Origin of the sequence: Centipeda flueggei ATCC 43531 (assembly GCF_000160695.1) — a bacterium.
Lineage (GTDB): Bacteria > Bacillota > Negativicutes > Selenomonadales > Selenomonadaceae > Centipeda > Centipeda flueggei.
In genome coordinates, this window is sequence record NZ_GG694006.1 from 929,474 (window position 1) to 975,938 (window position 46,465).

The 46,465-nt window shown below is 58.0% G+C and carries 47 protein-coding genes and 1 pseudogene (1 of these 48 only partly in view); 34 read left to right on the forward strand and 14 right to left on the reverse strand.

The genetic code is table 11. From position 1 onward, the window contains the following. The 8 genes from HMPREF0908_RS04445 to HMPREF0908_RS04480 form a co-directional block, all read right to left on the reverse strand. Positions 1-200: the start of a rod-binding protein gene (locus HMPREF0908_RS04445; RefSeq protein ID WP_006690247.1), read on the reverse strand. The gene continues 247 nt to the left of window position 1, outside the view; the window shows 200 of its 447 coding nt (coding positions 1-200); it begins with the start codon at positions 198-200; its stop codon lies beyond the left edge, outside the window. Between the two features lie 15 nt (positions 201-215). Further along, positions 216-1,328: a flagellar basal body P-ring protein FlgI gene (locus HMPREF0908_RS04450; protein ID WP_006690248.1), complete on the reverse strand. Its 1,113-nt coding sequence runs from the start codon at positions 1,326-1,328 to the stop codon at positions 216-218. A gap of 14 nt (positions 1,329-1,342) precedes the next feature. Continuing rightward, the gene (locus tag HMPREF0908_RS04455) at positions 1,343-1,942 is read right to left on the reverse strand and encodes a flagellar basal body L-ring protein FlgH (protein WP_040572416.1); all 600 of its coding nucleotides are present in this window, start codon (positions 1,940-1,942) and stop codon (positions 1,343-1,345) included. A gap of 34 nt (positions 1,943-1,976) precedes the next feature. Next, the gene (gene flgA, locus HMPREF0908_RS04460) at positions 1,977-2,741 is read right to left on the reverse strand and encodes a flagellar basal body P-ring formation chaperone FlgA (protein WP_006690250.1); all 765 of its coding nucleotides are present in this window, start codon (positions 2,739-2,741) and stop codon (positions 1,977-1,979) included. Further along, a complete protein-coding gene (flgG, locus tag HMPREF0908_RS04465) occupies positions 2,738-3,532 on the reverse strand; it encodes a flagellar basal-body rod protein FlgG (RefSeq protein ID WP_006690251.1) in 795 nt (264 codons plus the stop codon). The genes flgA and flgG overlap by 4 nt, the downstream gene beginning before the upstream one ends. A 233-nt stretch (positions 3,533-3,765) precedes the next feature. Continuing rightward, on the reverse strand, positions 3,766-4,566 hold the full coding sequence (gene flgF / locus HMPREF0908_RS04470) for a flagellar basal-body rod protein FlgF (protein ID WP_006690252.1): 801 nt from the start codon (positions 4,564-4,566) through the stop codon (positions 3,766-3,768). Positions 4,567-4,653: 87 nt separating this feature from the next. Next, entirely contained in the window at positions 4,654-5,682 is a 1,029-nt protein-coding gene (gene mreB, locus HMPREF0908_RS04475; protein WP_006690253.1) for a rod shape-determining protein, read from the reverse strand. Between the two features lie 30 nt (positions 5,683-5,712). Beyond that, entirely contained in the window at positions 5,713-6,186 is a 474-nt protein-coding gene (locus HMPREF0908_RS04480) for a hypothetical protein (RefSeq protein ID WP_006690254.1), read from the reverse strand. Between the two features lie 359 nt (positions 6,187-6,545). Here HMPREF0908_RS04480 and HMPREF0908_RS04485 point away from each other — a divergent pair, with 359 nt between their 5' ends. The 10 genes from HMPREF0908_RS04485 to HMPREF0908_RS04530 all read left to right on the forward strand — a co-directional run bounded on the left by HMPREF0908_RS04485 (position 6,546) and on the right by HMPREF0908_RS04530 (position 13,466). After that, entirely contained in the window at positions 6,546-7,085 is a 540-nt protein-coding gene (locus HMPREF0908_RS04485; protein WP_006690255.1) for a GNAT family N-acetyltransferase, read from the forward strand. Further along, positions 7,086-8,270 (forward strand): phosphopentomutase, encoded by a 1,185-nt coding sequence (locus tag HMPREF0908_RS04490; RefSeq protein ID WP_006690256.1) that lies wholly within the window; start codon positions 7,086-7,088, stop codon positions 8,268-8,270. Between the two features lie 19 nt (positions 8,271-8,289). Then, positions 8,290-9,609, forward strand: coding sequence for a thymidine phosphorylase (locus tag HMPREF0908_RS04495; RefSeq protein WP_006690257.1), 1,320 nt, complete (start codon positions 8,290-8,292; stop codon positions 9,607-9,609). Then, positions 9,602-10,009, forward strand: coding sequence for a cytidine deaminase (locus HMPREF0908_RS04500; RefSeq protein WP_006690258.1), 408 nt, complete (start codon positions 9,602-9,604; stop codon positions 10,007-10,009). Before HMPREF0908_RS04495 ends, HMPREF0908_RS04500 begins: the two co-directional genes overlap by 8 nt. After that, complete coding sequence (locus tag HMPREF0908_RS04505; protein ID WP_006690259.1) at positions 10,006-10,374, forward strand: response regulator transcription factor; 369 nt, start codon at positions 10,006-10,008, stop codon at positions 10,372-10,374. The genes HMPREF0908_RS04500 and HMPREF0908_RS04505 overlap by 4 nt, the downstream gene beginning before the upstream one ends. Next, positions 10,371-10,835 carry a hypothetical protein gene (locus HMPREF0908_RS04510; protein ID WP_006690260.1) on the forward strand — a complete coding sequence of 155 codons (465 nt, stop codon included), beginning with the start codon at positions 10,371-10,373 and terminating at the stop codon, positions 10,833-10,835. The genes HMPREF0908_RS04505 and HMPREF0908_RS04510 overlap by 4 nt, the downstream gene beginning before the upstream one ends. 80 nt (positions 10,836-10,915) lie before the next feature. After that, on the forward strand, positions 10,916-11,974 hold the full coding sequence (locus HMPREF0908_RS04515) for a mechanosensitive ion channel family protein (RefSeq protein WP_006690261.1): 1,059 nt from the start codon (positions 10,916-10,918) through the stop codon (positions 11,972-11,974). 284 nt (positions 11,975-12,258) lie between these two features. Next, a complete protein-coding gene (nrdD, locus tag HMPREF0908_RS04520; RefSeq protein ID WP_006690262.1) occupies positions 12,259-12,543 on the forward strand; it encodes an anaerobic ribonucleoside-triphosphate reductase in 285 nt (94 codons plus the stop codon). Then, positions 12,515-13,042: an anaerobic ribonucleoside-triphosphate reductase activating protein gene (gene nrdG, locus HMPREF0908_RS04525; protein ID WP_006690263.1), complete on the forward strand. Its 528-nt coding sequence runs from the start codon at positions 12,515-12,517 to the stop codon at positions 13,040-13,042. Before nrdD ends, nrdG begins: the two co-directional genes overlap by 29 nt. Positions 13,043-13,172: 130 nt before the next feature. Next, on the forward strand, positions 13,173-13,466 hold the full coding sequence (locus HMPREF0908_RS04530; RefSeq protein ID WP_006690264.1) for a hypothetical protein: 294 nt from the start codon (positions 13,173-13,175) through the stop codon (positions 13,464-13,466). A gap of 71 nt (positions 13,467-13,537) precedes the next feature. Here the strand turns inward: HMPREF0908_RS04530 and HMPREF0908_RS04535 are convergent, their stop codons facing one another. Further along, positions 13,538-13,969: an EamA family transporter gene (locus HMPREF0908_RS04535; protein WP_006690265.1), complete on the reverse strand. Its 432-nt coding sequence runs from the start codon at positions 13,967-13,969 to the stop codon at positions 13,538-13,540. A gap of 273 nt (positions 13,970-14,242) precedes the next feature. On the opposite strand from HMPREF0908_RS04535, the gene HMPREF0908_RS04540 reads away from it, so the two are divergent. The 3 genes from HMPREF0908_RS04540 to holA are packed head-to-tail and all read left to right on the forward strand — an operon-like array spanning position 14,243 to position 16,403. Next, positions 14,243-14,740, forward strand: coding sequence for an N-acetyltransferase (locus HMPREF0908_RS04540; RefSeq protein ID WP_245522905.1), 498 nt, complete (start codon positions 14,243-14,245; stop codon positions 14,738-14,740). After that, complete coding sequence (locus HMPREF0908_RS04545) at positions 14,737-15,363, forward strand: MBL fold metallo-hydrolase (RefSeq protein ID WP_006690267.1); 627 nt, start codon at positions 14,737-14,739, stop codon at positions 15,361-15,363. Before HMPREF0908_RS04540 ends, HMPREF0908_RS04545 begins: the two co-directional genes overlap by 4 nt. Beyond that, a complete protein-coding gene (gene holA, locus HMPREF0908_RS04550; protein WP_006690268.1) occupies positions 15,360-16,403 on the forward strand; it encodes a DNA polymerase III subunit delta in 1,044 nt (347 codons plus the stop codon). The genes HMPREF0908_RS04545 and holA overlap by 4 nt, the downstream gene beginning before the upstream one ends. Before the next feature lie 36 nt (positions 16,404-16,439). Here holA and pflA read toward each other — a convergent pair whose 3' ends face one another. From pflA to HMPREF0908_RS04565, 3 genes are all read right to left on the reverse strand, one after another. Beyond that, complete coding sequence (gene pflA, locus HMPREF0908_RS04555) at positions 16,440-17,195, reverse strand: pyruvate formate-lyase-activating protein (RefSeq protein WP_006690269.1); 756 nt, start codon at positions 17,193-17,195, stop codon at positions 16,440-16,442. Continuing rightward, on the reverse strand, positions 17,182-19,431 hold the full coding sequence (pflB, locus tag HMPREF0908_RS04560) for a formate C-acetyltransferase (RefSeq protein WP_006690270.1): 2,250 nt from the start codon (positions 19,429-19,431) through the stop codon (positions 17,182-17,184). The genes pflA and pflB overlap by 14 nt, the downstream gene beginning before the upstream one ends. Before the next feature lie 286 nt (positions 19,432-19,717). After that, a complete protein-coding gene (locus HMPREF0908_RS04565; protein WP_006690271.1) occupies positions 19,718-20,884 on the reverse strand; it encodes an MFS transporter in 1,167 nt (388 codons plus the stop codon). 112 nt (positions 20,885-20,996) lie between these two features. Here HMPREF0908_RS04565 and HMPREF0908_RS04570 point away from each other — a divergent pair, with 112 nt between their 5' ends. From HMPREF0908_RS04570 to HMPREF0908_RS04610, 10 genes are all read left to right on the forward strand, one after another. Continuing rightward, entirely contained in the window at positions 20,997-21,554 is a 558-nt protein-coding gene (locus HMPREF0908_RS04570) for a flavodoxin family protein (protein WP_006690272.1), read from the forward strand. 84 nt (positions 21,555-21,638) lie between these two features. Continuing rightward, positions 21,639-22,001 (forward strand): PTS glucitol/sorbitol transporter subunit IIA, encoded by a 363-nt coding sequence (locus HMPREF0908_RS04575; RefSeq protein ID WP_006690273.1) that lies wholly within the window; start codon positions 21,639-21,641, stop codon positions 21,999-22,001. Positions 22,002-22,105: 104 nt separating this feature from the next. Then, positions 22,106-22,474, forward strand: a complete 369-nt coding sequence (locus HMPREF0908_RS04580; protein ID WP_040572418.1) for a nitrous oxide-stimulated promoter family protein — start codon at positions 22,106-22,108, stop codon at positions 22,472-22,474. After that, positions 22,471-23,418, forward strand: a complete 948-nt coding sequence (locus HMPREF0908_RS04585; protein ID WP_006690275.1) for an asparaginase — start codon at positions 22,471-22,473, stop codon at positions 23,416-23,418. Before HMPREF0908_RS04580 ends, HMPREF0908_RS04585 begins: the two co-directional genes overlap by 4 nt. A gap of 399 nt (positions 23,419-23,817) precedes the next feature. Next, the gene (locus HMPREF0908_RS11240) at positions 23,818-24,891 is read left to right on the forward strand and encodes a TonB-dependent receptor plug domain-containing protein (RefSeq protein WP_245522906.1); all 1,074 of its coding nucleotides are present in this window, start codon (positions 23,818-23,820) and stop codon (positions 24,889-24,891) included. Positions 24,892-24,929: 38 nt separating this feature from the next. Further along, positions 24,930-28,748: a TonB-dependent receptor plug domain-containing protein gene (locus tag HMPREF0908_RS04590; protein ID WP_006690277.1), complete on the forward strand. Its 3,819-nt coding sequence runs from the start codon at positions 24,930-24,932 to the stop codon at positions 28,746-28,748. Positions 28,749-29,024: 276 nt separating this feature from the next. Next, positions 29,025-29,957 (forward strand): NAD(P)/FAD-dependent oxidoreductase, encoded by a 933-nt coding sequence (locus tag HMPREF0908_RS04595; RefSeq protein ID WP_006690278.1) that lies wholly within the window; start codon positions 29,025-29,027, stop codon positions 29,955-29,957. A gap of 36 nt (positions 29,958-29,993) precedes the next feature. Next, positions 29,994-30,224 (forward strand): glutaredoxin family protein, encoded by a 231-nt coding sequence (locus HMPREF0908_RS04600; protein WP_006690279.1) that lies wholly within the window; start codon positions 29,994-29,996, stop codon positions 30,222-30,224. Positions 30,225-30,234: 10 nt separating this feature from the next. After that, entirely contained in the window at positions 30,235-30,471 is a 237-nt protein-coding gene (locus HMPREF0908_RS04605; RefSeq protein ID WP_006690280.1) for a glutaredoxin family protein, read from the forward strand. Between the two features lie 157 nt (positions 30,472-30,628). Next, on the forward strand, positions 30,629-32,020 hold the full coding sequence (locus HMPREF0908_RS04610; RefSeq protein WP_006690281.1) for a GntP family permease: 1,392 nt from the start codon (positions 30,629-30,631) through the stop codon (positions 32,018-32,020). A 75-nt stretch (positions 32,021-32,095) separates the two neighbouring features. Here the strand turns inward: HMPREF0908_RS04610 and HMPREF0908_RS04615 are convergent. Then, a pseudogene (locus HMPREF0908_RS04615) lies at positions 32,096-33,354 on the reverse strand (diaminopimelate decarboxylase family protein). Between the two features lie 181 nt (positions 33,355-33,535). On the opposite strand from HMPREF0908_RS04615, the gene HMPREF0908_RS04620 reads away from it, so the two are divergent. The 6 genes from HMPREF0908_RS04620 (at position 33,536) to HMPREF0908_RS04645 (ending at position 38,861) form a co-directional block, all read left to right on the forward strand. Then, positions 33,536-34,711: an ABC transporter substrate-binding protein gene (locus HMPREF0908_RS04620; protein WP_006690284.1), complete on the forward strand. Its 1,176-nt coding sequence runs from the start codon at positions 33,536-33,538 to the stop codon at positions 34,709-34,711. A 66-nt stretch (positions 34,712-34,777) separates the two neighbouring features. Further along, positions 34,778-35,662, forward strand: coding sequence for a branched-chain amino acid ABC transporter permease (locus tag HMPREF0908_RS04625; RefSeq protein WP_006690285.1), 885 nt, complete (start codon positions 34,778-34,780; stop codon positions 35,660-35,662). Positions 35,663-35,674: 12 nt separating this feature from the next. After that, complete coding sequence (locus tag HMPREF0908_RS04630) at positions 35,675-36,625, forward strand: branched-chain amino acid ABC transporter permease (RefSeq protein ID WP_006690286.1); 951 nt, start codon at positions 35,675-35,677, stop codon at positions 36,623-36,625. Then, on the forward strand, positions 36,625-37,395 hold the full coding sequence (locus HMPREF0908_RS04635) for an ABC transporter ATP-binding protein (RefSeq protein ID WP_006690287.1): 771 nt from the start codon (positions 36,625-36,627) through the stop codon (positions 37,393-37,395). The genes HMPREF0908_RS04630 and HMPREF0908_RS04635 overlap by 1 nt, the downstream gene beginning before the upstream one ends. A gap of 2 nt (positions 37,396-37,397) precedes the next feature. Further along, the gene (locus HMPREF0908_RS04640; protein ID WP_006690288.1) at positions 37,398-38,141 is read left to right on the forward strand and encodes an ABC transporter ATP-binding protein; all 744 of its coding nucleotides are present in this window, start codon (positions 37,398-37,400) and stop codon (positions 38,139-38,141) included. A 75-nt stretch (positions 38,142-38,216) separates the two neighbouring features. Further along, positions 38,217-38,861, forward strand: coding sequence for a CBS domain-containing protein (locus HMPREF0908_RS04645; protein WP_006690289.1), 645 nt, complete (start codon positions 38,217-38,219; stop codon positions 38,859-38,861). Positions 38,862-38,919: 58 nt separating this feature from the next. On the opposite strand, the gene HMPREF0908_RS04650 is transcribed toward HMPREF0908_RS04645, so the two are convergent. Continuing rightward, the gene (locus HMPREF0908_RS04650; RefSeq protein WP_040572419.1) at positions 38,920-39,957 is read right to left on the reverse strand and encodes an FAD:protein FMN transferase; all 1,038 of its coding nucleotides are present in this window, start codon (positions 39,955-39,957) and stop codon (positions 38,920-38,922) included. Between the two features lie 172 nt (positions 39,958-40,129). On the opposite strand from HMPREF0908_RS04650, the gene HMPREF0908_RS04655 reads away from it, so the two are divergent. From HMPREF0908_RS04655 to HMPREF0908_RS04675, 5 genes are all read left to right on the forward strand, one after another. Next, positions 40,130-40,510: a GtrA family protein gene (locus HMPREF0908_RS04655; RefSeq protein ID WP_006690291.1), complete on the forward strand. Its 381-nt coding sequence runs from the start codon at positions 40,130-40,132 to the stop codon at positions 40,508-40,510. A 482-nt stretch (positions 40,511-40,992) separates the two neighbouring features. Further along, positions 40,993-42,840: an FAD-binding protein gene (locus tag HMPREF0908_RS04660; RefSeq protein WP_006690292.1), complete on the forward strand. Its 1,848-nt coding sequence runs from the start codon at positions 40,993-40,995 to the stop codon at positions 42,838-42,840. A gap of 1 nt (position 42,841) precedes the next feature. Next, positions 42,842-43,798, forward strand: coding sequence for a succinate dehydrogenase/fumarate reductase iron-sulfur subunit (locus tag HMPREF0908_RS04665; protein ID WP_006690293.1), 957 nt, complete (start codon positions 42,842-42,844; stop codon positions 43,796-43,798). Continuing rightward, complete coding sequence (locus tag HMPREF0908_RS04670) at positions 43,798-44,667, forward strand: CoB--CoM heterodisulfide reductase iron-sulfur subunit B family protein (RefSeq protein WP_006690294.1); 870 nt, start codon at positions 43,798-43,800, stop codon at positions 44,665-44,667. The genes HMPREF0908_RS04665 and HMPREF0908_RS04670 overlap by 1 nt, the downstream gene beginning before the upstream one ends. Positions 44,668-45,021: 354 nt before the next feature. Further along, positions 45,022-45,789, forward strand: a complete 768-nt coding sequence (locus tag HMPREF0908_RS04675; protein ID WP_040572524.1) for a DeoR/GlpR family DNA-binding transcription regulator — start codon at positions 45,022-45,024, stop codon at positions 45,787-45,789. Positions 45,790-46,465 lie beyond the last annotated feature (676 nt).

Below are 46,465 nucleotides of genomic sequence, written 5' to 3' on the forward strand. Positions count from 1 at the left end.
TCTGCCGTCATGGAGTTTTTCGGGACGTGTCCCGTCGGAGCCGCCTGATCCGTATGACTCTGTGCTGTATCTGCCTTGCGCTGCACCTCATCCAGTGCTGCTTTGAACGATTTCCCCTCAACGTTCATACGCGCCGCATCATAAGATGCCTGCGCCGCATTGCCAAGCAGTGAACCATCCCCGATTGGCTGTATAGTCATATCTCTGTCTCCCTGTCATACAATATCCAACTCAGCGTGCAGCGCTCCCGCCGCCTTCATCGCCTGCAAAATCGAAATGGTATCACGCGGCGTCGCACCGACCGTGTTGAGTGCGCCGACAATATCGCTGACATTTGTCGTCGCCGGAAGCACAATCGTATTGCCCTTCGTCTCCGTTGCCTTAACGTCCGGGCTGTCCGTCACAACGGTATTCCCGTAACTGAAGGGCCCTGGCTGCGAGACATCGGGATTTCCCTGAATACGGATGGTCAGACCGCCCTGGGTGATCGCACAGGCATCCACCGAGACATCTCCGCCCATGATGATCGTCCCGGTACGCTCGTTGACGACAACGCGTGCGATGTTGTCAGGACGCACGGGCAGATCTTCGATCGAGGCGACAAAGCCGACAACATTGCCTCGATAGTAAGAGGGGATGGCGACATCGACACGTCCCGGATTCGTCGCCTGTGCAATATTCCCGTACTGTGCATTGATTGCCCCCGCCACTCGTGATGCCGTCGTGAAGTCCGACTTTGCAATGGAGATAGCAATGTGTCCGTCTGTACCAATATCATCCTCTACCGTACGTTCGACAATGCCGGCATTCACAGCAACGCCGACCGTTGGAAATGCCTTCGTTGTACTGCTGCCCCCACTCGATGCGGAGAAGCCGCCTGTGGAAACCGCTCCCTGTGCCACGACGTAGACCTCACCGTTGCCCGCACGCAGCGGTGTCTGGAGGAGCGTTCCGCCGCGCAGACTCTTCGCATCACCGATGGAGGAGACCGTCACATCGAGGCTGTCGCCCTCGCGTACGAACGGAGGAAGCGTCGCCGTCACCATAACGGCAGCCACGTTCTTCAGCTTGATGGATGACGCATTGACATTGATGCCGTAGCTGACAAGCATGTTGGCAATGGACTGCACCGTCTCTCCGGAGCTTGATCCGTCGCCCGTCCCCTCAAGGCCGACAACGAGGCCATAGCCCATCAGTTGGTTGGAACGTACGCCCTGCACCTTGGAAATATCCTTGATCCGCGTCACGGCGGAATCTGCCGCGGCGACGCCCGGCAGAGCACCGATGAGAAGTGCAAGGAGGAGCAGAAGGACGGTTGTTTTCTTCATAAGAGCGCCTCCCGTCAGAAGAGAATATTGAAAATCTGGGTAAGGATGCCCTGACGCTGCTTTGCATTGAGAGGCCCCTTGCCGTCAAATCGCACGGTTGCATCTGCAACGCGCGTCGAAAGTACGGTATTCGATGCAGAGATATCCTCAGGACGGCAGATACCGCGGAAGGTAATCTTGTGCTCATTGCGGTTCTGCCATATCGACTGCGTCCCCTCGAGGACGAAATTGCCGCTGGGGGTAATCTCCGAAATCGTGACCGTCACATTGCCTGCCACACGGTTCGTTGCCGAGGCGGATCCCTTCGCAGTAAACTTGTCCGAGCCGCTCGCCGATGCTGCCTGGAGAAAATCGAAAATGCCGATGCCGCCGCCGAGTTTCACCGAGCCGCTCTTCTCATTGGCGCTGTTGCGTGTCGCAGAGGTTGTCGTTGACTCGCTGATGACAATGGTCACGATGTCCCCGACACCCGATGCCCGATGATCGGCGAACACTGCCTTCGTCGCATATCCGTTGGTATTTTTCCACAGGGATTCCGCCGCGGCAGTGGGGGCAAGGCTCACTGCCGTGAATGCGGCGGCAAGCATTCCGGCAAGCCATTTTTCTTTACGCATGATGAACTCCTTATGGAAATCATTTCTATACAGCTTACGCAATAATCTGTACGGTCTTCTCGTCGATCACACGCCCGCGCATCAGCTTGCCCGAGCTGGCATTGCGCACACGAATCACATAGCCGATACGACCTGCCTCGAGTGCCACGCCCTCCGCACGAATCGTAATGCCGCCGCTCTCGGCGACCAATTCCACGGGACTGCCGGCACTCACCACACGCGGCATAGCAAGCAGCGGCGGGGCAATGACCATCCCTTTGCGAATGTAGCGTCCCGCGACACGACCTGCCAGGCGGGAGAAGTCCGTGACCGTCGTCTCAGGCAACGTATCCACAGAGCTCTCCTCGATGTGCGCATTGGCAGGCGTGATCGCCTCGTCCATGCGAATATCCGTCATCGCGACGAGCACACGGTCATAGACCGTCACTTGATAGTAGCACGACGCACGGCGCTGGAGCACGCCGTCCACATAAACGGCACACAAGACAGGAAACTCTCTCCCGTAGGGAACCCCGCGCGGGAAGGTGACAACCGCCGTCACCTCCCCCGCCGGCAGGCGTATCGTACCCGGTCTGCGCTGAAGATGCACCTCATGGCGGCGGGTCTCACCAAGCGCCGTAAGCTGTGCTTCGATCTTCTGTCCCGCAAGTTCAGCCAGCTGCTCGGCAGAGATGACATTGGGAAATCGAATGGCCTGCCCCTCTGCATAGGAAGCAGCAAGGGCATCATGTGACCACAGAAAAGCGAATAAGCCACTCCATAGGAATAGAATGGCTGTAAAAACTCTGTTCCAAATCAACGCTTCAGTTGGTTTGCGATCTCCAACATCGAATCCGATGTTGTGATCGCCTTGGAGTTGGACTCGTATGCACGCTGGGAGACGATCATGTTGACCATTTCCTCCACGATCTGCACGTTGCTCATTTCAAGAGTGCCCTGTGTCAGCGTACCCGCGCCGTCTTCGCCGGGGTTGGACTCAATCGCCTCGCCAGACGCGTCGGAGACGACGAAGAGATTCTTGCCGACAGCCGTCAGCCCTGCGGGATTAACAAAACGGGCAAGGGTGATCTGTCCTGCTTCCTGCTGCTGGTTCTGACCTGCCTCACGATAGGAAACACGTCCGTCGCCGGAGATCGTAATAGAATCCAACGGTGCATTCTGTCCGATGGTAATGCCGTCGGCGAGCAGGTAGCCGTCCGACGTAACCATGCGGCGGTCACTGTCGAGCTTCCACGTGCCGTCACGCGTGTATGCCGTCGTTCCGTCCGGCATCGTGACGCGGAAGAAGCCCTCTCCCTGAATGCCGATATCGGTCGGGTTGTCCGTCGTCTGGAGCGCGCCCTGCGTAAAAACGCGCTGGGTCGCCGCGAGGCGCGTACCGAGTCCGATCTGCAGTGCCGTTGGGTACTGCGAATCCGCACCATTCCTGGCGCCGGCCTCACGAAGCGTCTGATAGACAAGATCCTGGAACTCCGCACGTACCTTCTTGCCGCCATAGGTATTGACGTTGGCAATGTTGTGCGCGACGACGTCCATCTGGGACTGCTGCGCCTTCATGCCGGACGCGGCAGACCAAAGTGCTCGCATCATAGTCGATGTCCCCCTCCAAGAAATTCACTCGTCTTTAATATCGGATATTTTTACTATACTCTTAAGGAAGCGCTGATACATTCAGCACGATCGTCTTGACCTGTTTTTTTCGCCCGTTTTTCTTCGCAGAGCCTCCACACAGCCCTTGCTGTGCGTCCGGTCCGCTGCCTCAATCGGGCAAAAAATCTGCGCCAATCTGAGAAACTGTTTGATCCGTGATCCCTTAAGTATTTTTAACTCGTGCGTCCAACATCGTTGACAGCCTTGTCGAGCAGTGTGTCCTGCGTCTGAACAGCCTTTGATCCCGCCTCATAGACGCGGTAGTTGTTGATGAGCTCGACCATCTCTGTGACAACGCTCGTATTCGACATCTCGAGCATCCCCTGCTCAATGACGCCGGTCGCCTGCTGCGGCTGTGCTCCCTGCTGGGGACGGTAGAGATTATCTCCCTGCTTGATCACCGCCTTCGGCTCGTCAAACTGGACAAAACCAAGCTGTGCGATCTGTCTTCCGTCCGAGTAGATGCGCCCATCGCTGGAAACCGTTACATGGTGTGCCGTCGCAGGAATTGTGATCGGCTGTCCCTGCGCGGAGAGCACCGCCTGCCCGCGCACGGTCTGAAGCTGCCCGGTCGAAGAACGATAGAAGCTTCCGTCGCGCGTGTAGCGCGGTCCCTGCGGCGTATCGACGACAAAGTATCCCTGCCCCGAGATGCCGAAGTCATACGTGTTCCCCGTTGCCTGGAGTGCCCCCTGCAGATGATCCGTCGCGATCTCGTCCACGGCGGAGCCCAGTCCAAGCGTGCCGACGATCGGTGCACCCGAACGGAGACGAAATCCCTTGAAGCTCGTCACATCTGTATCGGCCGAATGATCATTGATGCGGCGCAGCAGCATTGGCTCAAACTCGCGGATCGCCATATCATCCCGTTTGAACCCTGTTGTCGCGGCATTGGCGAGGTTGTTCGCAATCATATCCGTGTGCTTCGTCTCTGTAATCATGCCGGATGCGGCGATATAGAGCCCTCTCCACATAGCTGTCCCTCTTTTCCCGAATAAACTTATTCACTTGTATAGATTTCGCTGTAAACTTCATTTTTCCTTTATTTATTTCTCATTTTTTTACTTCTTCCGCCCAAATGACGTATTCGTTGCCTTGCCGTCAAATTTATCGAAAATATCGAGCGCCTTGCCGCAGCCAAGAGCAACACAGGACATGGGATCATCGGCAACAACGGTCGGTGTCCCCGTCTCCTGCTGGAGAAGCTCTGCCATGCCGTAAAGGAGTGCCCCGCCGCCTGTGAGGACAATGCCGCGGTCCATAATGTCTGCCGCCAGCTCAGGAGGAGTATCCTCAAGCACCTTTTTCACACAGTCCACAATGCGCATTACTGAAGGTTCAATCGCAGCAGATGCCTGTGCCGTGGAGATTGTGACATTTTTCGGCAGCCCCGAAAGGAGGTCGCGTCCCCGGATGTCCATCTGCTCACGTCGGGCTGCTGTATATGCTGCACCGACGCGGATCTTAATCTCCTCTGCCGAACGCTCGCCGATGAGCAGGTTGAACTCGCGTTTTACATAGTTAATAATATCTTCATCAAAGCTGTCCCCCGCCACGCGAATGCTCGCACTTGTGACAACACCGCCCAGGCTGATGACGGCGATGTCCGTTGTCCCGCCGCCGATGTCGATGACCATCGATCCCTGTGCCTCTACGATGTCAAGACCTGCGCCCATCGCTGCCGCAAGCGGCTCCTCGATCAGTTGGATATGGCGTGCACCCGCCTGCTCGGCGGCTTCCTGCACGGCGCGCTGCTCCACCATCGTCACCCCCGAGGGAATACAGATCATGATGCGCGGGCGAAAGACAATGCTGCGCCCAACCACCTTGTCGATGAAAAAGCGCAGCATGCTCTCTGTGATGTCATAGTCCGCAATCACGCCGCCGCGCAGCGGACGGATTGCAACGATATTGCCAGGGGTACGCCCGATCATCTGCCGAGCCTCTTCGCCGATGGCGAGCACCTGATTGGTATCACGGTTCACCGCCACAACTGAGGGTTCTTTGAGAACAACCCCTCTTCGTTTTACATAGACGAGCACGTTGGCCGTCCCCAGATCAATTCCTATGTCCATTGACATACCGAACATGTAAGGAAATCCCCCTAAATTCTTCGTTGATCAATCCTCTGTATCTTTGCGTTCTTCCTGTACCGGCACAGGAAGAACGGCCTGCCGAATCTCTCCGAGTGACTGTTCCAAGGAAGGCACATAGTTGTCCTGCAGCTCTTTGTCATCCCACTTGCACTGCTTCACATAGCTGAGGATGCCGTCGAGGAAGGACACAACCATCTCAGAGACATACGCCTGTGCAACTTCGTTTGCGGTCAAGTAAACTTCTCTGCTGCGCAGCTCAAACGCAATGCGGTCAATGTAGTGCTCCCCTTCGATCAGGTAGCCGAGCGCACGCAGACGAAGCCCAATCTCCCGCACGTTCGCAGCATCCTTCGCTGCCGCACTACGGTCAGCGGCAATCTTATCCACGGCCGCCCATGCCTCATCGCACAGTTCCCCCACGACATCGAGCGTCTTGTCGCGCGCACGTTTTTTCCGCCACAGCACATCGCGTACTGACAGCTTCTTTTGCTCTCCCATAGTCACCCCCGCTTTCACTTCTCTCTATAGTTCTCTTATTATATGTGTTTCCCTCGTCATCGTCAATCTATAATCTTCAGCGCACGGATAAATTCAGTCCAACGCCCCAATGGCACAAGTGTCATAAGAAAGATTTGCATTTGTCCTCCGCTTCCATGTAAAATAAAAGGACAGGAAGCACTGATCCATTCGGCACCGCCATCTTAGCGCATCTTTTTGCCCGTACTTCGGCGGCCCCCCTCCGCAGAGCATCTCTCTGCATCCGGTCCCCCCTCGTCGGACGAAAAAATCTGCGCCAATCCGACGGACTTCATTTGATCAGTGATTCCTACAGGTTTCAGACGATATGGGAGGATATTATGCCCAACACACTAAAATGCGGATCACGACTGCTCCTGCGCCGCGCCGCAGAGGCAGACATTGACTTCATCTGCGCACTGCAGGAGGAGGCAGATAACAGAGACTACATCGTCCCGTTCTCGCGCGACGATCACGCGACGATCATCGCACAGGCAAAGGCAGCCCTGGATATCATCGTCGAAGAACGCGAAGGCGGCGCGCGTGTCGGCTACCTCCACGTCGGCGGACTGCTTCTCCCTTCCAAAGAGCAGGAGTGGACGCACGTCATCATCGCAAAGAAGGGCTGCGGCTATGGGCATGAGGCGATGAAACTGCTGAAGGCGTGGGCATTCGAGGACTGCGGTGCACATCGCGCGTGGCTCGACTGCAAGGACTACAATGCACGTGCCCTCCATCTCTACGAAAGCGAGGGCATGATACGCGAGGCGCTCATCCGCGAGACGATTCTCTATCGCGGTGCCTATGAGAATCTCGTGATTCTCGGCATTCTCGACCGTGAATATCACGCGCGCAAGCGCGCAGGATTGGAAGGAGCATAAATGATGGAACACAAGATCAACCGCGTTTTTCTCATCGTCCTCGACAGCTTTGGCTGCGGTGCGGCCCCCGATGCAGCGGACTTCGGCGATGCCGCTACGTGCAATACGCTCCGCTCCGTCACAGAGAGCGGTGCGTTTCCGGCAAAAAACCTCACACAGCTGGGCATCTACAACATCGACGGTGTGGGGACGGGCGTGCCCATCGCCGCCCCCATCGGTGCACACGCACGTCTGCGCGAGCTCTCACGCGGCAAGGACACAACCATCGGGCATTGGGAAATGGCGGGCATCGTGAGCAGCGAGCCCCTGCCGACCTACCCCGACGGCTTCCCGACCGAGGTGATCGAACGCCTTGAAGCGGCATTCGGACGAAAGATTCTCTGCAACAAGCCCTACTCCGGCACGGCAGTCATCCATGACTACGGAAAAGAGCACGAGGAAACAGGAGCTCTCATTGTCTACACCTCTGCCGACAGCGTGCTTCAGATTGCAGCGCATGAGAATCACGTCTCCGTAGAACAGCTCTATGATTACTGCAAAAAGGCGCGTGCCGTCATGCAGGGAAAACATGGCGTTGGGCGCGTCATCGCGCGCCCTTTTGTCGGGACATACCCGAACTATACGCGCACACCGCGCCGCCATGATTTCTCGCTCGATCCGACAGGCGACACCGTCCTCGACGCATTAAAGCGATGCGGTGACGACGTGATCGGCGTCGGCAAGATCTCCGATATCTTCGGCGGGCGCGGTCTCACACGCTCACTCGGCGTAAATGAGAACAACGCCGACGGCATGGCAAAGACCTCCGCCCTTCTCCGTGAGGACTTCACAGGGCTTGCCTTCATCAACCTCGTCGACGGTGACATGGTCTACGGGCATCGCCGCGATACAGCAGGCTATGCGCGCGCGATGCAGGAGTTCGACGACTGGCTCACGGACTTCCTCCCCGCCCTGCGTGAGGACGATGTGCTGATGATTACGGCAGACCATGGCTGCGACCCTGGTGCGGCAGGCACGGATCACACGCGTGAATACATACCGCTCCTCATCTACGGCGCACAGATTGCCCCCGTCAACCTCGGCACCTATCCGACCTTCGCCATGATCGGCGCAAGTATCGCCGACCTCTTCAATGCCCCTCTCACAACAAAGGGCGAGAGTTTCCTTCCGCGTATTTTGAAATAGAGGAAACAGGAGCTTTCCCATGAATATGTACGACATCATCACCAAGAAAAAACGCGGCGATGCGCTCACGCGGGAGGAAATCACCTACTGGATCAATGGCTATGTCGCAGGAGAGATTCCCGACTACCAAGTTGCGGCACTCCTCATGGCGATTTGCTTTCGCGGCATGACGTCTGCCGAGACCGCTGCACTCACAGCCGTCATGGCGGCATCGGGTGACCGCATCGACCTCTCCGCCATCCCCGGGCGCAAGATCGACAAGCACTCAACGGGCGGTGTCGGCGACAAGACCACGCTCATTGTCAGCCCCATTGTTGCGGCGTGCGGCTGCTATGCTCCAAAGATGTCGGGGCGCGGCCTCGGGCACACAGGCGGCACGGTGGATAAACTGGAATCCATCCCGGGCTTTCGCACAAACCTCTCGCCCGAGGAGTTCCGCGCCGTCCTGATGGACTGCCATACGAGCCTCATCGCGCAGGCGGGCACACTTGCACGTGCGGACAAACTCCTTTACGCCCTGCGTGACGTAACGGCAACCGTCGACAGCATCCCGCTCATCGCCTCCTCCATCATGAGCAAAAAGCTCGCCTCAGGCGCAGATGCCGTTCTCCTCGATGTCAAGACGGGCCGCGGCGCGTTCATGAAAACGGAAGAGGAGGCACGTGCTCTCGCTGAGACCATGACGGCCATCGGCAAAGCGGCAGATTTTCCCACAGCCGCCCTCCTCACAAACATGGAGCAGCCGCTCGGCCGTGCCGTCGGCAACAGCCTTGAGGTGACGGAAGCGGTCAGCGTTCTGCGCGGCGCAGGTCCGGATGACCTGCGCGAAATTTCACTTACCCTTGCGGCAGGGATGCTCCGTCTTGCGGACGGTGCCCCCCTTGCGGCGTGCCGTGCACGCGCTGAGCGTGCCGTCGAGAGCGGTGCGGCATTCGACGTGCTCGTACGCATGACCCGTGCGCAGGGCGGAGATCCCGCCGTTTTGGACGACGCATCAAAATTCCCGCAGGCACGTGCATCGCGCGTGATACACGCCGAACGCAGCGGCTTCCTCACACGGCTCGACGCGGAGGCCGTCGGACGTGCTGCTGTTCTGCTCGGGGCGGGACGCACAGCGAAGGACGCGCCCATCGATCCTGCGGCAGGTATCCTCCTGCACAAAAAATGCGGTGACGCCGTTCGATGCGGTGATCCTCTCGCCACCCTCTACGCGGCATCGGAGGAGCTGCTGGAAGTAGGAGAGGAACGCCTTGCCGCCGCCATCAGCATCCGCGCGGAAAACGTGCCGCCGATGCCGTACATCTATGGCTATATCGACGCGGAGGGATGGCATGACTGACCGTGAACTCATCGCGCGTGCCGCCGCCGCACGCGAGCGCGCTTATGCTCCATACTCCGGCTTTTCCGTCGGGGCGGCGCTCCTCACCGAGAACGGCAATGTGTACGAGGGCGTCAACGTCGAGAACGCCTCCTATCCCGTTGGGATCTGCGCCGAGCGCGCCGCCATCGCGGCGGCAGTCAGCTGCGGAGAGCGGCATTTTGCAGCACTCGCCGTCATCGCGGACAGCCCCGGCGTCTGTGTTCCCTGCGGCATGTGCCGCCAGATGCTTGTGGAGTTCCCCCTGCGCCGCATCCTGCTTGCGAACACGGCGGGCACAGTACGCGTCATGACCCCGGCCGAGCTGCTCCCCTGTGCTTTTGGAGCGGAGGCACTGCCCGGCAAAGGAGGACAACGATGAAATTCCTCATCGTTGACGACTCGCGCCTTGTACGCATGAAGCTCAAAGCGGAGCTCTGCGACCGCGGGCACAGCGTCATCGAGGCGCGGGACGGGGAGGAGGCACTCACACGCGCCGCAGCGGATGCCCCCGATGCGGTATTTCTCGACCTCATTCTGCCAAAACACGACGGCATCAGCGTACTGCGCCGTCTGCACGCAGCGCGGCCGCAGCTGCCTGTCACCGTCCTCTCCGCTGCTGCCTCGGAGGAGAACATCGCCGCTGCAGAAGAGTGCGGCGCACTTCTTTTTATCCGAAAGCCCTATGCTGACAGCGAGATCAGTGCGGCCATCAGCAAAATGCAGCGACGGCGGGAATCATTATGAACGCACTGTGCACAGACTACATGGAGCGCTTTCTCGCAGGGCTGTCCGACTGCGCACACATCGCAGCAGCGATAACACAGGAGCGCGAAATTCCGTTCTGCATCACCATCTCACAGCGCCTCACGATGGACAGCAGTCCGCTCATCGTCGGCGTTGCCGCTTCATTTGATGCCTTCTGCGCTGTCGCCTCAGGGTACAGTGGTATTGCACTCAGCGGCATGGACGACCTTGTCGTCGATGCTGTGTCTGAATGGTTCAACGTCATCAACGGACATTTCTCCTCGCGGATGCGTGAGCACGGCACTGCTGTCTCCATCATTGACCCGCCGCATCATTATCACGGCACTGCCGTCCCGAGCAGTCCGCTGTTCGACATCACCGCCGCGTGTTCGGCAGGAATCCTGCGCATCATGGGCGCGCAGGACGAATTTCTTCCGGTGCGGAAAGGTACCGTTCGCTGAGTTCTTTCCCTACAGAAAATCCTGTTCTTTTTCATTGAAAGGAGTTTTTCCTGTTGACTTTATTCTCCTCTTTTGATGCCATGGCGCTGATCGAGCTGCTCATCGTCCCGACCTGCATCGTCCTCGGCGCACTCACGGTCGGCATCATCGCCGACCGCCTCATCCGCCGCTACATTCGCCACCATCTGGCGGTCGATGAGAGCACGTGGAAATACGTCTTGATCCGCTCCATGCACGGCGTGCCGATCTTCTTCAGCTTCATCATCGGTCTCTACTGGGCGATCGATGCCGTGGAGATCTCACCGACCCTGACGAAAATGCTGTCCTATGTGCTCTTCACAAGCAACGTCATCTCCATCACCCGCGTCATTGCGCGCACAGTTGACGGCGTTGTCACCATGTACTTCGAACGGACAAACAAGGAGCTCCCGAAAACCACCCTGCTCAACACCATCCTCATCGGCGTTATCTACGTCATGGGTGTCCTCGTCATTCTCCAGTACTACGGCATCTCCATCGCCCCGATCCTCACTGCTGCCGGTGTCGGCGGCATGGCGGTCGCCCTCGCTCTGCAGGAGACGCTTGCGAACATCTTTGCGGGACTGCACCTCATCCTCTCAAAGCAGATCCGCATCGGCGACTACATCCGTCTCGGCACGGGCGAGGAGGGGCGCGTCACCGACATCACGTGGCGCTTTACCACCATCGTCCCGCTCGGAGCAAGCAATACCGTCGTCATTCCGAACAAGACCATCGCAGGTGCGAACATCACAAACTTCAGCATGCCCACGCGCAGCCTCAACATTACGGTTCCCGTCGGGGTGTCCTACGACAGCGACCTCGAGACTGTTGAGCGCGTCACCATCGAGACGGCAAAGGAGGTGCTCGCACGCGTCGATCACAATCCCGATGCCAAGCCGCTCGTGCGCTACACGGACTTTGGCGAGTCCTCCATCGACTTCCTCGCCATTCTGCCCTCAAGCCAATTCGATCAGCAGGGGCTCATCATCCACGATTTCATCAAGGCGCTCACCGAACGCTACCGCATCGAGGGCATCGACATCCCCTACCCCATCCGTACCCTCATTCAGGAAGAGGATCTCCCTCCCGCGGAGGTTCCTGCACCGACGAAATCATAAACCATTTTATCTCCTTTTATCCACAGAATGCACAGGTTTTGCCTAGAAAAACTGTGGATAACTCAATCCCATGATCATGGCCTCCGCCCCCTGTGATCATGGGATTTTTCTCCAAAATCCCGGGTGCTTCCAAAATATCCCTGTTGATAACTATGTGCACAAACAACTATATATAGATTTCCTGTTGACGTCCACCTACTAGATGTTGTATAATCCTTCTCGTAGCGGATAGAAACCGCACATACCAAAAACAGCCGCCGCAGCGCGGAAAAGGAGAATGAAGCATGATCGTCAACGACATCAACGTCACCGTCAACGGACTTTCGGACATCACCCCGCACGAGGTCGAAAATTACATTGCCTACATTGAGGGGCAGACCAACGAAAAGCTCGACCGACTCTCCATCACGGGAGCGGATGACGGCCGCGTCACCCTCGGCTACGAGATGCGTCAGCCAAAGTTCGAGCGCATCCGCCGCATCACAGGCTATCTCGTCGGTACAACGGATCGCTGGAACAACGCAAAGCAGGCGGAAGAACATGAGCGTGTCAAACACGGACTCCACTGAGATCCGCATTGCAGGGATTGCTCGCGACTCCATCGTCGACGGCGAGGGGATCCGGCTGACCGTCTTTACCCAAGGCTGCCCGCGCCGCTGTCCCGGCTGTCACAACCCTGACACACAGCCGATGGACGGCGGACGGATCACCACTGTTGATGCGGTGCTCCAAGACCTCGATGCCAATCCACTTCTCACAGGGCTCACCCTCAGCGGCGGTGAGCCCTTTCTGCAGCCAGCGGCACTGCTTCCTCTTGCACGCGCAGCGCACGAACGCGGTCTCGATGTCTGGAGCTACACAGGCTACACACTGGAGGAACTGCGTGCACAGAAGAGTCCTGCCGTGGATGCCCTCCTCGACGAACTCGATGTCCTCGTCGACGGCGACTATCGTGAGGAGGAACGCGACCTCACGCTGCATTTTCGCGGCTCGCGCAACCAGCGCGTCATCGACCTCGCCGCAACGCGCGCCACAGGAAGGCTGACGCTGCTGTATACAGATGAATAACGGACATACAAAAGCCCCCGCATGAGAGCAAGATGCTTCCACGCGGGGTATTTCATACAAAAATATTGCAATTCCTCCAAAACTTGCTATGATGGACGGGAGAGAATAAATTTATTGGGAGGAAGAAATTATGGCAGCAAAGACAACACGAGCGCAAAACCTGAAAAAGGCACAGGATTTTGCCCTGAGCATCGATGCGACCACAGAGATCGGAATGCTCGAGATCTCAGCAACACAGGCGATCCGCGTCTCGATCATCCGCTCACGTGGGCGGCGCTACACCGCCATCACGCCATTCTGGCGCAAGAAGAGCGACGATATGTGGAAGCCAAAGGCACCCGTTTGGATTCCCGTGCAGCACACGGGAGAAATCGCGGACTACTTGGCACGTGCCGCAGAAAAGATTCACAAAAAGGATGCATAAAGCCCCCCCACATGTACAAAATCGGCATGTGGGGGTCTTTCTGTGTGAAACACGAAGATGGGTGATATTTCTCAAGGAAAAATCGCCAGCAGGAGCCCCCCCGCCGCGATCAGGACGATGGCGAGGCCGTGCAGAATGCTGATCTTTTCGCCAAAGATCACCACAGCAAGCACAACGGCAAAGACGACACTCAGCTTGTCGATCGGTGCGACCTGTGAGACAGCGCCCTCCTTTAGTGCCATGAAGTAGAAGAGCCACGAGAGCGCGCCCGCGATGCCGCTGAGCGCGACAAAGCCGAGTGCCTTCGTGTCGGCGAAGACCTGCGGCAGGCTGCCCGCATGTCCCTCGGCGATGACCACGCCGATGAGGAACAGTGCCATAATGACGGCGCGCACCGCCGTCGCGGCACTGCTTTCGAGCCCCGCAAGCCCAACCTTGCCGAAGATCGAGACAAACGCCGCGCACAGCGCCGAGAGCAGTGCATAGATGAGCCATAAGCGCATGGATTTCCCCTCCCTGCGAGGAATTTAAGGAATCTCTGATAAAACAGTCTCTCAGATTGGCGTAGATTTTTTCCGATGGAGGCAGCAAACCGAACGCACAGCAGAAGCTATGCGGAGGATTTGCCGACACAGGGCGAAAAAGATGGACGAAGACGACGGTGCTGAATTGATCCCTGCTTCCTTAACCTTGACAGTATAGCACACATCGACAAACATGGCTTTCAAAATCCCTCCCGATCGTGTAAAATAAGGGAAAATATGGGAGGAAATTTCATGATACGACAGGCAGCAGTACAGGACATCCCGGAGATGCTGCGCATCTACGATGCAGCACGCGCCGCGATGCGCGCGGCGGGCAACCCAACGCAGTGGAGCGGCGGCTATCCCGCAGAGAAGCTCCTCCGCGCGGACATCGCGCGCGGCGTGAGCTACGTTCTCCACGATGCGGGCGCTGCTCCCTACGCCGCCTTTGTCCTCATCGCGGGTGATGACCCGACCTACGCGCACATCGAGAACGGGGCGTGGCGTGACGATACGCCGTACGCCACGCTCCACCGCGTGGGCAGCGACGGCTCGCACCGCGGTACATTCCGCGCCATATTGGACTTTGCACGCACGCAGCACAGTCATCTGCGCGCCGATACGCACGAGGACAATTATCCCATGCAGCATCTGCTGTGCGCGGGCGGCTTCGTCTTCTGCGGCACGATCTATGTCGCGGACGGCACCCCGCGCCGTGCCTACGAATGGACAAAGGAGTCTCACCCATGATCGAATGCGTCACCGTCGGCGATATGATCCCGACCAATTCCTATTTCTACATCGACGACGCGTCAAAGCACGGCTTTCTCATCGACGCGGGCGCGGAGGGCGGTCGACTCGCCGCACACGCCGCAGAGCGCGGCTGGACGATCGAGCGGCTGCTCCTCACACACTGCCATTTCGACCATATCGGCGGCGTGGACGACTTCCGCGCGTGCATCCCCTGCTCCGTCTGCGCTGCCGAGGAGAGCCCGCGCTACTGCAGCGACCCGAACTGGAACCTCTCGACTTGGGGCGGCGCACCCATAACCCTTGCGAATGTGGAGACGTTCGCCGACGGCACACACATCGTACTCACGGCGAATCCCGCGATGTCGCTTGAGGTGCGCTGTACGCCGGGCCATACGGCGGACTCCTGCATCTTTTACAGCGCACACGACGGCATCGCGTTCGTCGGCGACACGATCTTTTTCGCGAGCGTCGGGCGCACAGACTTCCCGGGCGGCGACACGTCGGCACTCTGGGAGAGCATTCGGACGCAGGTCTTTACCCTGCCGCCCGATACAGTGCTCTACTCGGGGCACACGGAGCCGACGACGGTCGGCGATGAGCTGGCACGCTATCGCCGATGAACGATCATGAGTTTATGGCGTCGCTCGCACAGGGCACGCCGCCGCAGATCTACCTCCTCGCCGGGGAGGAACCGTACTACATCCGCCGCGCAGAGGAGGCGATCCTGCGCCGTCTCCTGCCCGATGCCGCCGAGCGCGCAGATGCGCTCATCCGCTATGAGGAGATGCCCGCCATCGACGCGCTGGCCGAGTCACTGGAGACCGCACCTTTTTTCACGGACAAGATCGTCGTCCTCGTCCATGACGCCGCCGTCTTTCGCGCGGGGAAAAAGGCGGCGGAGGGCGATACACCTGCGCCGAAGGACGCTGCGGCGGAGCGTTTGCTCTCCCTACTGACGAACCTCCTGCCGACAACCTATGTCGTGTTTACCCTCAATGCAAAGCCTGACAAGCGGCGCAAACTCTATCAGGCGGTGCAGAAGGCGGGGCGCATTCTCGAGAGCGAACTCGTGCGCCCGTGGAACGTCGAGGGATGGCTGAACGAGCGTCTGCGCGAGATGGGACGCTCCATGCAGCGCGAGGCGCGCACATTCTTTCTAAACGTCGTCGGCATGATGCAGACGATCTCACTGGAGTTTCTCGACCGACAGCTGGAAAAGCTCACGCTCTACACTGACAACAAACAGTTCACGGAGGCGGATCTGCGCGCGGCGTTCTCGGAGATGCCCGAGGTCTCCGTCTTTGCGCTCATGGATGCCATCAGCGCGCGCGACGTGCGGCGCGCCATGGATCTCCTCGCTCGCTGCCGCGCGGACGGCGTGCACTTTACCGTGCTCCTCGCACTCCTCGTGCGCCACGTCCGCCAGCTCTGGCAGGCGAAGCGCCTTCTCATGAATGGTACGCCCCCGAAGGGACTCGGCAAGGTTATGGGGCTCCACCCCTTTATTGCAGAGAAGCTCGGAGGACATGCAAAGGCATTCTCCGAGGCCACGCTTGAGCACGCCGTCCTCGCCCTCGCCGATGCCGACTACCTCCTCAAGACGGGACAAGCAGGAGATGAATTGTTGGAGGATGCCCTGATACGACTGTGCCGAAAATAGTAAACGAAAAGAGAGGCATGATGCCTCTCTTTTCGTTTACCGTAAATATCCTCTATACTCCCCCACGCGCAGGATCTCCTCCGCGCGGGCAATCTCCTCCGCCGTCGGTGCGGGTGTGTCCCCGAGCCGATACGGCAGGCGCAGCTCCTCGTACTTGTGACGTGCCATCGCGTGATAGGGCAGCACCTCCACGCGGTCAACCGTTTTTAGTCCTGCGATAAAGGCCGAGAGACGGCGAAGATCCTCCTCCCCCGTCGTCCATCCCGGCACGAGTACATGGCGAATCCACATCCGTTTGCCGCGCTCCGAGAGAAATTGGGCAAGCGCGAGCGCACTCTCGTTCGATGTCCCCGTGAGCGCCCGATGCTTTGCATCGTCGATTTGCTTCAGATCGAGCAGGAACAAATCACTGAGCGGCAGCAACGTTTCAAATGCGCTAAAAAACGGTTCGTCATAGGTGAACGGCTCGCCCGCCGTGTCGATGACGGTGTTCACGCCCTTTTCCTTTGCAAGGCGAAACAGCTCCGTCACGAATTCAAGCTGCAGCAGCGGCTCGCCGCCGCTCACCGTGATCCCGCCCGTCCGCTTCCAGTACGGGCGATACCGCCACGCCTGTCGAAAGATCTCCTCTGCCGTCGCCTCATAACCGCCCTCCCGCTCCCATGTCTCGGGGTTGTGGCAGTACTGACAGCGATAACGGCAGCCCTGCACAAAGACGATGAAGCGGATGCCCGGCCCGTCGACCGAGCCGAAGCTCTCCGTCGTGCTGATTCTGCCTTTACATATGCTCATGGAAGGTACGCGAAATCACATCCTGCTGCTGTTCGCGCGTCAGACTGATGAACTTGACGGCATAGCCCGAGACGCGGATGGTAAAGTTCGCATAGGCGGGATCCTCGGGATGCTCCATGATATGCTCGAGAGTCTCGCGCCCAAACACATTTACGTTCAGATGGTGCGCCCCCTGATCGAAGTAGCCGTCCATCGCACTCACAAGGTTCTGCACGCGCTCGTCCTCGTTGTGTCCGAGCGAGGCTGGTGTCATGCTCTGCGTATTCGAGATGCCGTCGAGTGCCCAGTGGTACGGCAGCTTTGCCACGGAGTTGAGCGAGGCAAGCAGCCCGCAGCACTCCGCGCCGTAGCTCGGGTTTGCACCCGGCGCAAGCGGCGTCCATGCCCTTCGTCCGTCCGGCATCGCGCCCGTGTACTTGCCGTAGACGACGTTCGACGTGATCGTGAGGATCGAGGTCGTCGGTTCGGAATGACGGTAGGTGTGGCGCGCCTTGATCTTCGAGAGGAAGGTCTTGAGCACCCACTTTGCGATCTCGTCCGCGCGGTCGTCGTCGTTGCCGTAGCGCGGGAAGTCGCCCTCGACCTCGTAGTCCACAACGATGCGGTCATTGTAGATCGGCTTTACTTTCGCGTACTTGATCGCGGAAAGCGAGTCAACAACATGCGAGAAGCCCGCAATGCCCGTTGCGAACGTGCGGCGCACATCCGTGTCGATGAGCGCCATCTCGGCCGCCTCGTAGTAATACTTGTCGTGCATATACTGAATGATGTTCAGCGCGTTCACGTAGACGTGCGCGAGCCAGTCCATCATGCGCTCATACTTGATGATGACGTTGTCATATTCGAGGTACTCCGTGCGGATCGGGCGGTAGGCAGGACCGACCTGCACGCCGCTCTTTTCGTCCATACCGCCGTTGATCGCGTAGAGGAGACACTTTGCAAGGTTCGCACGCGCACCGAAGAACTGCATCTCCTTGCCCGTCTGCGTCGCCGACACGCAGCAGCAGATCGAGTAATCATCGCCCCACTCGGGCTTCATCACATCGTCGTTCTCGTACTGGATCGAGCTTGTACGGATGGAGATGCGCGCCGCATAGTTCTTGAACGTCTCGGGCAGGCGCGAGGAATAGAGGACGGTGAGATTCGGCTCGGGGGAGGGGCCCATGTTCTCAAGCGTATGAAGGAAGCGGAAGTCATTCTTCGTGACCATGTGGCGGCCGTCCATGCCGATGCCCGCCATCTCAAGCGTCGCCCAGATCGGATCGCCTGAGAACAGCTCGTTGTAGGACGTGATGCGTGCGAACTTCACCATACGGAACTTCAGCACAAGGTGGTCGATCAGCTCCTGCGCCTCTTCCTCGGAGAGGAGGCCGCGTGCGAGATCACGCTGAATGTAGATGTCGAGGAAGGTCGAGATGCGTCCGACGCTCATCGCTGCGCCGTTCTGCGTCTTGATCGCCGCGAGGTAGCCGAAATAGAGCCACTGCACTGCCTCGCGTGCATTCTGCGCCGGCTGCGCGATGTCGAAGCCGTAGCTCGCCGCCATCTCCTTCATGCCCTTCAGCGCACGAATCTGCTCCGCGACCTCCTCGCGCTGACGGATCACATCGTCGCTCATGATGCCGTCGCCATAGTTCAGGAGATCCTCCTGCTTGAACGCGATGAGATGATCGATGCCGTAGAGCGCGACGCGGCGGTAATCGCCCACGATGCGCCCACGCCCGTAGGTGTCGGGCAGTCCCGTGATGATGTGGCTGCGGCGTGCCGCGCGGATCTCGTCCGTATACGCATCAAAAACTGCCTGATTGTGCGTCTTATGGTACTTTGTAAAGATCTCGTGAAGCTTCGGGCTGACCTTGTAGCCGTAGTTCTCAAGAGCCTCCTCCGCCATGCGGATGCCGCCGTACGGCATAAATGCCTGTTTCAGCGGTTTGTCTGTCTGGAGACCGACCACCTTTTCAAGGTCTTTATGTGCGGGATCGATATAGCCCGGGCCGTATGCCGTCAGCCCCGAAACGACCTCCGTCTCCATGTCGAGAACGCCGCCCTTGGCACGTTCCTCCTTCTGGAGTTCCTGCACGCGTGCCCACAGACGATTCGTCGCATCCGTCGGCGGCGCAAGGAAGGACTCGTCGCCGTCATACGGTGTATAGTTGCGCTGGATGAAGTCACGGACATTGACCTCCTCCTGCCACACGCCGCCTGTGAATCCATCCCAATGTTTGCTGTGCAGCATAATATACCTCCTGTTATTTATTATTGAGAAAATCCCTCATTCGGTACTTTTATGATACTTGAATCACATTCACTTTTCAATATCTTTCAGAAGATAAACGATATCAATATTTTTCATGAAAATCATAAAAAAATCATATAGGTTCTGCAGGAAAAAAGACAGACAGCATCCGCCGTGCAAATTTCCCGACGCAGGCAGTTGTATGCCTGCCCCACGAAAGGCTGCTGCGGAGTATCGTCGCCGTCCACTATGGCCGCAGCATTCCTCATGAGCTCATAAGATAGAGCTATTCCCGCTCCGACCCCGGCTCCGGTGTCACGAATGCGAGAAGAGCCGCCAGCGGCAGTGCGATGACAGAGACGAGGAGCGCAGGCGCGAGCCCGATGTGGTCGCCGAGTGCCGCCGTCGCCGCGACACCAAGGCTGCCGAGGCCAAACGACATGCCGAGCATCATCCCCGACGCCATGCCCGCATTCTCGGGGAGCGCCTGCTGTGCCCAGATAATCGAGCTCGGCTGCGGTGCCATCAGCATAAATCCTGCGGCAAAGAGCAGGATGCCGCCCACGATGTCTGCACTAACATGAGTGAAGTAGTAGGCGCATGGAAGAATCCCGAGGAGGAGCGCCCCCACGATGATTCTGCGCCCCGAAAGCACATCGGCGAGGTTGCCGCCGACGAGACCGCCGATCATGCCGCCGACCATGAAGATCGTGAGGAACAGCCCCGCCGCGTGCGTATCCTCGCCGCTGCTGACGAGGAGGAGCGGGAGGAACGTCCCGAATGCACCGTGCGTCCAGCAGCGCAGCCCCATCGCAAGGTTCAGTGTGATCGTCGTACGGGCAAAGAGGACGTGCGAGAGCTTCGACGGATGGGCAGGGGCGTGTTCGGGCAGGGTGGAGACGGCACAGAGCCCCGAGCGCAGAAACAACGCAGCGATCAGGATCGTCGGAAGAATCAGAAGCGGCAGAGCACGCAGCGGAAAACAGTCGAGAAAAGCGACGAGAATCAGCGGGACAAACGCCATGCCCGCGTTCCCCCCTGCGATGAAGTAACTCATCATCCCGTTTCCGCGCCCCTCTGCCGCCGTACGTCCGACGAGCATCGAGGAGAGCGGATGGTAGGCCGCGACCGCGACCCCCGTCACGGCGACGACGAGGAAGAGGAGCGCCGTATACGGTACGTACCCCACCAGACACACGGGGACAGCAGTGGCAGGCACGAGCCATGGGAGAAGCGGGCTGAAGTTCCGTCGATCCATCACGCAGCCGATGACGGGCTGGAGCATATTCGTCGTCACCGATGAGACCATGACGAGCACGCCGCACATCGTCAGGGACAGGCCGAACCGCGTCATGAGAAGCGGGAGGAGGATGGGCAGGAAGTTTCCATAGAAGTCCACCATCCCATGTCCCGTCGAGAGCAGTGCTGCCGCATGACGTATCTCATATTTCATCTCATAGCCTCCTGTGATTGATTTCCTTGCACAATACGCAAAAGTGTGCTGTAATAATTCCAACAGCTATCATTCTAGCAAACTGCAGGGAAATGTAAAGGAGTATCGTCACATGAGAAAATGGGCTGTCATCTATTCGTCCGCCTCCGGCAACACCAAAACAATTGCCGAGGAGATTGCCGATACGGCAGGAGCTGACCTCTTCCCCATCCAGAACGCACCAATGGATCTCTCCGCCTACGAGGTCGTCGCCCTCGGCTACTGGATAAGGCGCGGCGCGCCTGACGACCGCATGAAGGCATACCTGCCGCAGGTCGCAGATGCACGCATCGTCTTCTTCCAGACCCACGGAACGGACGTCGGCTCAGAGCACGCCGTCACTTCATTCGCGCGTGCCGCCTACCTCCTCGGGGAAGGCTGTGAAATCCTCGGCACATTCTCCGCGCAGGGAAAGCTCGCGCCTGCCCTCATCGAGCGTCGAAAGAAATCCGACCCCGACGATACCCACAACAGTCCTGAAGCACAGAAGCGCTGGGTACGTGCTGCGGAGCATCCAAACGAAGAGGACCGCGCCGCGGCGCGTGAATTCGTCCACAAAATGGAGCACAAAATGGATCTGCTGGAGAAATTTTTGAAGGCACAGGAAGCGAAGAAGCACGCACACGGATAAGTACACAGCGGAACTCTCTTGCCATTCCCCACACAAAGGAGTAAGATAAGCGTAGGATTAGTGTCATAAAGGGGGAGATTTTCTATGAAGTACACCGTCACATTCACCGCCATCGGAAATTTTGCGCTCCAACTGCTGAAGAACCGGCGCAGCCTCATCATCTTTGACAAGGACGTGCATTACTCCTATGAGGACGTGGTCATCTCACATACGAAGGGAACACTGAATGCTGATATCTGTGCAGGGGATCGTCTCGTTATCGCAGAACGCACCTATACGGTCTCGGACGTCGGCGAGGATGCAAATGCGAACCTGCGCGAAAGCGGGCACGTCACCCTTCGCTTTGTCGAGGAAAGCAGTGAAGCCATTGTCCAGCCCGGCGAAATTCTCCTCGTCGGCAGCGGACTGCCGCGCATCATGGTCGGTGATACCCTCACGATCGAGTAGCAGAATGATTGCCCCTATCCGCAAAATAACACAGCAAAAAGCAGCCGGCACTTGCGCCCGTGCGCAAGTGCCGGCTGCTTTCATTCGTACACAACGGAGGAATGATGAATACAGAGAAGAAACGACACCTCGAAATGGAGGTCATGGAGACGATCATCGGCATCTACTGCCGCGGTAAGCACCACGCAGATCGCTGTGCCGCGGCGGCAGGCGAACCCGCACTCTGTCCCGACTGCCGCCGTCTCCTCACCTACGCCCGCAGCCGCATCACGGCGTGCCCGCGCATGGAGGTAAAGTCGTTCTGCTCCGCCTGCCCCGTCCACTGCTACAGTCACGAGATGCGGGAGAAAGTCCGCGAGGTGATGCGCTGGAGTGGCCCTCGGATGCTCCTGCATCACCCGCTCATGACTCTGCACCACATGTGGATTGACTACCGTTCACGACATCGCGGGAAAAAGGAGCAGCATCCATGAAAAAAATTCTGCTGATCGCCACGGGCGGTACCATCGCTTCACGGGAAACGGAGCACGGTCTGCGTCCCGCACTCTCCGCAGGCGACCTGCGCGCTGCGATGGGCGTGAAAGACGCCGCTGTGGAGACGCTCGACCTCCTCTCCCTCGACTCAACCAATATCACCCCGACGCACTGGGAGCGCATCGCCCAGTGCGTCGCAGGCCGCCGTCAGGCACACGACGGCATCATCATCACCCACGGCACGGATACGATGGCATACACCGCCGCCGCTCTCTATTATATGCTCGAACACATCGCCTGCCCCGTCGTTCTTACGGGGGCACAGCGCCCCCTCGGGATGGAGGGCTCGGATGCAGAGGCCAATCTGCGCCTCGCCGCACGCGCAGCTCTCAGTGGACACAGCGGCGTCATGATCGCATTCGGCGGACGAATCATCCACGGCAACGCCGCAAAAAAGATTCACTCCCGCGCCGATGATGCCTTCCGCAGCATCGGACGCGCAGAAATCGATCTCAACGAGGCGCCCATCCCCCCATCCGCACCCTTTCACCTGAACGAAACGCTCGAACGGCGCGTTGCTGTCCTGCGCCTCTACCCCGGGATGTCCCCCGACGCCGTCACATCCTGCATTCGGAACGGATGCCGCGGCATCATCATCGAAGGCTACGGCCTTGGCAGCGTCCCCACGGGCGATGCGGAGGAAAGCTTTCTCCCTGCCCTGCAGCTGGCATACGAAGCAGGATGCACGGTTGTTCTCACGACACAATGCATCGATGGCGGTGCGGACATCCGCCGCTACGAGGTTGGCGTACGTGCGGCAGAGCTCGGTGTACTCTCGGGCGGCAGTCTCCCCATCGAGGCACTCTACGCACTCCTCATGCAGCGTCTCGCCGAACAGCCCGAAGGAAGGCCGCTGAGATCGCTGGAAAGCATTGCACAGTGACACAGAACAACCTCCGAAAAGAAGCAGGGATAAATCCAGTGTGCACCTCTCGACGCATTTTTTCCTGAACCATAAGAAAAGACCATGCCGATCTGATGGATTTCATTGGATCAGCAGTTCCTAAAGAATCGCCCAAATATGAATTCATATGGGTGATTCTTTTTATATGATTTTACCTTTATATGTTTCATCTAGATTAAAAATTCAAAAAACATTATTTTTATACTTGTAATGAATCTCGTTCGCCTTTATAATGTCTACGCACGAATCAAATTCGATTATCATTTTCATTTATGCGGTTCCGTTTTTCTCCGAAAAATGTATGCCGCCACTTTTTCTCCATGCGCAGCATCATCCGGAGGACACGTGATATCAGCGAATTTCCCAAAGGAGGACGACATGACCCGAACGAGGAGCCGACGCTCCCTGCAGCTGCTCTCATACGCCATCACAGCATGGCTCACATTCCCGGCCTATACAGCACACGCCGAAGAAGGTCCCCCGCCGAACGAGACGCGGGTATCAACCGACGACATCTATGTGACAGCAAATGCCGCACAGGAAGAAGCCAAGGTCGAGTCTCAGCAGAAAACCATCATCACAAAGGAGGACATTGAAAAGAAGCAGGCAAAATCCGTCGAGGACATCATCTTCAGTGAGACCGGTGTATCGCGCACAGTCGATGCAATGGGACGCGTCGGCATCTCCATCCGTGGAGCAGAGCCGCGCCATACACTGATTCTCGTTGACGGGCAGCCCGTTCTCGGCGATCTCGCGAAGTACTCTGGCGCAGCCGATGAAGTCATGCGCCTCGGCACGGAGAACGTCGAGCGCATCGAGATTATCCAGGGAGCAGCAAGCTCAAAGTACGGGTCGGACGCCATCGGCGGTGTGGTGAACATCATTACCAAGAAAGCCGCAAAGGAGCCGAATATCCGGTTTAATTGGGAAGGACTGACGCGAAAGGGCGATGACGGCGTCCCGTTCTCCAATTTCTTCCTGCGTGCCGATGCGGGACAGCGCGGCAAACTGCGGGTCGGATTCTCCAGGAGCAAACGCGAGGTGATGCCTGTCTATGCGAGCGTCCATCGGCAGAAGGTTTCGCCGGACGCGCCGTGGTACGGAGCGCACGACTGGAAACCGACGGCGCTGCGCTACTATGGGGACACATCGACGGCAGGGCTTGTCGGCACCTACGAGCCGGACAAGAAGAACACGTTTGATTTCCGTCTCGACCACTATACGGAGGATCTCATCCGCGATGTCAAGCGCACGGACTCCGAGATGGAGCCGCAGCAGCACTTTAAGCGCGTCGCTGACCGCAATGCATACAACCTCAGCTGGAACGGCTATAACAACATCAGTGACTGGAAGGTCGAGCTGAACTCCACCAACATCAAGGAGGACAGTGTCTCCCTCATCAACTACGAGGGAAAGAATGCCTATGAAGGAAAAATGAGCTTCGCTACGTAGACAATGTTGACCATCGCCAGTTTGACCTCAAGGCGACGATGAATACCCAGCTCGGCGAGAAGCACCTTCTCACCTACGGCTTCGGCATCTCACGCGAGTCCGGCGAGGGCAGCCGTCTCAAGAGCTCGCCGAACACCTCCACGCGCCGCATCGATCCGTGGGACTATGACAAGAGTCTGCTCGTTGATAAGCAGGATCGCCTGATTCGCGGCGACGACCAGACGAACTACGTATGGTCGCACATCCACGACTACAAATTCACGGGCTATGACCGTGGTGTCCCGCAGTGGGATAAAGACTACGAATACTATCATTATGACAGAAATACGCCCGGCTCCGTAAAGCCGGGCATCACCTACGAGGACTTTACCGCATTTGACCTGAAGCGCGGCGACCTCACCCAGGATTGGCGGGGGCATTTAATGGTCGGCGGATCACACGACATCACAGATATCGCACGTCCCCATCTGAAAGCCGACTATGATGCCCTCAAAGCGCAGCTGCGCGCACAGAATCCGGGGCATCCGCTGACGGGCAGCATTGTCGCGGACTATTTCGTCTACGGCATTCAGCATCGTGCCGACGCACCAAAGCTGAACGGGAAAGCCTTTATGGAAGAGTACTGGGACCGCGACCAGCGCATCACCGTCGGCAGCGGAATCATCGATAAGCAGAATTTTTTCGTCGGTGATACATGGCAGATATCGAAGGACACCATGCTCTTTCCCATCCTGCGCATCGACAGGAGCAGTCTGTTCGGGGCGAATCTCTCCGGGAGCATCGGCGTGACGCACAACGTCGGCGGGAATCCGCACCGCCGTTTGAAAGCGAACATCGGCACGAGCTATGCCGAACCCGGCATGGGTGAACTGTGGTACAACTGGGAGATGTACGGAAGCAATCCGGTCGGCATCGGCGTTGCGAAGATGGGCTGGTGGTGGGCGGGCAATCCCGATCTAAAGCCCGAGACCGCCGTCAACATCGACGCAAGCATCGAGGGCGAGACCAAGAACACATACGCGCGTATCGGCATTTTCCACAACCGTATCCGCAACTACATGTCGGTCTACTTCACGGGGAAACTCATGGACTTTGCCCCGGGGCTCAATGAGTCGCAGAAATGGATGCGCGCGCCCGACATGATCTACAGCTTCAAGAACATCGGCAAAGCGGAGATCACGGGTCTCGAAGCAGAGGTACGGCGTAAAATCGGTCCGCATTTCAGCACCAAACTCGGCTACACCTATCTCCACGCGATCAATAAGTCCGACCCGCTCATGCCAAAGCGCCTGCTCGATCGGCCGACGCATAAGCTCGACATCGGCATCAGCTACGAGGATAAGAAAACGGGCTGGTCGGCCCAGCTCTGGGGTGACTACTACATCAAGATGCTCGACAGCAACACCCTCGCCAACCGCGCCAACTACTATCCGGACATTCTCGAAGGAAATGCCGCCGTCTTTGCCAACAAAGCCTATCAGGAAAAGAGCTTCGGCATCTGGAATCTCATGGTGCAAAAGAAATTGAGCGAGGATGCCATGGTCTATCTCGGGGTGAACAACATCTTCAACCACCGCGACGACGACCGTGCAGCGCAGGAGCGCGTCTTCCGCATCGGAGCAAACTTCGCCTTTGACACAGCGGGGACAAAAAAGAGTCTCCTCACGAACGGCAGGACGGAAATGGGTCCGGAAGAGCAGGCCGTGCTCAAGCGCTTCATCGCACGCCCCTTTGACACGACGAAGGCCGCCGGCATCACCTTCTTCGGCGACTGGCAGCTGCGCTTTAACGCCCATGGCGGCACAAACCGACCGAAATCCACCTATACGGAGACCTCCTCCATCCACGAGGATGCCGTACGGAACCTGCGGGACGAAAATGAGCACAGTGCTGAGCAGCGCATCCGTATCGGTGCAGATGCACGCATGGGGAAGAATACGAATATCCGCATCCTCGGCAGTCTTTCCGGAAACGGGGGCATCGAGCCTGCCTACAGCATCTCAAGCAGCAGAGGGTTGGGAAAACAGCAGCTCGATGAGGTCGATATCACCCGTCATACGAAGAAATGGGATCTTTCCCTCGGACGTCTGACGGAGCCGATGGGTGCGACAGGCTACTGGTTCGGCCAGACATTCGACGGTATCCGCGGCGTCTTTACGGGAAGGACATCCCAGCTCCGTCTCGGGTTTGGTACATTCAGGCATTCGACCGGCATCTCGGACACGGCGTACACCCGCATCACCCATCAGACCTTTTACCGTCCGCCGACCATCGTCGAGTTCCTCGGCATCAACTACGCCGATTGGCCGACGGACTTCGACGAATCCGTCCGCCAGTCCACCGCGGAGTACAACGCCGCCAAGGCGGCAGGGGACACCGACCGCATCAATCATCTCTACTTTTATCAGCAGCTCAAAGATGCCGAAGATCGGGGGGCAAGCCTCGACGAGAAAACCGCCATCATCAAGCGTATGTACGACACAGTCAAAACCGCCTACGGCGCGGATATGGCGCAGCACCAGCTCAACCTTGACCCGGGCGGTGCCAGCGGGGCTGCGGCATTCTACGAGGTGGAAGATTCGCACGGGAACAAGAGTTTCCTCAAGGTAGAAGACAGCGCCATGGATTATTCCAGTGACATCTCTCCTTGGGACACGGAGGAAGACAAGGCCTATAAACGGGATGTCAATCGGACGCTCGCGTTCTCCTTGGCGGACGACTCCGCACTGCGGACGGACGACTCTTACATCCGGTCACGCGCAGCAGATATCGCCGCCGCATACAATAAGATCGCCGAGCACGGGGTCGCCTCCGAATTTAACGATTATGCCAATGGTACATGGCCGACGGATCGCTGGCAGCGCTCAGGAGATACGTGGACAAAGATACCGGGGTCTTCTGCTCCCGTAACAGGTTATACCCGCACCGGAAGAGTCTTTTTGGCGCAGAAAACGGGAACGGATACCTATGCAAACGGACTGAATCCCACACAGAGTCTCTATCAAAACAATTATGTAACGCCCTCCGGATCCGCAAGCAGCGAATACGGCCTGACGCTGAACCAAGTTGGCTATGAATATCTGCGTGCCATACAAAAACTCGTCGAGGCATCGGAAGGCGGCAGCAAGCTGCCGCGTGAGGCACTGGGCAAGGTTGTCGGCAATCTTATCCCGGCCGAAGGAAACGTCGTCGTGCGCGACAGCATCCCGCCGATCGACAAGGCAGTTTTCCTCCAGTACCGCAGGGAAGTGACGCCGCGCCTCGGTGTTGCCGCATGGTATCTGCGCTCCGTCGCAGGCAGGAACTATGCCGTCCAGACAGCCAACAGACAGGGCAGCGATACACACGACTTCCGTCAGCTCGCCAACGTCATCGGCATCGGTGCACAATGGCAGCTCGGTGCGCAGACGTGCGTTTCTTTCGACTATGGGCGGAATATGAGTGCATTCGGACAGTATATGAACGGTACGACACAGTTCGATCACCGTCCGCGCACAGACGTATTCATCCCGCGCGGACACAGCGCCGGCAGTGCCCCGACGTTCTACGTCCTGCGCCTCGACATCGGCGCATCCGACACGACGCGCCCCGGCTCATGGAACGCATTCATTGACTACAAGCACTTTGAGCACGGATCCTTCTTCGGAGGAAACGGCACAGGGTATCTTCCCGACCGCTATCTCGACGGCATCGAGAGCTTCTCCATCGGCGGCGGCTACGTCCCCGCCCAGAACTGGCTTGTCGAGCTGTTTTACACATTCGCGGCAAAGAGCACGAACCGCCGTGACACAATACACGGATCGGAGAACTTCCGCCTCGGAAACTATGCACGCGTACAGGTGACGCATAAATTCTAGTCTCCTAAAAAAAATTGAAAATTTTTCTCAAATACCTATTGATTTTCTTTCTCACATGTGCTATATTCTATACAAGCTTTCGTTGAGGAAACATCCTCGGATGTTTCCAAAGCTCTCCTAAAATATAATACACAGCAAAGATAGTCCACAGTGGAGTGTGGGCTATTTTTGTGTCATCTTTTAACAATGACTCTCCAAAAAACAGAAATCCCCTATTGACAGCCATGCTATAATAAATCAAAAGGTCAATATCGTGGATCACAGGGAGATGAAGCTATGGCAAAAGAACATATCGAAAAGGATATTATCATCATCGGTGCCGGCATGGCGGGGCTGACTGCCGCCCTCTATGCGGGGCGCATGAATCTCAGGACGCTCGTCCTCGAGAACGCGCTCGTCGGTGGTCAGATCGCCACGGCGGCGGATATTGAGAACTTCCCGGGCTTCGAGCGCGTGAGCGGGATGGAGCTGATCGGCACGCTCGAAAAGCAGGCGATGAATTTCGGTGCGGAGATCGACGAGTTCGACCGCATTGAGCGCGTCGATCTAAAGAGCACGCCGAAGATTGTGGAGACCGAAACACGCGTCTACGAGACGCCCGTCGTCATCATTGCCTCAGGCATGAACCGCCGCAAGCTCCCCCTGCCGCAGGAGCCTCACTACTTCAATCGCGGTGTGCACTACTGCCATATGTGCGATGGGCACACGTATCAGGGCAAGGTGATCTCCGTCATGGGCGGCGGCAACGCGGCGGTCGATGCAGCGAACTTCCTCACGAAGTACGCCAAGCATCTCTACCTCATCCACCGCTCCCAGCTGCGCGCGGATAAGGCCTCACAGGATGCGCTCTATGCCAATCCAAAGGTGACGGTCATGCTCGAGACGGAGATCACACATCTGAATGGCGAGGATCGCCTCACGTCCGTCGATCTCCTGCACAAGGATACGGGCGCGAAGGAGACACTGCCGGTCGATGCGATTTTCGTCAACATCGGCGTTATCCCGAATACGGAGCTTTTCAAGGGGCAGCTTGCCCTCACGGAGGCGGGCTACATCCCGGCGGGTGAGGACTGCCGCACGGAGATCCCGGGGGTCTTCGCCGCCGGCGATATCCGCGTCAAGGAGATCCACCAGCTGACGACCGCCGCCGCCGACGGCACGACCGCCGCCCTCCACGCGGAGAAGTATCTCGCGGCTTTGAAGAAGTAATGAACGATTTGATAGAAACAACAAGGAGGAATTCCCATGATTCAGGTTTTCTCGTTCGACGCGTGCCCGTGGTGCACGAAGGCAAAGAAGTATCTCGACAAGAAGGGCGTCGCCTACAAGGTGCGCGACATTGAGAAGGAGCCCGCCGCCTACGACGAGCTCGTGAAGCTCACGGGCGAGGCTGCATGCCCCGTCATCCTCGCCGACAACGGAGAGTACGTGCGCGGCTTTGATCAGCCCGCCATCGACAAGCTCATCGGCGCATAAGGAGGGCTTCATGGTAAAGGTCTACTCCATCACGGTCTGTCCGTGGTGCTCCAAAGTAAAACGCTATCTGAAATATCGCGGCATTCCCTATGAGGAGCATAACATCGAGCACGACCCTGCCGCCCTTGCGGAGTGCAAGGTGCTCTCCGGCGACACTATCGTTCCCGTGACGACGGCGGACGGCAAGGACTTCGCCCTCAGCTATGACCGCGAGAAATTGGACAAGATCCTCGGAATCACAGGATAAACAAGATAAGCAAAGACGACGGATGCAGGAAATTGCATCCGTTTTTTATTTTTTCACACTTGCCAAACGCTTCTAATAGGATTAAAATAAAAGTGCATTGATATTTTATTTGAACGGGAACCGTTTTCTCGGTTTCTCGCAGTAAGGAGGTATTGCTATGACCGGATTACCGCTGATTTTCGCTTTTTGGCTGGCGATCGTCATCATGATCGTCATGATCTCAAAGCTGCGTATTCATCCGTTCATCTCCATCATGCTTGTCTCCCTTGGGCTGGGACTGGCTGCCGGCATTCCGCTTGTCGATCACAAACTCGATAACGGAACAGTGCAGCATGGTCTTGCCACCATCATCGGACAGGGCTTTTCGGGGACCTTCACAAGCATCGGCATCGTTATTATCCTTGGTGCGATGATCGGTACCGTGCTCGAAAAAACGGGCGGCGCATTGAAGCTCGCAGACATGATGATCCGCCTCGTCGGCAAGACAAAGCCCGTCATCGCCGTACAGCTCATGGGCTGGGTCGTCTCCATCCCCGTATTCTGCGACTCGGGCTTTGTTATCCTGAGCCCCATCCGCAAGGCACTCGTCCGCCGCACGGCAGTTTCTGCCGTCGCCATGACATTTGCCCTGAGCTCGGGACTCTTTATCTCACACGTCTTTATCCCGCCGACCCCCGGCCCTATCGCTGCGGCAAGCACACTCGGCATCGGCGACTATCTCCTGCAGGTGATTGGGCTTGGTCTTCTCTGCTCGATCTTTCCGCTGATCGCAGGATACTTTTACGCGCGCTGGATTGGGACAAAAGTACAGTCGAAGGATGAGGTACAGCCTGACGAGGCAACAAAGAGCTACACCGCGCTCATCGCCTCCTACGGCAAACTCCCCTCCGGCCTCAGCACACTTGCCCCGATCGTCGTCCCCATTGCGCTCATGGCGCTGTCTTCCATTGTCACTATGGCGGGCATGACCGGTCTCTCTGTCGAGGTAATCAGGTTCCTCGGTACGCCGATCATCGCCCTTGGCGTCGGCATGGTATTCGCAACGATGCAGCTCTTTTCCGTCGGACGCTCGGAGGAGTTCTACGCCATCTGCAATGACAGCCTCATGACCGTCGGCCCCATCCTCTTCATCACGGCGGCGGGCGGCGTGCTCGGCAAGGTAATTGCGACCTCCGACATGGTGAAATACATCTCGGCACACGCAGATGTGTTCGGCGGTCTGGGCATTTTCTTCCCATTCCTGCTCTCTGCGGTGCTCAAGACCGCGCAGGGCTCGTCCACCGTTGCCATGATTACGACGGCGGGCATCATCGCACCGCTGCTCACCGTCCTCGGCTTTGATACGCCGCTGCAGGCGACGCTCGTCTGCATGGCGATCGGCGCAGGAGCAATGACCGTCTCTCATGCGAACGACTCGTACTTCTGGGTCGTCTCCGAGTTCAGCGGTCTCACCCCCGATCAGGGCTACCGCGTCCAGACGATGGGCACGCTCGTCCTCGGCATCGCCGCCATGGTCGAGATTGCCCTCCTGAGTATGGTGCTGCGCTGACGCATAGAGAGAAATATTCATATAAAAAGGCGCTGTACGAAGTTTTAGCTTCGTCAGCGCCTTCTTATTATGAAATTACTTGATCAGTGAGCCCTCGTATTTCAGCGTGGCGAAGTAGTCGTCGATGGTCTGAGGACGGCGAATCAGCTCGATGCTGCCGTCCATACGGCGCAGCAGCTCCGCGCAGTGGAGCTTTGCGTTGTAGTTGAATCCCATCGCACTGCCGTGCGCCCCCGTGTCGTGGATGATGAGGATGTCTCCGATGTCGATTTTCGGCAGGGCGCGGTCAATGGCGAATTTATCGTTGTTCTCGCAGAGCGAGCCTGTCACATCATAGACGTGGTCGGCAGGTGCATTCTCCTTGCCGAGGACGGTAATATGATGGTAGGCGCCGTAGATCGCAGGGCGCATGAGGTTCGCCATGCAGGAGTCGAGGCCGATGTACTTCTTGTACGTGTCCTTCTCATGGAGCACTGTGGAGACGAGCCAGCCCGCTCACCCGTGATGCCGCGTGCACTCTCCGTACGGATGCCGACATCGCCGAGCCCGGCGGGGCGCATGATCTCATTGTAGAGCCTTTCGATGCCCGCACCGACGGCGTCATAGTCGATGCCGTCCTGCTCGGGGCGGTACGGGATGCCGAAGCCGCCGCCGAGGTTGACAAACTCAACGTGGATGCCGAGTTTTTCCTTCAGCTCCGCCGCCAGCTCGAACATGAGACGCGCCGTGAGGAGGAATGCCTCCGTGCGCAGCTCGGCAGAGATCACCATCGTGTGCACGCCGAACCGCTTCACGCCCATCTCAAGGGCGCGCCGATAGCCCTCGAACATCTGCTCACGCGTGAGCCCGTATTTTGCCTCGACGGGCTTTCCGATAATATCGTTGCCCTCGACGAGGTTGCCGGGGTTGTAGCGGAAGCAGAGGAGGTTCGGCAGGCCGGCGTGCTCCGCCATATAGTCAAGGTGACTGAGGTCATCGAGGTTGATGACGGCACCGAGCTCGATCGCCTTCTGGAACTCCTCATACGGCGTATCGTTCGAGGTGAGCATGATCTCCTCGCCCTTGACGCCCGCTGCGGCAGAGATAATGAGTTCGGGGGTGCTGCTGCAGTCCGTGCCCGCTCCGTCCTCATGCAGAATCTGAACAATGCGCGGATTCGGCAGTGCTTTTACGGCAAAGTGCTCACGGAAGCTCGGCGCCCATGCGAATGTCTCGCGCAGACGGCGGAAGTTCGCACGGATCTTTGCCTCGTCGTAGAGATGAAACGGGGTCGGGTACCGCTCGATGAGACGCAGCGTCTCCTCCTTCGTGAGCGGAAATTTCTTCTCATTCATATTATTCTCCCTTGGTGTAAATCCCTCTTCCCCCATAGTTGTGAGAAAGATATATATATGGAGTTCCGTTATTATAGCAATGAAAAATCCTCTCTGTCAAATGTATCCCTTGACGAACGGCGTGCGCTCCCGTATAATGTGGACTATATTTTTCATAGGCATTATCTAAGGGGGTATATCCATGAGATTCGGAGGAAAAGCCTTGCGTCTTGCCGCTGCACTCGTCGGCACAGCTCTTCTTGGCTCGGCACTTGCCGGCTGCGGAGGAAATACGGCGAACTCGGACGAGATCCGCATCGGCGCAAACTTTGAAATGACCGGCAACACGGCGAACTACGGCACATCGACGCTCGAAGGGCTGAAGCTCGCGATCAAAGAAGCCAATGATGCCGGCGGCATCAATGGCAAAAAGATCACCCTCGTTGAGGCGGACAACAAGTCCGAAGCGGCAGAGTCCGTCAATGCAGCGACAAAGCTGATCTCCGACGATCATGTCCGCGCCATCGTAGGCCCTGCGACAACCGCAAACGTCATCGCCGAGTCACAGATTGCGGCGGACAACAAGATCCCCGTCATCGCCCCGGATGCAACGGCAGTGGACGTCACGGTCGAGAATGGTCAGGTGAAGGAGTGGATCTTCCGCAGCTGCTTCATCGACCCGCAGCAGGGGGATGTCATGGCGAAGTTTGCCCTCGATACACTGAAAGCGAAGACGGCGGTCATCTACCTCGACAATTCGACGGACTATTCCAAGAGCCTCGCACAGGTCTTTGAGAAGGTCTTCACCGCCGGCGGCGGCAAGGTGCTAATGACCGAGGCATTCCTGGGCAAGGATCAGGACTTCAAGGCGACGCTGACGCGTCTGCGCGAGGCGAATGCGGATGTGATCTTCGTCCCCGCCTACTATGAGGAAGTCGGCAAGATCGTCAAGCAGGCGCGTGAGATCGGCATCACAGCGCCCATCATCGGCACGGACGGCTGGGATGATCCAAAGGTCGCCGCGCTCGCAGGAGCGGATGCGCTGAACAACACGTACTTCAGCACACACTACTCCGACAAGGATGAGTCAGTGCGCCCCTTCATCGATGCCTATCAGAAGGAATACGGCCACATGCCGAACGTCTTTGCTGCCCTCGGCTATGACGCCGGCAAGCTGCTCGTTGATGCGCTGAAGCGTGCAGGCTCCGACGATCCCGAGGCGCTGCGCAAAGCCCTCGAGGAGACAAAGGACCTCATCGTCGGCACGGGCACGATCACGATGGATGCAAACCACAACCCGATCAAGCAGGCAGTCATCCTCGAGAATAAGGATGGCGACCGCGCGGTGGTCGCAAAGATCATGCCGAGCGCAAACTAATCTGCACAGAAACGTTCAAAGAGCCGCATCCTGCGGCTCTTTTCATCATCTCAGGGAGGTTTTTCTATGGAGGTACTGCAACAGATTCTGCAGCAGCTCATCAACGGGATTTCGCTCGGCAGCATCTACGCGCTGATCGCTCTCGGCTATACGATGATCTACGGCATCATCAAGCTCATCAACTTCGCCCATGGCGATATCTACATGGTCGGGGCATACCTCGGCTTCTACGCGATCACGCTCGGGATCCCCGTTGTGCCGGCGATTCTCATCTCCATGGCAGTCACGTCCCTGCTCGGTGTCGTGGTGGAGCGGCTGGCCTACCGTCCGCTGCGCCACGCGCCGCGCATCTCCGTGCTCATCACGGCAATCGGCGTGTCCTTCCTCCTCGAGTACGTGATGATGGCGATTGTCTCACCGACGCCGCGCACGTTCCCCGCCACACTCAGCGACGTGTCGTTTGACCTCGGCGGGCTCATCATCAGCGGTCAGCAGATGCTCATCATGGGCGTCACCCTCCTGCTGATGCTCATCCTCACCTACATCGTCCGCTCGACAAAGATCGGCAAGGCGATGCGTGCCGCCTCCTACGATACGGAAGCGGCACAGCTCATGGGGATCAATGCGAACCGCATCATCTCGATCACGTTTGCCATTGGCTCGGCGCTCGCCGCTGTTGCGGGCGTACTCATCGGCATCTACTACAACTCGATCGATCCGCTCATGGGCATCATGCCCGGCATCAAGGCGTTCGTCGCGGCGGTGTTCGGCGGCATCGGCATCCTGCCGGGCGCCGTCGTCGGCGGCATCGTTCTCGGCATTGTCGAGGCGTTTATCTCGGGGCTCGGCTTCTCCATGTTCCGCGATGCGGCGGCTTTCGCCATCCTGATTCTCGTCCTGCTCATACGCCCTGCGGGCATATTCGGCAAGAATGTTAAGGAAAAGGTCTAAGGAGGGGTGACGATGAATCCATCAACGAAAAATGATCTCAAAATGCTCGTCTTTGCCCTCATCATTTACGCCGTCATCATGGGGCTGACGAGTGCGGGGATGCTGAACGCCTTCTGGCAGCTCAATCTCATCTTTGCGGGCATCAACATCATCCTTGCGGCGAGCCTCAACCTCATCAACGGCTACACGGGACAGTTTTCCCTTGGGCACGCGGGCTTTATGGCGATCGGTGCCTATGTCGGCGTCGTGCTCACAACGAATTTTCACCTGCCCTTTGCGGCGGCACTCCTCGCGGGCGGCGCTGCGGCAGGACTGCTCGGCGCGCTGATCGGTCTGCCGACGCTGCGTCTGCGCGGCGACTATCTCGCCATCGCGACCCTGGGACTTGGCGAGATCGTCCGCATCATCATCATCAACGTTCCCTATGTCGGCGGTGCGGCAGGATTCAAGGGCATCCCGCACCTCACGAACTTCACATGGGTGTTCTTCCTCATGCTGGCCACGCTCTGCATCATCAAGAACTTTGTGAACTCCCGCCACGGCCGTGCCTGCCTCGCCATCCGTGAGAACGAGATCGCGGCGGAGTCCATGGGCATCAACACGACGAAATACAAGGTGCTTGCCTTTACCATCGGCGCATTCTTTGCGGGCGTGGCGGGCTGCCTTTTCGGGCACAACATGTACATCCTCAGCCCCGCATCCTTTACCTTCATGCAGTCGTTCAATATCCTCATCATGGTCGTCATGGGCGGTCTCGGCTCGATGACGGGATCGATCGCGGGCGCACTTGTCGTGACCTTCCTCTCGGCGGCTCTCGCGAGCTTCCCGAATGCGCGCATGATCATCTATGCGCTCGCGCTCATCCTGCTCATGTTCTACCGTCCGCAGGGTCTCTTCGGCTACGTTGAGATCACGGCGATGCAGCCGCTGCGCCGCTTCTTTCGGAAGGGAGGAGAAGCATAATGGCAAAAAACCTGCTCTCAGCAACGGATGTCTCCATGGTCTTCGGCGGACTCAAAGCGGTCGCCGACTTTAACATGCACATCAAATACGGCGAGCTGATCGGACTCATCGGACCGAACGGCGCCGGCAAGACCACTGCGTTCAATCTCCTCACGGGCGTCTACCATCCCACGACAGGCGAAATCCTATTCAAGGACAAGAGTATCGTCGGACTATCTCCCTACCAGATCACGGCACGCGGCATCGCCCGCACGTTCCAGAACATCCGCCTCTTTGGCGAGCTCTCCGTCCTCGACAACGTCAAGATCGCCTATCACTGCCACATGAACTACGGTCTCATCGAGGCGATACTGCGCGTCGGACGCTATCGCACGGAGGAGGATAAACTCACAGAGGAGGCACATCGTCTGCTCGAGATCTTCCATCTCGACGGCATGGCGCAGGAGAAGGCGAAGAACCTCCCCTACGGAGCACAGCGCCGTCTCGAGATCGCGCGTGCCCTCGCGGCACAGCCGTCCCTCCTGCTCCTCGACGAACCGGCGGCAGGCATGAACCCGCAGGAAACGATCGAACTCATGGAGATGATCCGCTGGGTGAAGAAGGAGTTCGGCATCACGATTCTCCTGATCGAGCACGATATGTCACTTGTCATGGGCATCTGCGAGCGCATCTACGTGCTCGAGTACGGCGCAATTATCGCAAACGGCACGCCGGACGAGATTCGGAAAAACCCCGAGGTCATTCGCGCGTATCTGGGGTCGGAGGAATAATCATGGCAAACGAAGCAACACAGCCGCAGAACGGCATCCCCATGCTCCGCATCGCGGATCTCAACGTCTACTACGGTGCAATCCACGCACTGAAGGGCATCTCGCTTGAGGTGCATCAGGGGGAGATCGTCACCCTCATCGGTGCGAACGGTGCGGGCAAGTCCACGACGCTGCGCACGATCTCGGGGCTGATCGCTCCGAAGAGCGGCGCCGTCGACTTTGAGGGACAGGGCATCGCGGGGCTCGGCGCCCACGACATCGTACGCCGCGGCATCTCACAGGTGCCCGAGGGGCGGCGCATCTTTGCCGATATGACCGTCCTCGAGAATCTCGAACTCGGTGCCTTCATCCGCAATGACAAGGACGGCATCGCGAGCGACATGGAGATGGTCTTTACGCGTTTTCCTCGTCTGAAGGAGCGCATCTCCCAGCAGGCGGGCACGCTCTCGGGCGGTGAGCAGCAGATGCTCGCCATGGGACGCGCACTCATGAGCCGTCCGCGTCTCCTGCTCCTCGATGAGCCGTCGATGGGGCTTGCGCCGCTCCTCATCAAGGAGATCTTCTCCATCATCGTTGACATCAACAAGGCGGGCACGACCATCCTGCTCGTCGAGCAGAACGCCAATATGGCGCTCTCCATCGCGAACCGTGCCTACGTTCTCGAGACGGGACGCATCACGCTCTCGGGCGACGCAAAGGATCTTGCTGCGAGCGAGGAGGTACGCAAGGCCTATCTGGGCGGATAAGAAAAGAAGGAAAACACGCCCTAAAGCGCGAATATTACAGTAATATACAAATTCATCCCTGCAAGGAGGAGCATTATGTTTGTTGCCAACTGCATGACCAAGAACCCCATCACCATTGCCCCCGATGTGGGGATCGACGAGGCGGCAAAGATCATGGACAAGGGGCATTTCCGCCGCCTGCCTGTCGTCGAGCACGGAAAGCTCGTCGGCTTCTTCACAAACCGCGACCTCCTGCGCGCCTCGCCTTCGGCAGCAACCACGCTCGACCGCTTTGAGCTGCGCACCCTGCTCTCGAAGATCAAGGTCGCTGACGTCATGCAGAAGAACGTCATCACCGTGACCGACACAACGACGATCGAGGAAGCGGCGCTCATCATGGCGCGCGAAAAGATCGGCGGCATGCCCGTCCTCTCCGAGATCGGCAAAGTCGTCGGCATCATCTCCTCCACGGATATCTTCCGCGCCTTCGTCACCATCATGGGACTCGACAGCGGCAAGACGCGCCTGACCGTCGCGGTCACCGACCGCAAGGGCGTCCTCCGCGACATTGCCACCATACTCGCCGATCTTGACATCAGTATCGACAGCATGGTCACCATCCCCCAGCCGAGCGGCACCTACGACATCATCATCCGCGCCGACATACCGGATGTGGAGACAGTCAGGGAGCGTCTCGCGGCAAAGGGCTTCAACGTCAGCCACGTCACACAGATCGGGTGACCTTCTCTGCAGCAAAGGCCTGCCTTCGGAATACGCTTCCGAATGGCAGGCCTTTTTGTCACTCGATCACATGTCCATCTGTCCCAATCAGGATGAGCTGTGCACCCGGAATCTCCGAGAGGAGGCTGCGCCCACGCTCCGCGCCCATGACGAAGATTGCCGTCGAGAGCATATCCGAGAGCTGTCCCTCATGCCCTGCCCACGCGGTCCCCTCCATCGCATTCTGCGGCAGAATGACGGTGACGGATGCGAGTCCCGTCTCTGCGGGATAGCCCGTGCGCGGGTCGACGAGATGATGATACCGCCGCCCCTCGCAGAGAAAATACCGCTCATCGTCGCCCGATGCGGAGAGCATGGCATCTGAGAGCTGCGCCGCCGCAGCGAGATCGCTGCGGCTTTCCCCGCGCGGATTGCGGATGCCGATATGCCACGGCTCCCCCTCCGCATTCACGCCGCACGCGAGAATCGAGCTGCTGCCGAGATCGGCAAGAGCATTCACTGCGCCGCCTGCCGCCCAGCTGCGCGCGATGCCGTCGAGTGCCAGCCCCTTGATGAGTGCGCCGCGGTCGATCTTCATCCCCGCGCGCAGAAGCCGTACCTCCGGGTGCTCTCCATCATCAGCGGCACGCTCTCGCAGCTCAAGCGCATGCCAATCGACGTGTGCGCGCGCCGCGGCGACCTCCTCCGCCGTCGGCGGATACTGTGCGGCACGCGCCGCATCCCACAGCTCCGTCAGCGTGCCCGAGGTAATATCAAACGCACCGTCCGACTGGCGCGCCATCTCCTGCGCAAGGGCAAGCGTCTCATAGAGCCCGGACGGCACCTCCGTCCATTCCCCCGTCCCTGCCGCCGCCTCCACACGGGCGAGCACCGCACCGTCCGCATCCTCCTCCACCGCAGTAAGTACCGCCATCCCGTCCCGCAGCGCCGCCTGCGACGTGATCTCATCCGCACGCACGGTCAAACGTGCCACCGTCCCCATCACGATCCGCGTCTCCTCCGCCGTCACATCCCCCCCGCACCCGCCGAGGAAGAGTGCCATGCCGAGCAGAAGAACAAGGGGCGACTTGAACAACCGGAAAAACTTTTGTATCATATATAGGATTCCTTTCTTCAGCGGCGATATCGTATGATCATCCTTCTGCACCAATATCGAAGCAAGAGAGCACCATGTTCCTAAGTGAACCTTAGCAGAGCAAGTGCCTCTGTGCAGCATGCAGAAACAGCAGACGATATTCACGCCGCAGTTCAATCCTCCGAGGTGACCCATGCCATCCAGATTTCATGAAATTCTCCGTTTCCTCCTCGTCGGGGGCGGCTGCTTCCTGCTCGACTACGGGCTGCTCTACATCCTCACAGAGTATGCAGGGCTCTACTATCTCCTCTCGTCGGGGATCTCCTTCAGCATCTCCGTCTTTGTCAACTATCGTCTCTGCCTCATCTACGTCTTTCATGGCGCATCCGCCGAAACGCACCGCGCGAAAATCCTCTTCTTCGGCTCAAGCATCGCAGGACTTGTCCTCAACCAGATCCTCATGTGGGTGCTCGTCGACGGACTCAGCGTCTACTACATGCTCGCCAAGATCATTGCCGCCGGCATCGTCACCGTGTGGAACTACGTCCTCAAACGCCGTGCCCTGCGCAGCTAAGGAAGTACTGATATCTTGGGAAGCACTGATAAATTCGGCACGACCATCTTGACGCATCTTTTTCGCCCGCTTATCGTTAGCAAATCCTCCACATAGCCCTCGCTATGCGTCCGGTTTGCTGCCTCAATCGGACAAAAAATCTACGCCAATCTGGCATACCTCATTTTATCAGCGATTCCCTTGTATTCTAACAACATCCCGCGCGCTGCGCAAGCACGGGAATGCCGGCATACTGTCAGTTCTGATGCAGCAGCACACACGCAGCCTCCGTTCACAGCACACCCGCCACCGCCTAGCCCCCTCCCCCGCTTCGTCAGGGGAGTTTTTTTGTGCCATTTTAGCCCTTATGCTCCGCAATATTCAGTAAAGTACTTCTTTTATCCAAAAAGAAGGAGTTCTTTCTCCAAGAACGAAATAGGAATCTATTATAGGATTTATTTATAATTGAAATAGATTCTATGTATCATTAGGAGGGAAAAGCAATGGCAATGGAAATCTCACGCCGCACCTTTATCAAGGGAACAGCAGCGGCGGGCGTTGTCCTCATGTCCGGTGCCTATCTCGGCTGCGGGGGAAAGAACATCCCGGAGCAGGTACGGCGCGGCGACGTGACCTATGACGTGCTCGTCATCGGCAGCGGCGGTGCAGGGATGCGTGCAGGACTCGCGGCAGCTCAGAACAAGGATCTGAAGGTCGCTGTCCTGACGAAGCTCGTCCCGACGCGCTCGGCATCGACGATGGCACAGGGCGGCATGAACGGCGTGACGGGCGTCACCGACCCTAATGACAGTATCGAGTCGCACACATTCGACACGATCAAGGGCGGCGACTATCTCTGTGATCAGGACGCAGTCGAGTATTTCGCAGAGAACGCGGGCAAAACCATCTTCGAGATGGACTACATGGGCTATCCGTACAACCGTCAGAAGGATGGTCACTTCCATCAGCGCAAGATGGGCGGCTCATCCTATCCGCGTGCAGCATACTTCGAGGATCGTGCGGGACACGCCATGGTGCACGCACTCTTCGAACAGTGCCTTGCACACAATATTGATTTCATCTCCGAGTGCCAGATGCTCGAGATCAGCATGACGGACGCCGGCAAACTCGCGGGCATTGTCGCGATGGATATGCGCTCGGGCGACCTCATCGGCATTCCCGCGAAAACGATCATCATTGCCACAGGCGGCTACGGCCGTGCCTACTGGGTGCGTACCTCCAATCCGTACAGCTCGACGGGCGACGGCATCGTCGCAGGCATGAACGTCGGGATCCCGTTCAAGGATCCCGAAATGGTGCAGTTCCATCCGACAGGTCTCTCCGTCAACGGCGTTCTGCTCTCCGAGTCCAGCCGCTCCGAGGGCGCACAGCTCTTCAACAAGAACGGCGAACGCTTCATGTCGAAATATGCCCCGGAGAAGATGGAGCTCGCGACGCGCGACATTGTCGCACGCGCCATCGCCACGGAGATCGAACAGGGACGCGGCATCGGCGAGGGGCTGACCGCCGGCGTCTACCTCGACTTTACAAAGATCCCGCCCGAGCGCATCCACGAACGCCTCGGGCAGGTCTACGGCCTCGCAAAGCGTTTTGCGGGCGTTGATATTACGAAGGAGCCTGTCCTCATCAGCCCGACCTGCCACTACTCCATGGGAGGCCTTGAGATGGCCGACTACAAGACGGGCGCGACGCGCATCCCCGGCATCTTTACGGCGGGCGAGTGCAGCTGCGTCTCCGTCCACGGTGCGAACCGCCTTGGGGCAAACAGTCTCTCCGAGGTGCTCGTCTTTGGCAAGACGGCAGGCGAGGGTGCCGCCGCTTACGCCAAGGAACACAGCTACGAGGGCACACAGGATCAGCTCGCTGCAGCGTGCACGAAGTGGAAGGATCACTTTGACAAGGTGACCGCACGTCCGCACACGACGAACCGCACGGTTCCCGAGATCCGCGATGCCATGGTCAACACGATGTGGTACAAGGCGGGCGTGTTCCGTGACGGTGCGCAGCTCGAAGCGGCCTCGAAGGAACTGCGTGCGCTCGAAGAGGATTACAAGAACTGCTATGTCGGCGACAGCTCCCATGTCTACAACACAGCATTCGAGCAGTATGTCGAACTCGGCAATCTCCTGCAGATCTCCCATGCCATCGTGCAGGGCGCGGCGGCACACAAGGAGAGCCGCGGCGGACACTCGCGCCGCGATTTCCCGAAGCGCGACGATGTGAACTTCCTCAAGCATACGCTGATCTACAAGCAGCCCGACGGGAAGTACACGGCGGAGTACAAGGACGTCGTCATCACGAAGTATCCGCCAAAGGAAAGGAAGTATTGACATGGACGCAACACTCAAAATCCATCGCTATGTCGAGGGCAAATCGTGGGTGGACACGTTCACCGTGCCGCGCTCCACAGGGCTTACTGTCCTCGGCGCACTGACCTACATCAAGGAGCAGCAGGATCCGACGCTCTCCTTCACCTGCTCCTGCCGTTCGAGCATCTGCGGCGCATGCGCCGTGCGCGTCAACGGCAACGCCGAGCTCTCCTGCGAGGTGCTGATTGACGACCTCACGGCACGCTATCAGAGCGACGAGCTCACGATCGAGCCGCTCGGCAACTTCCGCGTGATCCGCGACCTCATCGTCGACTGGGATCCAAAATACGCGCGCCTCAAAAAGGTAAAACCCTCCCTCCATCCGAAGGACGAGTTCACGGTGGAAACGGGCTGTCTCCAGTCCCCCGAGGACTTCAACAAGTACAAAAAATACGCAGGCTGCATTCTCTGCGGATCCTGCGTCTCCGAGTGCAACAAGAACACACTGAATCAGGACGACTTCCTCGATCCCTTTGCCTTCGTCAAGGCGGAGAAGCTCGTCGCCGACTCGCGCAGCAAAAGCCCCGAGGAGCATCTGAAGGCCGTCATCGAGGCCGGGCTGTGGCGCTGCTTCAACTGTCAGGAGTGCACAGCAAAATGTCCGAAAGGGCTCGACCCCGCCGGTGCCATCGAGAAGCTGAAGGCGGAAACCTTTAAGCATCACCTCGACGACAACGTCGGTGCGCGCCACGCAAAGGCGATCTACGATGACATCCAGACCTCCGGCACGCTTGACGAGTCGAAGCTCAACATCAAATCCGAGGGATACCTCATGTCGAGCCTGCGCCTGCCGATGGCACTGCGCCTCATGAACGTCGGCAAGATGGATCCGCTCGCCAAGCATCCCGTCAACCCCGAGATCAAGACCATCGACGCCATTGTCAAGGCGGCGGAGAACGCCGATAAGGAGGACGCATAATGAAATACGCACTATTCCCGGGCTGCGTCCTCGACGGCGCGGCAGCCGAGGCATATACCTCGCTCAAGAAGGTCTGCGAAAAGCTCGGCATTGAGATCGAAGAAATCCCGAACTGGACGTGCTGCGGCGCATCCCACGGGCAGGGCGTGAACGACCTCGCCATGCTCGCCATAAACGCACGCAACATCTCCATCGCAGAGAATATGGGACTCCCCATCCTCACTGTCTGCAATACCTGCACGCTGCAGCTGCGCACGGCGAAATACCGACTCGACCATGAGCCGGGGCTGAAGGACAAGGTGAATGCCATCCTGGAGGAAGCAGGTCATCCGTACGCATATCAGGGGACGAGCGACATCACGCATTTCCTCTGGGTCCTCGATGAGCATCCCGAGGTGCTCGACGGAAAGATCACGGACGCACTGCAGGGGACAAAGGTCGCCTGCTACTACGGCTGCCACATTCTGCGTCCGAAACCGCAGATGCACTATGAGGAAGGCGACTATCCCGAGTCCTTCGAGCGTCTCGTACGCCGCCTCGGGGGGGAGCCCGTCTGGTTCGATGCGGGGCGCAAGTGCTGCGGCTTCCACGCACAGTTCACCGCCGAGCACGACGTGCTGACCGTCACAGGACAGATCGCCGCAAGTGCGGCACACGCAGATGCCGATCTCATCGCCACCCCATGCCCGCTCTGCCAGATGCAGCTCGATATGTACGGACCCGAGGGACGCGACGCGGTCCGCGGTGAGACCGACATGCCCATCCTCCACCTGCAGCAGCTCGTCGGGCTCGCACTCGGCATGACACAGGAAGAGATCGGTTTCAATCGCCACGTCTTCGGACGCGATAAGCTGAAAGTCGGTGCGTAAAGCATCTTCTTTCGGTTAGTAAACAGAATAGTTCTTTTCGAATAAGAATTCCCCCGATCAGATACGTCCTACTGCGATATCAACATTGTATACAGGACAATGGAAATCATCGTGATCGGGGGATTTTTCTTGTTATTCCCATATAATCATAATTTAATACTACGAAATGCAGGAATTTGTTTATTATAATAGAATATAAATAATGATTTCACTCCTATAAATTTAATTCAATAGATAAAATTGTCTTGCTATTTTGTCTGTTTTGCGTTACACTAAACGCAAAGGATGGACGCTACATTGAATCGCAGATATATGAGCGTTTCTATTTTCATCTGCGTAAAGGGAGTGAATATCATGTTTCTGGAGGAGCGTCAAGAGCTCATCGTCCGCATGGTGGAGCGTGACGGCAAGGTTAAGGTCAAGGAGCTCAGCGCCAAATTCAAAGTCACCGAGGACTGCATCCGCAAGGATCTCGGGTCACTGGAGCGGCAAGGACGCCTCAAGCGCACCTACGGCGGTGCCGTGAAACTGACCCAAAGCGTTCACATGATCGAGGTAAGCCGTCATCGTCACATGGATGTCGAGGCAAAGCGGCGCATCGCGCAGGCAGCTGTCTCTCTCATCCATGACAAGGATATGGTCTTCCTCGACGTGTCCACGAGCAACCTTGCCATTGCAGAACTGCTCATGAAGAGCGACCGTGATTTGACCGTTGTCACGAACATGGTCGATGTGCTCGGCGTCCTGGCACGCAATCCCCGCATCGAGCTGATCTTTGCGGGCGGGCAGATCAACCGCGGACGTGACGGATTCTGGGGCGGTATGACGCAGGACTTCATCGGAAAGCTGAAGCCCGATATTGCCTTTGTCGGCGCCGTCGGCGTCAACGTCAAGGCAAACAGTGTCTCCACCTACGACATCGACGACGGACTCAACAAGGCAACCATCATCGCCCGCAGCAAACGTTCCTACGTACTCGCGGAAGCGCGCAAGCTCGCTGCTGACGGCAACTATGACTATGCACCGCTCAATTCCCTGTCGGGGCTCGTCACGGATACGGAACCACCATCCGACATTCGTGCCGCTGCCGCAGACCTGGGGGTTGATGTCGTACTTCCGTAACATCTCTCATTGATCGGACAGAACCGAGACGGGCTTGCCGTCTCGGTTTTCTTGTGCGAAAATATAGGAAACACTGATAAAATGAGGTCTGCCAGATTGGCGTAGATTTTTTCGTCCGAACGAGGTGGAAAACCGGACGCAGAGTGGTGCTCTGTGGAGGATTTTCCGCCGAAGTGCGGGCAAAAAAGATGCGTCAAGATGGTTGTACCGAATTTATCAGTGCTTCCTATAGTTACTGTGCGTGCTCCTCGCAAACACTTCGTTGCACAGGCGGTCGTACACTTATCTGCCTAAATACCTGCGGATTCCTAAACGCGCTTCGCTTGAATTGTGCCCCCACCACCGCAAGCGGCCCCCCTCCCCCGTGATCACGGGGGAGGCTTTGGAGAACGGCCATAATAGCTTCCCCCGCCGATGCGAGTATGGAAACGGCAATATAGCTTCCCCCGCCGATGCGGGGGAAGTGCCGAACGCAGTGAGGCGATGGGGGGCGCCCGTAACGCATGCGACTTTCTATCGGAAGAATCTCAGCACGCTGCAGAGTAAGTGAGCATGATTGAAAGGGCGAGAAAGTCACGAGAGAACAACTTCATAGCCCCCAACACATACAACATACAAGGAGAAACGATTGATTGATTTACTGAAACACTGCATGCTCTGCCCGCGGCGCTGCGGC

Excerpts from the sequence above, each read along its gene's own strand:
- HMPREF0908_RS04640 (WP_006690288.1), top strand. The coding sequence starts at position 37,398 with ATGGCAAACGAAGCAACACAGCCGCAGAACGGCATCCCCATGCTCCGC.
- HMPREF0908_RS04490 (WP_006690256.1), top strand. The coding sequence starts at position 7,086 with ATGATGGAACACAAGATCAACCGCGTTTTTCTCATCGTCCTCGACAGC.
- HMPREF0908_RS04495 (WP_006690257.1), top strand. The coding sequence starts at position 8,290 with ATGAATATGTACGACATCATCACCAAGAAAAAACGCGGCGATGCGCTC.
- HMPREF0908_RS04510 (WP_006690260.1), top strand. The coding sequence starts at position 10,371 with ATGAACGCACTGTGCACAGACTACATGGAGCGCTTTCTCGCAGGGCTG.
- HMPREF0908_RS04450 (WP_006690248.1), bottom strand. The coding sequence starts at position 1,328 with ATGAAGAAAACAACCGTCCTTCTGCTCCTCCTTGCACTTCTCATCGGT.
- HMPREF0908_RS04485 (WP_006690255.1), top strand. The coding sequence starts at position 6,546 with ATGCCCAACACACTAAAATGCGGATCACGACTGCTCCTGCGCCGCGCC.
- flgF (WP_006690252.1), bottom strand. The coding sequence starts at position 4,566 with ATGTGGAGAGGGCTCTATATCGCCGCATCCGGCATGATTACAGAGACG.
- HMPREF0908_RS04625 (WP_006690285.1), top strand. The coding sequence starts at position 34,778 with ATGGAGGTACTGCAACAGATTCTGCAGCAGCTCATCAACGGGATTTCG.
- flgG (WP_006690251.1), bottom strand. The coding sequence starts at position 3,532 with ATGATGCGAGCACTTTGGTCTGCCGCGTCCGGCATGAAGGCGCAGCAG.
- HMPREF0908_RS04650 (WP_040572419.1), bottom strand. The coding sequence starts at position 39,957 with ATGATACAAAAGTTTTTCCGGTTGTTCAAGTCGCCCCTTGTTCTTCTG.
- HMPREF0908_RS04545 (WP_006690267.1), top strand. The coding sequence starts at position 14,737 with ATGATCGAATGCGTCACCGTCGGCGATATGATCCCGACCAATTCCTAT.
- HMPREF0908_RS04645 (WP_006690289.1), top strand. The coding sequence starts at position 38,217 with ATGTTTGTTGCCAACTGCATGACCAAGAACCCCATCACCATTGCCCCC.
- HMPREF0908_RS04655 (WP_006690291.1), top strand. The coding sequence starts at position 40,130 with ATGCCATCCAGATTTCATGAAATTCTCCGTTTCCTCCTCGTCGGGGGC.
- HMPREF0908_RS04635 (WP_006690287.1), top strand. The coding sequence starts at position 36,625 with ATGGCAAAAAACCTGCTCTCAGCAACGGATGTCTCCATGGTCTTCGGC.
- HMPREF0908_RS04605 (WP_006690280.1), top strand. The coding sequence starts at position 30,235 with ATGGTAAAGGTCTACTCCATCACGGTCTGTCCGTGGTGCTCCAAAGTA.
- HMPREF0908_RS04570 (WP_006690272.1), top strand. The coding sequence starts at position 20,997 with ATGAGAAAATGGGCTGTCATCTATTCGTCCGCCTCCGGCAACACCAAA.
- HMPREF0908_RS04535 (WP_006690265.1), bottom strand. The coding sequence starts at position 13,969 with ATGCGCTTATGGCTCATCTATGCACTGCTCTCGGCGCTGTGCGCGGCG.
- pflA (WP_006690269.1), bottom strand. The coding sequence starts at position 17,195 with ATGAGCATATGTAAAGGCAGAATCAGCACGACGGAGAGCTTCGGCTCG.
- HMPREF0908_RS04455 (WP_040572416.1), bottom strand. The coding sequence starts at position 1,942 with ATGCGTAAAGAAAAATGGCTTGCCGGAATGCTTGCCGCCGCATTCACG.
- HMPREF0908_RS04575 (WP_006690273.1), top strand. The coding sequence starts at position 21,639 with ATGAAGTACACCGTCACATTCACCGCCATCGGAAATTTTGCGCTCCAA.
- HMPREF0908_RS04530 (WP_006690264.1), top strand. The coding sequence starts at position 13,173 with ATGGCAGCAAAGACAACACGAGCGCAAAACCTGAAAAAGGCACAGGAT.
- HMPREF0908_RS04630 (WP_006690286.1), top strand. The coding sequence starts at position 35,675 with ATGAATCCATCAACGAAAAATGATCTCAAAATGCTCGTCTTTGCCCTC.
- HMPREF0908_RS04675 (WP_040572524.1), top strand. The coding sequence starts at position 45,022 with ATGTTTCTGGAGGAGCGTCAAGAGCTCATCGTCCGCATGGTGGAGCGT.
- HMPREF0908_RS11240 (WP_245522906.1), top strand. The coding sequence starts at position 23,818 with ATGACCCGAACGAGGAGCCGACGCTCCCTGCAGCTGCTCTCATACGCC.
- HMPREF0908_RS04660 (WP_006690292.1), top strand. The coding sequence starts at position 40,993 with ATGGCAATGGAAATCTCACGCCGCACCTTTATCAAGGGAACAGCAGCG.
- holA (WP_006690268.1), top strand. The coding sequence starts at position 15,360 with ATGAACGATCATGAGTTTATGGCGTCGCTCGCACAGGGCACGCCGCCG.
- mreB (WP_006690253.1), bottom strand. The coding sequence starts at position 5,682 with ATGTTCGGTATGTCAATGGACATAGGAATTGATCTGGGGACGGCCAAC.
- HMPREF0908_RS04565 (WP_006690271.1), bottom strand. The coding sequence starts at position 20,884 with ATGAAATATGAGATACGTCATGCGGCAGCACTGCTCTCGACGGGACAT.
- pflB (WP_006690270.1), bottom strand. The coding sequence starts at position 19,431 with ATGCTGCACAGCAAACATTGGGATGGATTCACAGGCGGCGTGTGGCAG.
- HMPREF0908_RS04590 (WP_006690277.1), top strand. The coding sequence starts at position 24,930 with ATGAATACCCAGCTCGGCGAGAAGCACCTTCTCACCTACGGCTTCGGC.
- HMPREF0908_RS04610 (WP_006690281.1), top strand. The coding sequence starts at position 30,629 with ATGACCGGATTACCGCTGATTTTCGCTTTTTGGCTGGCGATCGTCATC.
- HMPREF0908_RS04505 (WP_006690259.1), top strand. The coding sequence starts at position 10,006 with ATGAAATTCCTCATCGTTGACGACTCGCGCCTTGTACGCATGAAGCTC.
- HMPREF0908_RS04670 (WP_006690294.1), top strand. The coding sequence starts at position 43,798 with ATGAAATACGCACTATTCCCGGGCTGCGTCCTCGACGGCGCGGCAGCC.
- HMPREF0908_RS04540 (WP_245522905.1), top strand. The coding sequence starts at position 14,243 with ATGATACGACAGGCAGCAGTACAGGACATCCCGGAGATGCTGCGCATC.
- HMPREF0908_RS04620 (WP_006690284.1), top strand. The coding sequence starts at position 33,536 with ATGAGATTCGGAGGAAAAGCCTTGCGTCTTGCCGCTGCACTCGTCGGC.
- HMPREF0908_RS04595 (WP_006690278.1), top strand. The coding sequence starts at position 29,025 with ATGGCAAAAGAACATATCGAAAAGGATATTATCATCATCGGTGCCGGC.
- HMPREF0908_RS04600 (WP_006690279.1), top strand. The coding sequence starts at position 29,994 with ATGATTCAGGTTTTCTCGTTCGACGCGTGCCCGTGGTGCACGAAGGCA.
- HMPREF0908_RS04500 (WP_006690258.1), top strand. The coding sequence starts at position 9,602 with ATGACTGACCGTGAACTCATCGCGCGTGCCGCCGCCGCACGCGAGCGC.
- HMPREF0908_RS04585 (WP_006690275.1), top strand. The coding sequence starts at position 22,471 with ATGAAAAAAATTCTGCTGATCGCCACGGGCGGTACCATCGCTTCACGG.
- HMPREF0908_RS04665 (WP_006690293.1), top strand. The coding sequence starts at position 42,842 with ATGGACGCAACACTCAAAATCCATCGCTATGTCGAGGGCAAATCGTGG.
- nrdG (WP_006690263.1), top strand. The coding sequence starts at position 12,515 with ATGAGCGTGTCAAACACGGACTCCACTGAGATCCGCATTGCAGGGATT.
- HMPREF0908_RS04480 (WP_006690254.1), bottom strand. The coding sequence starts at position 6,186 with ATGGGAGAGCAAAAGAAGCTGTCAGTACGCGATGTGCTGTGGCGGAAA.
- HMPREF0908_RS04515 (WP_006690261.1), top strand. The coding sequence starts at position 10,916 with ATGGCGCTGATCGAGCTGCTCATCGTCCCGACCTGCATCGTCCTCGGC.
- nrdD (WP_006690262.1), top strand. The coding sequence starts at position 12,259 with ATGATCGTCAACGACATCAACGTCACCGTCAACGGACTTTCGGACATC.
- HMPREF0908_RS04580 (WP_040572418.1), top strand. The coding sequence starts at position 22,106 with ATGAATACAGAGAAGAAACGACACCTCGAAATGGAGGTCATGGAGACG.